The sequence below is a fragment of the Butyricicoccus porcorum genome (assembly GCF_002157465.1).
In the GTDB taxonomy this organism is placed as follows: domain Bacteria; phylum Bacillota; class Clostridia; order Oscillospirales; family Butyricicoccaceae; genus Butyricicoccus_A; species Butyricicoccus_A porcorum.
On record NZ_NHOC01000003.1, the window covers coordinates 1 to 57,671 of the forward strand.

At 44.5% G+C, this 57,671-nt stretch carries 52 protein-coding genes, 3 pseudogenes and 1 CRISPR repeat array (1 of these 56 running past the window's edge); of the genes and pseudogenes, 35 read left to right on the forward strand and 20 right to left on the reverse strand.

Features of this window, described 5'->3' with window-relative positions:
• Nucleotides 1-616: 616 nt before the first annotated feature.
• Nucleotides 617-4,177 (reverse strand): S-layer homology domain-containing protein, encoded by a 3,561-nt coding sequence (locus CBW42_RS03470; RefSeq protein ID WP_087017813.1) that lies wholly within the window; start codon nucleotides 4,175-4,177, stop codon nucleotides 617-619.
• A 293-nt stretch (nucleotides 4,178-4,470) separates the two neighbouring features.
• Complete coding sequence (locus CBW42_RS03475; RefSeq protein WP_165761037.1) at nucleotides 4,471-5,856, reverse strand: MFS transporter; 1,386 nt, start codon at nucleotides 5,854-5,856, stop codon at nucleotides 4,471-4,473.
• 224 nt (nucleotides 5,857-6,080) lie between these two features.
• On the opposite strand from CBW42_RS03475, the gene CBW42_RS03480 reads away from it, so the two are divergent.
• Entirely contained in the window at nucleotides 6,081-6,917 is an 837-nt protein-coding gene (locus tag CBW42_RS03480; protein WP_087017817.1) for a MurR/RpiR family transcriptional regulator, read from the forward strand.
• A gap of 27 nt (nucleotides 6,918-6,944) precedes the next feature.
• Entirely contained in the window at nucleotides 6,945-7,904 is a 960-nt protein-coding gene (locus CBW42_RS03485; RefSeq protein ID WP_087017820.1) for a tRNA dihydrouridine synthase, read from the forward strand.
• A 141-nt stretch (nucleotides 7,905-8,045) separates the two neighbouring features.
• Here the strand turns inward: CBW42_RS03485 and CBW42_RS03490 are convergent, their stop codons facing one another.
• The 4 genes and pseudogenes from CBW42_RS03490 to CBW42_RS03505 form a co-directional block, all read right to left on the reverse strand.
• Nucleotides 8,046-8,687, reverse strand: a complete 642-nt coding sequence (locus tag CBW42_RS03490) for a superoxide dismutase (RefSeq protein ID WP_087017823.1) — start codon at nucleotides 8,685-8,687, stop codon at nucleotides 8,046-8,048.
• A 129-nt stretch (nucleotides 8,688-8,816) separates the two neighbouring features.
• Nucleotides 8,817-9,044: pseudogene (locus CBW42_RS03495) on the reverse strand (hydrolase); the annotation flags it as partial.
• A gap of 117 nt (nucleotides 9,045-9,161) precedes the next feature.
• Entirely contained in the window at nucleotides 9,162-9,518 is a 357-nt protein-coding gene (locus CBW42_RS03500; protein WP_087017825.1) for an integrase core domain-containing protein, read from the reverse strand.
• A gap of 119 nt (nucleotides 9,519-9,637) precedes the next feature.
• A protein-coding gene (locus CBW42_RS03505; RefSeq protein ID WP_087017827.1) for an IS3 family transposase occupies nucleotides 9,638-10,800 on the reverse strand; the annotation gives its coding sequence in 2 pieces (ribosomal slippage) (nucleotides 9,638-10,545 and nucleotides 10,545-10,800; 1,164 coding nt in all).
• A 120-nt stretch (nucleotides 10,801-10,920) separates the two neighbouring features.
• Between CBW42_RS03505 and CBW42_RS03510 the strand changes: the two genes are divergently transcribed.
• From CBW42_RS03510 to CBW42_RS03525, 4 genes are read left to right on the forward strand one after another with little or no spacing between them, the layout of a single operon-like run.
• A complete protein-coding gene (locus CBW42_RS03510) occupies nucleotides 10,921-11,661 on the forward strand; it encodes a hypothetical protein (RefSeq protein ID WP_087017829.1) in 741 nt (246 codons plus the stop codon).
• Nucleotides 11,662-11,684: 23 nt separating this feature from the next.
• Nucleotides 11,685-11,906, forward strand: a complete 222-nt coding sequence (locus CBW42_RS03515) for a hypothetical protein (protein ID WP_087017831.1) — start codon at nucleotides 11,685-11,687, stop codon at nucleotides 11,904-11,906.
• 29 nt (nucleotides 11,907-11,935) lie between these two features.
• A complete protein-coding gene (locus tag CBW42_RS03520) occupies nucleotides 11,936-12,784 on the forward strand; it encodes a hypothetical protein (RefSeq protein WP_133058248.1) in 849 nt (282 codons plus the stop codon).
• On the forward strand, nucleotides 12,781-13,137 hold the full coding sequence (locus tag CBW42_RS03525) for a hypothetical protein (protein WP_087017835.1): 357 nt from the start codon (nucleotides 12,781-12,783) through the stop codon (nucleotides 13,135-13,137). The genes CBW42_RS03520 and CBW42_RS03525 overlap by 4 nt, the downstream gene beginning before the upstream one ends.
• A gap of 13 nt (nucleotides 13,138-13,150) precedes the next feature.
• Here CBW42_RS03525 and CBW42_RS03530 read toward each other — a convergent pair.
• A pseudogene (locus CBW42_RS03530) lies at nucleotides 13,151-14,047 on the reverse strand (IS3 family transposase); the annotation flags it as partial.
• An 11-nt stretch (nucleotides 14,048-14,058) separates the two neighbouring features.
• Nucleotides 14,059-14,355, reverse strand: a complete 297-nt coding sequence (locus tag CBW42_RS03535; protein ID WP_087017840.1) for a transposase — start codon at nucleotides 14,353-14,355, stop codon at nucleotides 14,059-14,061.
• A 157-nt stretch (nucleotides 14,356-14,512) separates the two neighbouring features.
• On the opposite strand from CBW42_RS03535, the gene CBW42_RS03540 reads away from it, so the two are divergent.
• Entirely contained in the window at nucleotides 14,513-15,784 is a 1,272-nt protein-coding gene (locus CBW42_RS03540) for a family 20 glycosylhydrolase (RefSeq protein ID WP_165761038.1), read from the forward strand.
• Nucleotides 15,774-17,093, forward strand: coding sequence for a TM1812 family CRISPR-associated protein (locus CBW42_RS03545; protein WP_087017844.1), 1,320 nt, complete (start codon nucleotides 15,774-15,776; stop codon nucleotides 17,091-17,093). The genes CBW42_RS03540 and CBW42_RS03545 overlap by 11 nt, the downstream gene beginning before the upstream one ends.
• Before the next feature lie 67 nt (nucleotides 17,094-17,160).
• Nucleotides 17,161-17,730: direct repeats of the CRISPR family, unit length 32 nt; unit sequence GTTTCAATACCTAAGCGCAGGTAAGATTCAAT.
• Between the two features lie 134 nt (nucleotides 17,731-17,864).
• Here the strand turns inward: CBW42_RS03545 and cas6 are convergent.
• The 8 genes and pseudogenes from cas6 to CBW42_RS14925 all read right to left on the reverse strand — a co-directional run.
• Entirely contained in the window at nucleotides 17,865-18,596 is a 732-nt protein-coding gene (gene cas6, locus CBW42_RS03550) for a CRISPR-associated endoribonuclease Cas6 (protein WP_087017846.1), read from the reverse strand.
• Between the two features lie 65 nt (nucleotides 18,597-18,661).
• Nucleotides 18,662-19,021 (reverse strand): hypothetical protein, encoded by a 360-nt coding sequence (locus tag CBW42_RS03555; protein ID WP_087017848.1) that lies wholly within the window; start codon nucleotides 19,019-19,021, stop codon nucleotides 18,662-18,664.
• Nucleotides 19,022-19,213: 192 nt separating this feature from the next.
• Nucleotides 19,214-21,118 (reverse strand): TIGR03986 family type III CRISPR-associated RAMP protein, encoded by a 1,905-nt coding sequence (locus CBW42_RS03560; RefSeq protein WP_165761039.1) that lies wholly within the window; start codon nucleotides 21,116-21,118, stop codon nucleotides 19,214-19,216.
• Between the two features lie 2 nt (nucleotides 21,119-21,120).
• A complete protein-coding gene (locus CBW42_RS03565) occupies nucleotides 21,121-21,477 on the reverse strand; it encodes a hypothetical protein (RefSeq protein ID WP_087017852.1) in 357 nt (118 codons plus the stop codon).
• A complete protein-coding gene (locus CBW42_RS03570; RefSeq protein ID WP_087017854.1) occupies nucleotides 21,474-22,802 on the reverse strand; it encodes an RAMP superfamily CRISPR-associated protein in 1,329 nt (442 codons plus the stop codon). Before CBW42_RS03570 ends, CBW42_RS03565 begins: the two co-directional genes overlap by 4 nt.
• Nucleotides 22,799-24,772 (reverse strand): RAMP superfamily CRISPR-associated protein, encoded by a 1,974-nt coding sequence (locus CBW42_RS03575; protein ID WP_165761040.1) that lies wholly within the window; start codon nucleotides 24,770-24,772, stop codon nucleotides 22,799-22,801. Before CBW42_RS03575 ends, CBW42_RS03570 begins: the two co-directional genes overlap by 4 nt.
• Nucleotides 24,769-26,319, reverse strand: coding sequence for a Cas10/Cmr2 second palm domain-containing protein (locus CBW42_RS03580; protein WP_087017858.1), 1,551 nt, complete (start codon nucleotides 26,317-26,319; stop codon nucleotides 24,769-24,771). Before CBW42_RS03580 ends, CBW42_RS03575 begins: the two co-directional genes overlap by 4 nt.
• 262 nt (nucleotides 26,320-26,581) lie before the next feature.
• Nucleotides 26,582-27,069: pseudogene (locus CBW42_RS14925) on the reverse strand (transposase); the annotation flags it as partial.
• 29 nt (nucleotides 27,070-27,098) lie between these two features.
• Here CBW42_RS14925 and CBW42_RS03585 point away from each other — a divergent pair.
• The 19 genes from CBW42_RS03585 to CBW42_RS03675 all read left to right on the forward strand — a co-directional run bounded on the left by CBW42_RS03585 (nucleotide 27,099) and on the right by CBW42_RS03675 (nucleotide 49,702).
• Nucleotides 27,099-27,608, forward strand: coding sequence for a class I SAM-dependent methyltransferase (locus CBW42_RS03585; protein ID WP_278308578.1), 510 nt, complete (start codon nucleotides 27,099-27,101; stop codon nucleotides 27,606-27,608).
• A 1,118-nt stretch (nucleotides 27,609-28,726) separates the two neighbouring features.
• Nucleotides 28,727-29,839: an EpsG family protein gene (locus tag CBW42_RS03590; protein WP_087017862.1), complete on the forward strand. Its 1,113-nt coding sequence runs from the start codon at nucleotides 28,727-28,729 to the stop codon at nucleotides 29,837-29,839.
• A 302-nt stretch (nucleotides 29,840-30,141) separates the two neighbouring features.
• Entirely contained in the window at nucleotides 30,142-31,320 is a 1,179-nt protein-coding gene (locus tag CBW42_RS03595; RefSeq protein ID WP_087017864.1) for a CDP-glycerol glycerophosphotransferase family protein, read from the forward strand.
• 6 nt (nucleotides 31,321-31,326) lie between these two features.
• Nucleotides 31,327-32,298, forward strand: a complete 972-nt coding sequence (locus CBW42_RS03600; RefSeq protein WP_087017866.1) for a glycosyltransferase family 2 protein — start codon at nucleotides 31,327-31,329, stop codon at nucleotides 32,296-32,298.
• Entirely contained in the window at nucleotides 32,295-33,257 is a 963-nt protein-coding gene (locus CBW42_RS03605) for a polysaccharide deacetylase family protein (RefSeq protein WP_087017867.1), read from the forward strand. Before CBW42_RS03600 ends, CBW42_RS03605 begins: the two co-directional genes overlap by 4 nt.
• A gap of 8 nt (nucleotides 33,258-33,265) precedes the next feature.
• Nucleotides 33,266-35,023 (forward strand): HAD-IIIC family phosphatase, encoded by a 1,758-nt coding sequence (locus tag CBW42_RS03610; RefSeq protein WP_165761041.1) that lies wholly within the window; start codon nucleotides 33,266-33,268, stop codon nucleotides 35,021-35,023.
• A gap of 12 nt (nucleotides 35,024-35,035) precedes the next feature.
• The gene (locus CBW42_RS03615; protein WP_087017871.1) at nucleotides 35,036-35,851 is read left to right on the forward strand and encodes a glycosyltransferase; all 816 of its coding nucleotides are present in this window, start codon (nucleotides 35,036-35,038) and stop codon (nucleotides 35,849-35,851) included.
• 19 nt (nucleotides 35,852-35,870) lie between these two features.
• Nucleotides 35,871-36,980, forward strand: a complete 1,110-nt coding sequence (locus tag CBW42_RS03620) for a glycosyltransferase (protein ID WP_087017874.1) — start codon at nucleotides 35,871-35,873, stop codon at nucleotides 36,978-36,980.
• 10 nt (nucleotides 36,981-36,990) lie between these two features.
• Nucleotides 36,991-38,820 (forward strand): HAD-IIIC family phosphatase, encoded by a 1,830-nt coding sequence (locus CBW42_RS03625; RefSeq protein ID WP_087017876.1) that lies wholly within the window; start codon nucleotides 36,991-36,993, stop codon nucleotides 38,818-38,820.
• Nucleotides 38,817-39,908: an acyltransferase gene (locus tag CBW42_RS03630; protein WP_087017879.1), complete on the forward strand. Its 1,092-nt coding sequence runs from the start codon at nucleotides 38,817-38,819 to the stop codon at nucleotides 39,906-39,908. The genes CBW42_RS03625 and CBW42_RS03630 overlap by 4 nt, the downstream gene beginning before the upstream one ends.
• Nucleotides 39,909-39,931: 23 nt before the next feature.
• Nucleotides 39,932-40,945 (forward strand): glycosyltransferase family 2 protein, encoded by a 1,014-nt coding sequence (locus tag CBW42_RS03635; protein WP_165761042.1) that lies wholly within the window; start codon nucleotides 39,932-39,934, stop codon nucleotides 40,943-40,945.
• A 15-nt stretch (nucleotides 40,946-40,960) separates the two neighbouring features.
• A complete protein-coding gene (locus CBW42_RS03640) occupies nucleotides 40,961-41,938 on the forward strand; it encodes a glycosyltransferase (protein WP_087017883.1) in 978 nt (325 codons plus the stop codon).
• 14 nt (nucleotides 41,939-41,952) lie between these two features.
• Nucleotides 41,953-43,272: a nucleotide sugar dehydrogenase gene (locus tag CBW42_RS03645; protein WP_087017885.1), complete on the forward strand. Its 1,320-nt coding sequence runs from the start codon at nucleotides 41,953-41,955 to the stop codon at nucleotides 43,270-43,272.
• A gap of 256 nt (nucleotides 43,273-43,528) precedes the next feature.
• Complete coding sequence (locus tag CBW42_RS03650; protein ID WP_087017888.1) at nucleotides 43,529-43,843, forward strand: hypothetical protein; 315 nt, start codon at nucleotides 43,529-43,531, stop codon at nucleotides 43,841-43,843.
• Nucleotides 43,840-44,739, forward strand: a complete 900-nt coding sequence (locus CBW42_RS03655) for a glycosyltransferase family 2 protein (protein WP_087017890.1) — start codon at nucleotides 43,840-43,842, stop codon at nucleotides 44,737-44,739. The genes CBW42_RS03650 and CBW42_RS03655 overlap by 4 nt, the downstream gene beginning before the upstream one ends.
• Entirely contained in the window at nucleotides 44,736-45,932 is a 1,197-nt protein-coding gene (locus CBW42_RS03660) for a polysaccharide pyruvyl transferase family protein (protein ID WP_087017892.1), read from the forward strand. The genes CBW42_RS03655 and CBW42_RS03660 overlap by 4 nt, the downstream gene beginning before the upstream one ends.
• Nucleotides 45,932-47,452: a lipopolysaccharide biosynthesis protein gene (locus tag CBW42_RS03665; protein WP_087017894.1), complete on the forward strand. Its 1,521-nt coding sequence runs from the start codon at nucleotides 45,932-45,934 to the stop codon at nucleotides 47,450-47,452. Before CBW42_RS03660 ends, CBW42_RS03665 begins: the two co-directional genes overlap by 1 nt.
• Nucleotides 47,453-47,473: 21 nt before the next feature.
• Entirely contained in the window at nucleotides 47,474-48,769 is a 1,296-nt protein-coding gene (locus CBW42_RS03670; protein ID WP_087017896.1) for a Coenzyme F420 hydrogenase/dehydrogenase, beta subunit C-terminal domain, read from the forward strand.
• A gap of 171 nt (nucleotides 48,770-48,940) precedes the next feature.
• Entirely contained in the window at nucleotides 48,941-49,702 is a 762-nt protein-coding gene (locus CBW42_RS03675; RefSeq protein WP_087017898.1) for a DUF6904 family protein, read from the forward strand.
• Between the two features lie 76 nt (nucleotides 49,703-49,778).
• Here the strand turns inward: CBW42_RS03675 and CBW42_RS03680 are convergent, their stop codons facing one another.
• The 4 genes from CBW42_RS03680 to CBW42_RS03695 all read right to left on the reverse strand — a co-directional run bounded on the left by CBW42_RS03680 (nucleotide 49,779) and on the right by CBW42_RS03695 (nucleotide 52,543).
• A complete protein-coding gene (locus CBW42_RS03680; RefSeq protein ID WP_087017900.1) occupies nucleotides 49,779-50,153 on the reverse strand; it encodes a hypothetical protein in 375 nt (124 codons plus the stop codon).
• Nucleotides 50,154-50,175: 22 nt separating this feature from the next.
• Nucleotides 50,176-51,441 (reverse strand): Y-family DNA polymerase, encoded by a 1,266-nt coding sequence (locus CBW42_RS03685; protein WP_087017902.1) that lies wholly within the window; start codon nucleotides 51,439-51,441, stop codon nucleotides 50,176-50,178.
• Between the two features lie 91 nt (nucleotides 51,442-51,532).
• Nucleotides 51,533-52,081, reverse strand: coding sequence for an ImmA/IrrE family metallo-endopeptidase (locus CBW42_RS03690; protein WP_242969775.1), 549 nt, complete (start codon nucleotides 52,079-52,081; stop codon nucleotides 51,533-51,535).
• A 42-nt stretch (nucleotides 52,082-52,123) separates the two neighbouring features.
• Nucleotides 52,124-52,543 carry a helix-turn-helix domain-containing protein gene (locus CBW42_RS03695; RefSeq protein ID WP_087017906.1) on the reverse strand — a complete coding sequence of 140 codons (420 nt, stop codon included), beginning with the start codon at nucleotides 52,541-52,543 and terminating at the stop codon, nucleotides 52,124-52,126.
• Nucleotides 52,544-52,765: 222 nt separating this feature from the next.
• Here CBW42_RS03695 and CBW42_RS03700 point away from each other — a divergent pair, with 222 nt between their 5' ends.
• The 8 genes from CBW42_RS03700 to CBW42_RS03735 form a co-directional block, all read left to right on the forward strand.
• Complete coding sequence (locus tag CBW42_RS03700) at nucleotides 52,766-53,470, forward strand: ImmA/IrrE family metallo-endopeptidase (protein ID WP_165761043.1); 705 nt, start codon at nucleotides 52,766-52,768, stop codon at nucleotides 53,468-53,470.
• Nucleotides 53,454-53,690: a hypothetical protein gene (locus CBW42_RS03705; RefSeq protein ID WP_087017910.1), complete on the forward strand. Its 237-nt coding sequence runs from the start codon at nucleotides 53,454-53,456 to the stop codon at nucleotides 53,688-53,690. Before CBW42_RS03700 ends, CBW42_RS03705 begins: the two co-directional genes overlap by 17 nt.
• Before the next feature lie 426 nt (nucleotides 53,691-54,116).
• Nucleotides 54,117-54,758: a sigma-70 family RNA polymerase sigma factor gene (locus CBW42_RS03710; RefSeq protein ID WP_087017912.1), complete on the forward strand. Its 642-nt coding sequence runs from the start codon at nucleotides 54,117-54,119 to the stop codon at nucleotides 54,756-54,758.
• A gap of 96 nt (nucleotides 54,759-54,854) precedes the next feature.
• Entirely contained in the window at nucleotides 54,855-55,058 is a 204-nt protein-coding gene (locus CBW42_RS03715) for a hypothetical protein (protein WP_087017914.1), read from the forward strand.
• 52 nt (nucleotides 55,059-55,110) lie between these two features.
• The gene (locus CBW42_RS03720) at nucleotides 55,111-55,512 is read left to right on the forward strand and encodes a hypothetical protein (RefSeq protein WP_133058250.1); all 402 of its coding nucleotides are present in this window, start codon (nucleotides 55,111-55,113) and stop codon (nucleotides 55,510-55,512) included.
• Between the two features lie 11 nt (nucleotides 55,513-55,523).
• On the forward strand, nucleotides 55,524-56,702 hold the full coding sequence (locus tag CBW42_RS03725) for a DUF2800 domain-containing protein (RefSeq protein ID WP_087018094.1): 1,179 nt from the start codon (nucleotides 55,524-55,526) through the stop codon (nucleotides 56,700-56,702).
• A 20-nt stretch (nucleotides 56,703-56,722) separates the two neighbouring features.
• Complete coding sequence (locus tag CBW42_RS03730) at nucleotides 56,723-57,298, forward strand: DUF2815 family protein (RefSeq protein ID WP_087017918.1); 576 nt, start codon at nucleotides 56,723-56,725, stop codon at nucleotides 57,296-57,298.
• Between the two features lie 68 nt (nucleotides 57,299-57,366).
• A protein-coding gene (locus CBW42_RS03735) for a DNA polymerase (RefSeq protein WP_087017920.1) crosses the window boundary here: on the forward strand, nucleotides 57,367-57,671 show its 5' end (the start). Its footprint extends 1,687 nt past the window's final position; the window shows 305 of its 1,992 coding nt (coding positions 1-305); its start codon is at nucleotides 57,367-57,369; its stop codon lies beyond the right edge, outside the window.

Here is a 57,671-nt window from a genome sequence, read left to right on the forward strand (position 1 = left end):
TCCTACTTACCGAATGCCAATGGCGGAGGTTAAATCTATTATCTTTCGATATGTGTTTATCTACTATAATCGGAAGCGAGTATATACGTCGAATCCCTTAGGGCTTCCACCCGCTGTTTATAAGACACATTACCACAATATGTATCATTCATCTGCTGCTTAAAATTTGTGAGTTTTTAGACTGCACTTTTCTTGACAATTCCACACATTCTTCCAATCAATACCAGACGATTCATTGACACAGTTTAATTAAAGTGAGACCGGTACGCAGGGCAAGGCTGGCGGAACATTGTTATCGTCTCATTTTTATGTTATAACATAAGATACATAACAGCAGTTCCGGAGTGGTGAGTAAAAATTGCAAATTGATTGATCGGCGGCAAGCTGGATTTTTGATCTCTACAGATCTGACACAATCAGCCGAAGAATCCGCCTTCCAGGGATAGATAAATTATTGTATACTATCCGTATGAGTAAAAAAGTGAACCGCGGCTCATAGGTTCATTCCCGTTCTGAAAGGTATTTTCATTACAACAATCAGCCCGCCGGAGAAGAGATTCTCCGACGGGCTTTCATCGTTATACTGTTACAGTGACAATTGGCTGCAGAATGCAGATCATGCAACCTTCGTATAGAAGGAATACATCAGAGTTGCAATCTGTGCACGTGTGCTGATACCACGCGGCTCAAAGCGATTGTCTCCCATACCAACCATCAAACCGGTCTCCTGCATCAATCGAACTGCATCAACTGCATAGCTCGAAATCGAAGCACTGTCAGCAAACAGCGGCTTGCTGTTGTCAGTAGGCAGTGTGATCTTTGCGTAGCTCAGATAGTTGCTCAGCATGACGGCTGCCTGCTCACGGGTAATCAGCTTCTCCGGTGCAAAATGCTTGGCATCAATGCCGGAAACAATGCCGTTTTTCACTGCCCAGTTGACACATGGCGCATAGTATGCATCCTTGGAAACATCCACGAATTTGCTGGAGCCTGCATACTGGGTCTTGTCGATCTGTGCCAGATTGGACAGAACGGTGACGAACATGCCGCGGGTCATACCCAATTCCGGAGAGAAGGTCGTTGTAGAAGTACCTGCAAACAGCTTCTTTGCAGTGACATAGTTGATGTAGTTCTTTGCCCAATGGTTTTCAATATCGGTAAACTGTGTATCCTCAGCTGCACCATCACCAACCGTGCCGTAATTGTCAAAGTCCTTGGCATAATTGCGGTAAACGGTGCTGTCCTGATGACCAGCAGCACCGGCGAAGGTGCCCTTGTTCCAGTCAACCAGTGTATTCCAGGTCTTTTGTGTACCTGCGGTCAGTGTGTAGGAATTCAGTACCGGAACACTGGATTCTTCACTGTTCAGATCGGATACAAAGGTAGATACAATGCGGACATACTTGGCATTGCCCATGCCGGTCAGTGCGACCGTGTTGGAACCGTTTTTCAGTTCGACCTTCTTTTCTTCCTTGATGGTTTTACCGTCATCGGAGGTCTGAATCAGGGCAGTGATGGAAGCATTGCCTGCAAATGCTGTATCATATGCAAGAGCGGAGGGAGCAGCAGTTGCTTCAACCCATTCGGTTGTATGGGTACCAGTGGTTTCGATATTGTCGCTCTCGAAATCAAGCCAGATTTTCAGGCTGTCAGCCGAAGCACCACTCTCTGTGGGATTCGCGCGTACATTGGTTACTTCCTCTTCAGAAAGCTTGGAGGTGTAAAAACGTACCTGAGATACAGCACCCGGCAGCATGGTGTGATACATGCCGCGGTTGCGATTGGTCTGCAGGGTATTCTTAAAGCCAAGACCAATATACATGGGTTCACCGTCCCAGGTTTTGATGGGTGCGGTAAATGCAGGCTTGTCTACGTGTGCGCTGTGCAGCTCATTCTCATAGGAATCGCCGCCGGTTTCAAAATCAAATGCACTGGTGTACTGTACCCACTGATCCTTCTTGATACCATAAGAAGCATCACTGCCGTCATTCCAGCTGAATTCACCATTGTCATCCAGCAGACATACACCATAGGTTACCTTGCCGGTTTCACGGACTGCCATACGGAACATATACGGTGTGCCCCAGCCAAGACCAATGCCCTTGACCATCAGCGGGTTATGGTCCGGAATAGCACCCTTGCCATCCAGATCCTCGTACTGTTCGGTCAGCTCAGATACACCGCCCTTGGTGGTGCCGGCGCTGGGCAGATTTGCCCATACCATACCGGTCATTGCATCCTCCGGGGTATAGCCGCCGTTATCCGGGATTTCAATATAATCACGCTTGCCATCCAGAATCAGGGTCTGCTTTCCGTTGTCATCTGTGCCAAATTCCGGCTGGCCATGAATATATGCATCATTGCCGCTGCCGGATTTATCCTTGACAACCGGCATGCCCTGAATGGAGCCTTCCACATAAATGGTCTGAGGCTCTGCATTGCCGATGGTAACCTCATATTCGCCGGCCTTGTCAAAGGTATAGGAGAATTCTGCTACCTTTGTTTCGCCGGACTGCAGAGTATACCGCTTGCTGTCAACGGTTTTGCCGTTTACTTTAAACTCAGCTACATCGCTGCCTGCATCATTGCCGATATTGACAACATCAGCTTTAATATGCAGTACATTGCTGTTGGTATCACTGACATCCTGATCGCCCTGTTTGGTGCGGATGTTGGTGAAATCGAAGGTAGCAGGACGATAGGTTACATTTACATCTGTGCTCTGGTCAGCAATCTTCAGAGTATGCTTACCCAGAGATTCCATTCTCAGAGTACCGGTCAGTGTCGCGGATTTACCTGGATCCAGCGTGACGATACCGTCGTCAAAGTGATAGAGATACCGGATCGTTCCATTGTCGTCAACCGGAATCACAGCGGCAGCCAGGCCCTTGCCTGTATTGGTTACGGTAGCGGAAATGGTAACCTTACCATTGTACTGCACTTCATCCGGCTGAATGGAAATATCCGACCAGGACAGCTGCTGCTTGTCCTTTGCGATCAGTGTTTCATTGGCTGCTACGGAATTTGCACCTTCGCCGGTAGCACCATAGTTTACAACCTTCATAACACCGCTGCCCGGTGTGCTGGTGATGTAGAAGAAATCACCCTTCTTGTTGTAGGTGCGTGCATCCTGATGGGTCAGATAAACGGTACCTGCGCCGACTTCCGGATTGCTGGATACAGCACGTGCATAGCTGTGGGTATGACCGGAAATCATCAGATCTACATTGCCCGGTTCAATGACATCCGGAATATACCGCTTGGTATATGCATCAGATACCGGATGATGCATCATGATCATACGGAAATCCGCATTTTTTGCTGCATCTGTTTCCAGATCAGCTTTCAGCCAGCTCATGGCATTCTCAATGGTTTTGAGGGTTGCCTCGTCAGCCTGCTGACCGGTGGCTTCAGAATTCATCTGGAACAGTCCCCAGGGGTTACTGTTCATGGTGATGATGTGGATACCTGCATAGTTGAAGGAGCTGTCACCCTCCACCGATGCACCATATTCCGCATCCTGAATGGAATAAACATAGGTGTCAAAATAGATACCACCCTGGTCATGATTGCCGCTGGAATAAACAACCGGATAACTGTGAATGAAGTCATCCGCAGCTTTGCCATGGAACCAGAAACTGAACTGTTCTGCCTGTGCACCGGTGCCTTCTACCAGATCACCACAATGCAGCATAACATCCGGATTAAAATTCTTTACCGCTGCGTCCAGTTCATTGCGGGTTGCGAAGATATGGGAATCCGACAGAGAAATCATGCGGATTTCATCGGGATTTTCACTCAGAGTACGGAAGCTTGCCTGACAGGTTTCACCATTTTCCAGCTTTACCTCGTAGTAATACCGGGTTCCAGCCTGAAGATGATCCAGTTTGTAGTGATACAGGTTCATTTTAGCACCCTGGAAATCCGGTGCGTCCTCATCTACATTCACCGTAATTGGATCGCAGAGTGAATCCTGTTCTGTGCCGTATGCAATCGTTGCAGCTACATTTTCTGTGCTTTCCCATACAACGACCATACTGTTGGTTTTAGGTGCGAGCAGATACGGGCCGTTTTTAAACTGAGCGCCATCATCTGCTGCAAATGCAGTCGGTACGAGACCAAGAACAAGTACCAGTGCCAGACACATGGCCTGCATTCGTTTTAACAGTTTTTTCATGGTTTGTTCTCCTTTCTTTGGTATAAAATGGGGATACAGCTTGCTCAAGCATCACCTGCTTTCCTGGCAATTGTTTTAAAACGGAACAGTGTGTGCATTTTTTGTGTTCATACTGTGTCCGTGCTATGGTTGTACCTTACCACGTGAAGGAATAAAATTCAATAATAAATGAAATAAAAATGAATAAAACTCTGTATTGAATAAAAAACACCCGGAAAAATTGGCTAGTGTGCCCAAAAAGAAACCACCCGCTGTCCGAATCAGCCGAACAACGGGTGGCTGTAGTATGTATTTTATTCCGCTGCCTCACGTGCCTGCATATCCGCGATAATACGCGGATATATTTTGTCCAGCCGGTAAAACAGCAGGAGGATACAGATACCACCCCAGGCGAGAATATTACCGATGATGTAAATGCGAATGAGCATAGCGGATTGGGTGGCATTGATAACAGCAGTTCCGGCAAAGCCAACCATAGACATCAATGCACCGAATGCTGCGTTAGTGATACCGGAACCGAATTTCTGTCCGGCAGTGGTAGCGGAAACCACCAGTCCCTGCACGCGGATGCCGCTTTTCCATGCACCATATTCGATGATATCCGCAAGCATGGAATATTTGGCGCCCCGGAAACAGCCCTTTCCGATACCGCGCATCACGCAGGCAAACAAGGACAATGAAATACTGGTTGGATTGAAAAAGAGGGAAACCGTACCGATGACTGCGGCTGCCGCACCAATGAGCGCTACATTCCGTTTGCCGAAGCGAATGAGGAATGGGGCAAGAATCAGCACCGTAATTACCTGAGGAATATTTTCAAAGGAGGAAAGCGCGCCGCACAGGTCACGATTCCCCAGAATGTACTGGGCATAATATGCATTGCAGGTTCCGGTTACCGCTTCATAAAAGGAAAGAAAGACGGTGAGGAAAAAGAACAGAATGAAATAGGGATTGGACAGACATAGCTTGATCCCCATCCAAAGCGGTACCTTTTTTCCATCTCTGGTTTTGGTTTCTTTGTTCACTCGTTCATGGCAGTTATGAAAACACACATACAGCATAACAATAGATACAACAGCATAGCCAATGGACACCTCAATCCAGGCCTGCTGGGTATTGCCAAGCAGAGTTACCAGAGGAAAGGTAATGGCAGTGATAATCAGATTACCGATGGCGGACATACCGGTGCGGAACAGATTGATAACAGAGCGCTGGTCAGTATCTCGTGTCATCAGTGTTGCCAGCGTTGCATAGGGAAGGTTCAGGGAAGTGTATACCACTGTGGTACAGAAATTATATGTAATAAAGACATAAATGATCCGGACCATGGAAGATGCCGGCGGAACAGTAAACAGCAAAATAGCGGACAAGCCATATGGAAACATCATCCAGAGTATCCAGGCACGGGATTTGCCGTGTCGGGAATGGGTACGATCCACCAGATGACCAATCAAAACATCAGAAATGCCGTCGAAAAAGCGGGAAATCAGCATAATGGTACCGACGGTCCCCACACCGATACCGATAACATTGGTATAAAAATAAAACAGCAATGAGGTCGTCAGTGCGAATACCACATTGCAGGCTACATCCCCCAGACCATAGGAAAATTTCTCCTTCAGGTGAATGGGTTCAAACTCTCTCTGATTACCGGGACTTTTGTTTTGTACAGATGACACAGTAGTTCTTCCTTTCACAATGTACCATTCTGCCGGTATAAGACCATGCAGAAGCTCTCTTTTCTGATGGAACAGACCACCAATACATTGTTGGTAGTTTATCATTGCATCAAATAAAATTCAATTCTCGTTTGAGACAAAGGAATATTATTTATTTTGTACAGTGTGTACAATGTTATTTCTGTGTGTTATACTAAATCCATCAAGATGAATGAGGGTTTTTTATGAAAAGTAATCCATATGCTGCAATTCAATCAAAATATGAAAGCTTCCCAAAAGTGAGCCGGAGAATTGCTGATTTTATTCTGGAAAATCCGGAGCGGGTCTGTTCTATCAGTATACAGCAGATGGCACGGGAGCTTGACATTGCGGAATCCAGTATCATTCGGTTTTGCAAGCAGATTGACTGTTCCGGATTCAGTGAAATGAAGCTGCTGCTGGCGAAATATGCGCCTCAATCCATACATACCATTTTTGAAGATTTATCTGAAACAGACACCGTTACTTCTATTACAAAAAATGTTTTCGGACGAAATATAGACACCCTGCAGCGGGCACTGGATCTGCTTGATTTTGAAAAAGTAGAACAGGCAACTGCCCTTATGAGTCAGGCAAAACGCATTGTCGCTCTGGGTGTAGGAGCATCCGGTTCTATTGCCAGCGATTTTTATATTCGCCTCATGCGTGTAGGCATTCAGGCAGAAGCCTTTACGGATTCCCATTTGATGCAGATTGCTGCCAGCCAGGCGGGACCGGAAACGGTATTTTTTGGCATTACACATACGGGTAAAACCCGTGAGATTGTGACAGCACTGGAGCTGGCACGTTCCCGGGGAGCAAAAACCATCAGTATGACGGGATATCCGGATACACCGGTGAAACGGGTATCAGATATTTGCATGGAATTGTATTCACCGCTGCAGCTGTTTGTGTCTCCCCGCGTGGCACAGGTAACACTGCTGGACAGCCTCTATGTAAGTCTGTCTATCCGACAGAAAAATCAGGTGGTGGAGAATATTCAAAAAATGAATGATGCATTGGCTGATTTTAGATTATCATAAAAAATGATAGGCAGGATGGATTTGACGATGAACTATTATTTTGCTCCAATGGAAGGAATCACAGGTTATGTGTTCCGAAATACCTTCCAGGAATATTTTGGCGGGATACATACCTGGTTTTCCCCATTTCTCAGCCCCAAACATGACGGAGGGCTTCGGTCAGGAGAAATCCGTGATATTTTGCCGGAGAATAACAGCAATGTCCGGCTGGTGCCGCAGATTTTAACCAATGATGCCGCTGCATTCCGTCTTACAGCAGAGCGGCTGAAAGAATACGGCTATTCAGAGGTAAATCTGAATCTGGGCTGCCCATCGGGTACGGTGGTGGCGAAGAAAAAGGGTGCAGGTTTTTTGGCAGAAACAGCGCTGCTGGAGCGTTTTCTGGATGAAATTTTTTCCCAATGCCCCATCCGGATCTCCATCAAAACAAGAATCGGAAAGGAAACACCGGAGGAATTTCCGGCGCTGTTGGAGTTGTTCAATCAGTATCCGGTTTCTGAATTGATTGTTCATCCACGGGTACAGACGGATTTTTATAAAAACAAGCCTAACTGGGAGATGTTCGCCTATGGGGCGGATAACACCAGCATGCCCGTGTGCTATAATGGGGACTTGTTCACAACACAGGATATCCAACAATTTACGACACAGTTTCCCAGTGTGCAGACTGTGATGCTAGGCAGGGGATTGCTGGCAAATCCCGGTCTTGCGGCACAGGCAGAAGGGGAGAAGCCTGTGGACAGCAAAACACTGATAGCGTTCCATAACACATTGCTGGAACGCTATCAGGAAATTCTGTCCGGACAACGTAATGTGCTGTTTAAGATGAAAGAACTGTGGGTATTTTTGGTTTGCCTGTTTGCAGATGGTGAACCATATGCAAAAAAAATCCGCAAGGCACGGACGTTATCGGCGTATCAGAAAGCTGTGGACAGCCTGTTTGCGGAGCGGGAGCTGCTGGACGAATCGGTTTATACAGGAGAGTAAATAGATATTATTTTGCCGGTATACAATAAAGGCCATTTGTGGAACATATAGTGACTGACCCGAGAAACAGGAGTCGGCAGAACCAGCTTTACTGCTGGTTCTTTTTTAACCTCCTGTTTCATAAAAAGATATATTGACGCATCAGTTTCTGTGGCATGGTTTGATACATGACTGATAGTTCTGTTCTGCCTGTTCCCAGTTGACTACGTGGAACCAGTCGATGATGTAATCTGCACGCAGATTGTAATACTTGAGATAGTATGCATGCTCCCATACATCAACAGTCAGGATCGGACATAGTCCGGCCTCAATCGGGCTGTTCTGGTTTGGTGTAGTGATGATATATAGTTTATCGCAGGTGCCAACCAGCCAGGCATAACCGGAACCAAAGACAGACTGCGCTTCCGCCTGAAAATCCTTTTTGAACTGTTCTATACTGCCAAAGTCCCGATTTATGGCAGCTGCAAGTGCGCCGACAGGCTGTTGCCCGGCTGATGGCTGCAATCCATCGAAATAAAACCTGTGGTTGTATACACCACCTGCATTGTTGCGCAGGATATTTTGCGTGTCATATGGCAGGCTGGATGCATTTTGAATTAATTGCTCAAGTGACAGCCGCTGCAGCCAGGGATGGGTACGCAGAATGGCGTTCAGATTGTCGATGTATGTTTGCAGATGACGGTCATGATGCAGCATCATGGTTTTGGTGTCGATATATGGTTCCAGTGCATCATATTTATATGGCAGGGGAAGATTGACAAATGGATAATATTCGTTTTGCATACATATCCCTCCGAAACTCAATTCGTTTTCAGCATATGCGTTCCGCATGCGGGCGGTTCAGCACAGAAGAGAGGGAATAGATAAAGCCTGTGCTCTCTCATTTTTCAGAAAGCACAGGCTGATGATCTGTTATTCTTCACATGTACGCATTGCAAGGATGGTTTTCTCGATCAGATCATCCAAATCCCAGCCCAGCATTTCTGCACCGCGCTGAATCACCTCTCTGGAACATCCTGCCGCAAATTTTTTGTTTTTAAATTTTTTCTTCACGGATTTAGCTTCCAAATCCTGTACACTTTTCGATGGACGCATAATGGCAACCGCACCAATTAATCCGGTTAGCTCATCGGTTGCATACTATAGTGGCTCAGTTGTCAAGACAAAAATCTAAGATTTTTATAATGAACTGATATAGTGGACAAGTTACAAGAAACATGGGGAGAACAGTGGAGCACTCCCCAGATTCAATATATGCTAAGCTACATATGGCATCAACATTGCCGGATAGTAGCATTCAGCCGGTGTTTGGTAATCAAGTGCAGAATGGCGCCGCTCAAAGTTGTAGATGTGGATATACTGTCCGATAGCAACTCTTGATTCCCTGATGTTGTTGTACTGTGTCAGATAGGCTTCCTCATACTTGAAGCTGCGGAACCAGCGCTCAATCATGATGTTGTCTGCCCAGCGACTTTTTCCATCCATACTCTGGCGGATGCCGTTTTCCTTTACAAAGTCAATGTATTGCTGACTTGTAAACTGACAACCCTGATCTGAATTCAGGATTTGAGGTTTTGCTACTTTGAAAGCTTTTTTCAGGGCACTGATAACCATTCTGTGTTGTGGTCAAGCGTTTTTGTAACATCTATGGCTAAAAAAATTATTGATAATTGCTTGGAGTCAATTAGAGCTGCAAGATTCCGCCATAGGCGCTTCATGCTCTGTCGCCTGATCTACCTTGCGATTCGAGTCTGATATGGTGTGCGGTAACCGTTAGAACTATGAGGACGGACATGATTGTAGCGGACATAAGCAAATTCCTCTACTGCCTGATAGAGCGATTCCTCTGTTTGAAATTCATACAGGTTGGTACATTCGTTCTTCAATGTATTGAAGTAGCGCTCCATCGGTGCATTGTCGTATGGATATCCGGCCTTGCTCATGCTCTGTGTCACATGTACCGATTCACAGAATTCAACAAATGTTTTGGATGTATACTGTGATCCTTGGTCGCTGTGAAGAATCAATTCTCCCTTCATTGCCGGCTGTGATTCCAATGCTTTTTTCAGAGTGCGAATTGCCAGGTCGCTGGTAATGTACCGGTCCGTGATGCTGGCAACCACACTTCGATCATACAGATCAATGATACTGCAATTGTATCTCACATCATGGTTCTTTAAAAACAGATATGTAAAATCTGTACACCATTTGTGATTGATCCTGTCGGCATGGAAATCCTGATTCAGCCTGTTTTCAAAGACCTTGTGTGGTTTTCCATGCTCATATCCCGGTTTTTTAGGGCTAACAATGGAGAAAAGCCCCATCTCTGTGTTCATATATTTATGAATGGTGGCAGGGCTATAATGAAAACCTTGCCGTTCCAGGTAGACCGTCATGCTCCGGTATCCGTCCACACCATTGTGGGCATGGTATATTTCCTCAATCCGCGACTGAACCGCTGCTTTCCGGGTATAGTAATCCGCTTTCCGATGTTTCCGGTAGTTATAATAAGCATTAGGATGCAGTTCCAGCCGCCGGAGCAGCCAGCGGACACCAAACTTGTCCTTATATTGGTCGATGAATCGATAAGCCTCTAATCGATCTCCTTTGCAAAGAATGCCGCTGCTTTTTTTAAGAAGAGATTCTCTTTCTTTGCTTCTTCTAATTCTCTCCGGAGACGGAGATTTTCCTTCATTAGTTCCAGCTCATTCCCAGCTTCTGGATTTGATTGGGCTTTTGTTCGGCATTCTTCGCTGAATTCTCGACACCACTTGGAGATGCTGGCTTTCGATACACCATATTCTGCAGTGATACTTTTATACGTTCGACCTTCCTCTAAATGCAGTCGCACGATTTTCTTCCTGAATTCTGGTTCATAACTTTGCGGCATAATCATTCCTCTTTTCTTTGTAACATTATTATATCTTAGTTAGCCGCTTCTGTTACAACTTTAGATGATTATTTAAAGTTTGGCCCGAACAATGAGTTATATCTTGACGGAACCGATTCTACCGCTGTGATTGCATTTTATCTGACTCCGGATGAGAATGTCGGTGACTCTAAGAGAACAATTCAGATTGGTGCGCATCGAAAAGCAGAAGTTGACAACACAGACGCTGTTCCTCTGGTCTATGGCAGTAATGCTGAAACTGTCGATTCCGCAACAGATACAAATTCTTATTCTGTTGCGAGCGGAACAGAGCAGTATTATACCATTGACGTCAGCAAGCTGCAGCGGGATACGCAGGGCAGATATCTCGTTCTGATCGGAACTACTGGCGGAGATAACTTCAATAATACACTGGCATTGACCAATTTGAAGATTGCCGGTTACACGATGACAAGTGCAGAAAGTGAAATTCAGAAAGCAGCAGATGCTGGAGAAGGTGACCTGTTCCGTCAGGTACGCGCTTACAGCGCATTGCGCAAACCGAAAGCAGATGAGCCGGCAGTCAATGAGAACCTGAATGTTATCTCCGCAGAATTGAAGTCTGCTAAGGTGTCACCAGGCAAAACTGCAACGCTGTCCGTTACTGCTTCTGAAGAGGCAGAAACCCTTGAGGTTCTGGATGCGGATGGAAATCTCGTGGAATTTACCAAGGTAGCCAAGAAGAGCAAGAAGGGTAATATCGTATTTACTGCTGCATGGAAGGTTACTGGCAGCAGGGGCGATAAGCTCGAGTACACCGTTCGTGTAAAGGATGCTGATGGTGCTGTTTCTGCGAATCAGGAAACTGTATCAATTACAATTAAATAAAGAAAGTAAAGAAGGTGATAAACATGAAGAAACCGTACAGCAAACCAATGATTTGTGTAGAGGAACTTCAGTTGGATTCTCCAATTGCGGCGAATTGTATGGCGAACAAAGAGGATATGAATTCATTGATTGGGCTTGGATATTTTAATGACGAGCATAATTGTCAGAGAAACGTAGATGTGATTGACTGGGGCGACGATACGATTTGCTACCACAGCAATGTACAGACAGCATTCCTGTCCTAATCATCACTATGACATTTCGGTATCATCTGATGATTTCCGAATTGCTTCTGCGGATTGAGTCACCGCGAAACCTGACCCTTCCTCATTGCTTTCATCCTTTTCTGGTGGGCAATGAGGAAGGGAAAAAGCCTGATATTGTACTTGATATTTCTTTTGGAGACGGTCATTTTAGCAATTGCTATGGGGGAACACCGATGTCCGGGAATATCTGTTTCCGAGAAGATGCCCTGATCCAACGGTATTACTGGAAAGAAAATGAGTACATATACAGGGTCGAAAAAGAATACGGCAGGGGGAATACTCCCTGCCGTATTTTTATTCCGGAAAGTTTTGCTGACACTTTTTGCAAAAGCGGAAATCTTATGAATTATCTCGCCATAGAGCGGATGATGCTTCAATTCGACAGAGTATTTCTTCATGCATCCGTTGTGATCTATCGGGGGAAGACATACTTGTTTTCAGCTCCGTCCGGTGGAGGAAAATCTACTCACGCGGCATTATGGAAACAATATTGCGGTGCAGAACTAATCAACGGCGACAAAGCGTTAATTGCGGTTCGTGCATCCGGATGTGTTGCATATGGAAGTCCTGTTGCGGGAAGCTCAGAAATTTATCAAAATTTGGGGGCACCATTAGCAGCGATTATTTTTTTAAGAAAAGGGAAGGAAAATCGTGCAGAAATTCTGCATGGGCGTAATGCATATCTCAATGTTTACAGTGAGTTGGTCAAATGTCCATGGGATCAAAACTATAACTGCCGATTGCTCGAGTTGACAGAACAGATCGTGAAAACAACACCGCTTCTGTCTTTAGAGTGCACACCTGACCTTGAAGCCGTAGAGTATATTTTAGGATATTTAGAGAGGAAAGAGATATGAAACACCAAAAATGGCTTTATAGGCCGGTTTCTATGATCCTGTTGATCGTGATGATATTCACGGTCGGTATTCCGGTTGGTGCTTATGCAGCAGATAAACAATGGCAGCTTCGGGATGATTCTCGACTGTTATGGGTGAAAACGGATGACTCGTCCAAGGAAAATGAGGACTTGGCAAAACAAATTCAGCTTTTTGATTCCGAACTGGCGGCTGAGGGCCTTTCAAATTCTGTTCTTCCGATCATATATGGTGAAAGCAGCGACGCGAAAGACGGAGATATTCTTTTGATTTTGGATGCTGCGCTTGGAATTGCAGAACAGGGATATGGAATTGTCAAGAAAAGTGCAGTCTAAAAACTCACAAATTTTAAGCAGCAGATGAATGATACATATTGTGGTAATGTGTCTTATAAACAGCGGGTGGAAGCCCTAAGGGATTCGACGTATATACTCGCTTCCGATTATAGTAGATAAACACATATCGAAAGATAATAGATTTAACCTCCGCCATTGGCATTCGGTAAGTAGGAATTCTATAGAGCAGTTCCTTCTTCAAAGTTGCGAAGAAGCTCTCCATTCGGGCGTTATCGTAGCAGTGTGCCACACCGCTTAAGCTCTGCAGCATACCATATTCAGAAAGTTTTTTCTTGAACGCCTCGCTGGTATACTGGCTTCCGCGATCGCTATGAAGTGTCGCGCCTCGAACCGGATACCGGCAGGCAACTGCCTTGAGTGTATTGATACAAAGTTCTTTTCGCATATTGTCATCCATCTGAAGAGAAAGAATCTCACCGTTAAAGCAATCCATAATCGGGGAAATATAGAGTTTTCCGTCCAGGCAGCCGATCTGCGTGATATCTGTCAGCAGTTTTTGATACGGGGTATCAGCCCGAAAATCCTGCTTGATCAGATTTTCCTCCTCTTGAATTTCGGTGGCAGCGCGTGTTAAACCATGCGGACGTCTGGGTCTGCCGTGAATCAGACCTTTTTCGTGCATAATTCGCCTGATTCTACGTTTTCCTGTGTGGAATCCGTTCTGCTCCAAGGCAAGCTGCATTCGTTCCACGCCGTAATTGTCATTATAATCGGATTCATTCATAATCCTGTCTATTGCCGCCGAAAGAAGCGCGTCCTTAGACGGCTTACTGAGATTCTTCAGATATCGATAATATCCAGATTCGCTTATATGAAGAATTCTGCATAATAGTTCCACACTCCACTCCTTATCTGAATCTGTCTGTATAGAGTGGATAAAGCGGTATCGCTCATGTGCTTTTACTTCTTTCGGCGCGCTGCGAAAAAACCAAGAGCCTCCTGAAGTATATCGTTAGCTCGTTGGAGCTCTTTGACTTCCTTCTCCAGCTCAAGCATTCTTCGTTCCTGCTCGCTTGCCGGCAGTTGTTTATGACCACTTCCTACAAATGCCTGATCTCCGTATTTCTTTCGCTTACCTCGCCAGGTTGTGACTGTATTGTAGGGGATTCCAAGCTGGTCAGCCGCCTTCTTTGCTCCGATTTCATCTGAGAGCTTCAATGCTTCTTCTTTAAAATCTTTATCGTAGCTTCTTGCCATGATTTCTCACCGTTCCTTTGTTCTTATTCTATCATAGTTTGGTGAGTTTTCCGACTCTACTTAAATGATACCACTCCAATATGAGGTCGAGGTTGATACGGACAATATTACAATTCGTGCGTCTGATGCAGACGGACTGTTTTATGGCTGCCGTTATGTGGAGCAGGCGATGCTTCAGCAGAACGGGCTTGCAGTCGGTGAAACATATTCAGACAAGCCTGATTGTACAGAACGGGGATTCTTCCTTGACTGTGGACGCAAATATTATTCGCCGGAATGGATTAAGGACATGATCAAGGAGATGTCCTGGTCGAATATGAATGCAATCTATCTTCATTTCTCCGAGGAAATGGGCTTCCGGCTGGAAAGCAAGACATATCCATGGCTTGCGGGAGCGGACAATACCCTTTGTGTCAATGGTTCTGATAGCGGTGTAGCTGCAGACAATGGCAAATATATTACACAGGATGAGATGAGAGAGATTGCCGAAGTTGCCAAGCTGTATCATGTGGAGATCATCCCTTCGCTGGACAGTCCTGGACATATGAATTATGCGGTTAAAAAATATAAAGCCCAGTACGGCGTGGATATTGGAAACTATTTTCATTATAACGGTACAACCTCCATCGTGCAGGGTTCCGGGCCGGAAAGTGCACAGAAGAGCTATTCTCGTGGTATTGATATCTCTAATGAAGAAGCGGTCACCTTTGCGCAGAATTTGTACAAAGAATATGCTGAGTTTTTCCATGAGTTGGGTTGTACCAAATTTGACATCGGCGGTGATGAACTGCTTGGCTGGGGAGCAGCTGTGACTTCTTCGGTCTCCAAATGGAAACAGCTTGACCACTGGAAAACTTATGCACAGAACCGAGCAAAGCAGGAAGGCAAGAGCAATTATAGCAATGCAGTGGCCTATGATGCGTTTATGTATTATATGAATGACATATATGATATCGTTAGCAGCTATGGATACACTTCTGTGCGGATGTGGAATGATGATGCACTGCGCACCAGCGATACCGGTTATCAACAGGTCGTTGAGTTGAATAAAAATGTTGAAATTCAGTATTGGACACCTGATGCCAACAGTTCAAAAAATAATATTTGGACGTATCTGAACAAAGGCTACAAAGCATACAACTTCCTGAATTCATACAGCTATTATGTATTGGGTAACAAACATACAGATACTGGCAGCGGTAGTTATGAAGGATGCACGCCTCAGCGAATCTATGAGAACTGGAATCCGTATGTGTTTGCTCCATATGGTGATACCAATACAGGAAAAAATACATCCATAGGCAATCCCAATATTAAAGGCTCCGCATTCTGCGTATGGAGAACAATCCAAGAAATACCGGGAATCTGTCCTGCATCTCCTGAAACAAAACGACTTAATTTCGGACGAGGTATAATAGATGGCGAATAAAATAATATTATTTGTCAGTATCTTGCGTGCTGACAGCAAAGAACAATCCTACTCCGCTCCAAACGGCAAAACATATACTGGTTTGCAGACCAACGAAGCGCCTGTACAGTATTTGCTGGAAACGCACCCCGATATATCAGAGATCATCTGTGTTGTTACGAAGGAAGCAGAGAAGGAAGCCTATAACGAAGCTGGAAACAAACTGATTCTGGCAAACGCCTGGGAACAGTTCAGAAAAACAATTATTAAATCCTCAGGCAAAGAACCGACGAAAATCAATTGGTATTCAGAGCGGAGCTTTGAAATGGATATTCTGCCTAAAATTTTAGAAAAAATTGAGGCGAATGACACTATCTATCTGGAGACCAGCGGAGGCAAACGTGACAACGTCATGTATCTGACCCTGTTGAGCCGTGCTCTGACATATCAGGGTGTAACGATTGGACAAGCTGTATACAGTGATTTTGAGAAAAAACAGATCAAGGATATTACCGATCAGTATCGATTATTCGACCTGATCGGCGGTATGCAGGATATGGCATCCTTTGGCAATGTCGGAAAGCTTAGGGAATATCTTGGCAATCCGGCAGAGGATATCCTGATTGAAAATCTACTGTCTGCAATGGAGGTGCTGTTCGAGAATATCACTCTTTGCCGAACCAAAAACATCGATGCAAGTATGGAATCGTTCAACAAAGCGCTGAAAGAAGCAGAGAAGTGTGAAAACCCGTTGATGCGTCAGCTTCTTCCGGCCTTTCAGAAGAAATTTGGAAAGGATAAGAAGCTGACGATTCCAAGATTGATTCAATGGTGTGTAGGCAGTGACATGGTACAGCAGGCATTGACGGTGTACACAGAGCGCATTCCCGCATATGTGATAAACAAAAGCAAACTGCTGAAAGCCACGCCGGAAGAACTTGATCGGGTGAAAGCTACAAATGCTGCATATCGTGATCCGTGCACGATTGCTTTTACAGATGGCTTTTTAAAGCTGGCTGACAGAAAGAAAATATGGCGTGAGAAAGACGATGATACTTACATTACAACCCTGAGAAATTTACAGGATTGTATGAAAGATTCGCCGTATACTACTGCGTACAGTATTAAGCAGCTGCATCAGATCGCATTGGATTATCTGTTCTTGAAGGATGTCCGTAATATGACCAATCATGCAAATGCAGAGGTTATAGCAAAGGACTGTCATTTGAAGTATTATGCGGAAAACAAGTATCCTGATATGAATCACATAAACATGAAGCAATTGAAACAGTTCATTCAGGATGCCATTGGACATTTGGTCAAAAAGTAGTTGAAAACAAAAGAAAACCATAAAACGAAACCGGATACGGAGATTTGAAATCTCTGTATCCGGCTTTTTTTGTATACCTAAGCGCAGGTAAGATTCAATTGGCAACAGGAGGCTTATGGCTTTTGTGGATTCTGAGTTTCAATACCTAAGCGCAGGTAAGATTCAATAATAACTGCACTGTGATTATATCGCAGAAAGCGAAGGTTTCAATACCTAAGCGCAGGTAAGATTCAATCGGTTTCTCCCTGAAGTGTTAGTGGCACTTTTAAGTGTTTCAATACCTAAGCGCAGGTAAGATTCAATCTGATGTATGAAATCAACGGTTATTATCTGGACGATGTTTCAATACCTAAGCGCAGGTAAGATTCAATTCCGCACTGGAAGCCGACAACGCGGAATACAAGTCCGTTTCAATACCTAAGCGCAGGTAAGATTCAATATCATGGCGGCGAGGACTAGCAGTTTTTTACGCAGTTTCAATACCTAAGCGCAGGTAAGATTCAATATGGGGGTATTACGGCATCTGCGATACCGAGGAGGTTTCAATACCTAAGCGCAGGTAAGATTCAATGGGAAATGGGGAGGATTTAATGAGAGAAAAATTCGTTTCAATACCTAAGCGCAGGTAAGATTCAATAGCAAAAACAGAAAATTAACCGAGAAAAATAACGTAAATAAGATACAATAAGAAAAAATCGGCTTTTCCAGTTCTTTTCAATGTCTATTTTACCACATCAGTTCGCACTTTTCAAGTACAATCCCCAAAATGATCTACTTTACGATATCAAACATACCAAAGCCCATAGAATTCTTGCTTCCCAGACCAGTATGATACAGGAATTTCAGTGCATCAGGCGAACCCTTTAGCAGATATGTTCCGCCCCACGCTGTGACATAGATGTTTTTTATTTTCGTCACAAGTTTATCACGGCTGGCGACAGAAAGAGCATAAATTTCAATATTTCCCGGAGCAGGGGAGCCGACTGCACTTTCCCATTTGTGCTGAAAATTCTCATTGATTAGCACAGGAAACTTGTCATCAAGCGGGTTGTACGGATGTGTTTTGCCGTCAGATGTTGAGGTATAAACGGTCATTGGGGAAATCATCTGAATTTTCAGTTGATGGCAGTCCTCTTCAATTTCCAGTTCGGACTGTTCTATTCGTTTCAGAATGATCGGCTGTCCGCAAAGCTGATATTCATTGTGAAGCACCAGAGCATGCTGCAAAATTTCACTACAGATCGGATCAGCCGTCCGCAGGCAAAGAGAGACTGCGTAGGGGAACTCAATCTGCTTGTTATATTTGTGATTCTTTCCCTGAAGGCGGCTGAAACAGAACATTTTAAAATGCTTCTGTCTACTGTCCGTATAGCCGTTATCATGCAGAAATGCACTGTATTCCGGTACAGTTGACAGAAGACGATAGACAAAGCCCTGCACAATAGTCTGATATGCCATTGGCAGTTTTAGATGGTTTGTTTGAAAGGTCAGACGAAAAATCATACTGAACACTCCTTGATCCCTCAAAGGTAAGATATATCAATAGTATAGCAGCTTTTAAACGGCAATCATAGTGTTTTCACCTCGTATTCTAATTTTATAATCTGCTGCCAGCACTGATGTACGAACTGAAATTCCTGTTCTGTTCGTCCATCAGGAAGGGTACGATATATTCCAGTCGGAACGCGGGCAGATACGGACTGCATGACCAGCTTTCCATTGGCATGGGAAACCAATTGCGACATCAGCCCAAGAGGAAGCACGGCGGCAATGGCATCTGCCTGCTCCAGAAGAGGGAGGATTGTTTCTATCTGGTTTACCGTGTCACGGCAGCAGAGCAGCTGAATGTTGTCCTGCATGATACGTTCCAGATCAGTCATTTGCTCAGTAGTCATTTCGTGACGGGAAATCCAAAGAATTGTTTTCATCGTATTTATTCTCCTTTTGGTTCTATTATTATAATCCGATAAAAAAGAGCAAATTAAGGAAAGAACAAAAAGTAATGTGCATTTTCGTTGGGGGTAAATGGTCACACTTGGTAAGGGAACATGTAGATGTATGAGAGAGCCGGGTACAGAGAATTTATCCCTGTACCCGTTTTTTGCTCTAACCGGAGTATATCAGTCTAATGAATCCAATAAACCGGCGAGTGCGGCAAAGCCGGAATTGCTCCTGGCACCTGATTTCTTTTCCAAATCTGTTTTCTGTGTGGCAGCTTTCTTTGCTTCATTACGCACATCGTGAACCGTTGGCATGACGGTTCCAACGTTTTTATGTTCCTTGATCGAAAGATAAGAAACTTCTTTTTTATCTGTTCGTATGGTCCGTTTCATATACATGAAATCTTGCACAACGGAATAAGTACGGATAGATGGTGCAAGCAGTTTCTTGCCCTTTTTCTTTGGCTTAATACCAACCAGCTCGCAGACCTTGGTATCATATGCACAGATCAATTGCTCGACGCGATCCCTTGTTTTCTTTGTATCATTTTTTTCTGTGTAAGAGAGAGAATGGTACAATTCATGTGGATTATATTCATGCAGAGCGTCAATCTGGAGCTTTACTCGACCATATCCATATGGTTTTGCCTTGCCAAGCTGTTGATAGCAACCGTCCTCTAAACGCAGGCACCAGAGCAGAAGACCAAGCTCGTCCTCGGCCAGATTCTGATAGTGAATCGTTCCAGTAAACTTTGTTCCAACAGGCACCGGCTTAATGGCGTCTCCAACCTGCTTGTTGCTTCCCGTTGCAGTTTTCTCTACTTCTTTCAGCCAGTACTGCTTGATTCCTCGCAGTTGGAAATTGTCCTGATTATAGTCTATTCCATCAACAGTATAATTCGGATAGAAACTCGGCTTCGGTCCACCGAGAATCATATCAACATAGTCTCCGGTTTTCGTTCCACAAGGAGCTTTCATATCGTCAAAGCTGACTCGAGAACGGTAACTCATGTCTTTTTCAGAGAATCCTAAAACTGCGTTTGGATAATCTAATACAAATTCATCCGACTGATGCATTTGGGGTAGTCCGTGAGATAAAGCGTGAGCATATGGAATGCGAAGAAACTGTGACATGCCAAAGTAATCCGTATCAGGGATATAGAATACAGGCTTGCTTTTTCCATGTTTTGGGAGGGCCCAGAATTCCGGGTCCATGGGGTTTCGTTTATCGGTTCCCGGAAGTCCGTTTTTTCGAGCCTCCCAGTCTGTCTTAAAGTTGACGGCCTGTTCGGGAGAAATAGCAATCTCGTGATCTGTATCTTCTTGCGGAAAGATATAGAGAGAGTTCTGATTTTTCATCTGTCCAGGAGAAAGCAAAACACCTTCCCGCCACTTTTCCTGTTCCGTAGCATCTTTCTGGTGGAATTCATCAGGTGTGATAACATCAAATTTCTGTGGATCTCCGCTGTAATAAATTGGCAGATATCCAGCATACAATTTTTCCCATTTGGAATTATGCACACTTCTGTTCACACGGAAGAACTTTTCACCTTTGCATGGATGAATATAATACTCATCTTTATCTGCTCTACAGTGCAGATAACCTGCGTGTACTCTCTCAGCGCAGCTGATATTATTCTTGCTTTTAACACCCAGGAGACTCGTATAATATTCTTTCGCCTGAGCAGCTTTTGATGAAGATGCGCTAGCGTAATCACGGTAGAAAACAGTATGGTCATCGAAGTCGATACCTGCACGCAGCTTTCCCAAACCGAGTATCTGCATATTCGTTCGGATCATACCACGAAGACTTGAACCGGGAATCGTGTAATTACCATTGGCATCCTGAAAAAAATCCAATCCCTGCTCTTTTTTTAGTCCATTCGCAACACACATAGGGGTGTCTACTGTAATGGTAATAGAAATATTACCGGAAAGCAGATGTTCGTACCATACATCATGATGGGGAAGTTCAGATACATCATTATATCTGACAGCGACTTTATTGATCAACGGGATAAAGTTGTACGGTGCGCGAGCGGTGGACAGCTGAACTTCTGATTCTTTCTGTTTATTCTTTGCCATCATCAACCCTCCCAGTTAACCAGGCGCATGTCTGAAATGTATGCCTGACCATCTGTTTTATCATACGCAATGTGTTTGCGTGTGACCAGTTTCGTTCCAAGACCGGCAATTAAGCGGCTTTCTCTATCAAAAAATTCAACTCCATCTTCTTCAGAAATACAAGTATAATTCCATTCGCCATTTTCCTGAAAAATGTGAATTTCCCTGTCTGCATCAAAAAAGCGTGCTTCAATCAGTTCATCAAAGGAAAGCTCCTCCGGTGCTTCACCGATTGTTATCTCGCTCAGACGGGTAATCATCGCAAAGGAAAGGTTTTTCCTCTGTTCCAAAGCCTGTTCCTTAGTTAGTATTTTTCTCATGCCGGTTCACCTCCCAGCGCATTCATCCACTTGGAAAACAGACCGCATTCATCAGAAATCTCAACTGTTCCGTTCTCGCAGGTCAGTACTGAGGAAGCCACACGGACAACCAGCTTTGTCGGTCTGCCTCGTCCGATTGCATAGCCGCTTCCAAGAGAGTAAAGACCAATACCTAAATCACGCAGAGCAAGCAGAAGTATTGCTCCGGCTTTTTCCTGATTGACGGCAGGCGACAGGGTAATATTCCATTCACACGATCCGCCGATGACTTCTTCTTTAACCATCGCCTTATCCATGACACCACCGGTCAAACGATCAATGCGGATGCGCGTCTGAATGGTGCTTTTCTGGGGATCTTCCAAAAAGATTCCATCGGAGAAAGAAACCTTTCCGGCGATACCATTGTCATGATCTCTGCTTTCCCGGCCAAAAAGACTGATGATTTCGTCTTCAGACAGTTTGCAGAACGGGGCAAAGCGTTTGATTTGTGCACGAACAGCACCTTTGATGGATGAACCTGGAATAACAGCGTGTCCAGCTTCCTGAATAGATACGGCAACGCTCGAACGTTTATTCTCCTTTACACCTGGAATATCTGCCAGTTTTTTTGTCCCTGACTTTACCAGAAGCGCATCGGTTTCCATGGAAACATGAAGGATAATAGAAGAAGAGACAGCTTCAGGCAGATGGATTTCTGTACCGCCGATTTCGCCCAGCCATGCAGTACGGTCATCAGAGTTTTTCATGTCATAATAGCGACGTTTCACAGAGGTCAGTTTGATCTGTCCGAAGCCGTTGTTCTTCTGCGCTCCCAGACGAATGTCTCCGACGTTCATTGATGCAAAGCACTGCTCCAGCAGCTGTGCTGCTTTCTTTTGATCTTCAGAAGATATACCCTTCCATACGATAGAAAACGTTCCCTTTGTGCCGGTTTCCAGATGCATGACATCAAATTTTGCTTTATCAGAAGCAGTGCCAGTTGCGCCGTCGATTTTCAGACGAGGACGAATCACAGTGGAGGCTGTTTTCTCAAAATCAAGATCAGAAACAGATATGCTGCCTTCATGAGGAATTGTTTTCTTTTTGCCCGCATTGCCGCTGTCCTCTATTTGTTGCTGCCATCCGAACAGCCAATTTGCATCCGGCGTGTTTGTGCCAAACCAGCTTCGCATTGCTCCGGCGAGGGAGGGGCCCTGAATCATGGGAGTACCATCCCAGCGACGCAGGATAGCTTCTGTATTCCGGTCATTTCTGCCAGAACGCATCGGGGATGTGCATTCCAGTTCAATGTGATAACGAATGGCATATGTAAACACTGCGTTCATGCTTTCTCCTCCTTTCGGCTCAGATCAATCCACTCGGAAATCAGCATCAGACGTTCTGTTGGTGTGTCATTTGGAAGAAGTTCCGCAATGGATGCATCCTTCATGATGTTATCAATTTCATTTCTGATGGCTTCAAAACGCTTTGCATACTCCGGCGATCTGTCTTCTATATTATGCCGGAAAAATTCATCCAGCTTTTCGGTTTTGCCGCCGTCGGCGATAGCGGTCTGCACCCATTCCTGAATGCTGCCAATCTGGCTGTTGGACAGCTGATAATTATCACTTCCAAGAGGAAACTCGGTTTCCAACAGCCGTTGGCAACGCTTCTGACGCTGGGTCTTTGCTTCCGGGAAATCATGAATTTCTGCATTAGATTCCGGTTTCTCATAATTTTTGATCTGATCAAAATCCTTGAGGAATAATACCTGTCCGAAGCCCTCTGCACGGCGAATACCCAAACCGGTCTTTTCCAAAAGTTTCAGTGTCCCTGCATCAGGCGCAGGCGTGCAGTGCAGCTGGAACAAACTGCCCTTTTCATACATCACTTCAGACGGTGCATAGCATCGCCATGTGCGGTTAAACGTATTGATTTCTGTGACAGAAGTCGAACATTTCGTGATTTCTACTTTTTCGACGCCGAGCAAATCAGAAAGTTTTGATTCATCCAGCCCAACGGTAACTCCATCCTTCTGCATAGCAGCAGGGGAGAGCAGGAGCATATATATTGTTTCCGGTATGATATCTGCATCAGAATATGTTGCCATGCCCCAATTTGGCTGTTCTATCGCTTCCAGTGCAAGAACCTCGCATAATCCATGTCCGGCATAATGGCTTGCACCCAGATGGATTGTGTTCGTAAATGCCTTTGTGATGTATGCAGCAAGATCCGGATCATCCAGCTGGATATAGCCTTCCCAATCACTATCTGCGCACAGAACACGAGAGGTGAATACCTTCTGCTCTTTCTCCTGATTTCCACGCTGAATGCGCATGAAACTATCCATTTTAGGAGAAATACCAGTGAGAATAGAATCCTTTTGTATACAGAATGCACCGATCTTGGCACGCTTATGTCCCGGCTCCACGTCGTGATGCAGCACGGTGTAGAAATGCTCCTGTTTCTTATCCTCATAGAAGCCCATTGGAGTCGGGACAGCAGCAGTTTCACTAACGACCGGATATGCACCGAGGAAGCGTGTGCCATCAGTCAGCAAAATGCTCTTGTTTTTTTCAAACCACTCTGGTTCAGTCAGCGCAAGCTGAGATATTACCATACCTCGAACGGCCGTGCCGGAAATGTAATTGCGGGTATCCAGATAGTTTTCGTTTCGTGTATTTCCAGTCAGAGAAGATACAGAAAGTGGTGTTTTCAATCGGATGCGGTACCGCAGCAGAGATGCTGACGGAATATTATATTTGCTTATCAGAGAATGCGATTCCGTCACCTTAGTTTCCACTTTGCCGAAACCACGGTTTCGCAGCAGACCGACCCACTTGAGAAACGGAATTACATCTTTGAGCAGCTTTTTATCTTCGGAATCACAGATAATCGTACCGGTCAGAACAATACCGCTGTTTAGGCAACTTGCCAGACGCAGCGATCCCTGCTTGACAACATCCTCTTCCAAAGCAGTAAAAGTGCGGGTCGACACCCATTCCTCCTGCGGAAGCTGTGTTTCCTGTTCATCCACGGTCCAGTCGCTGAAAACCAGACGGCGTTTACTGTCGCTGTCTGCACAGCTTTCTTTACCGAAAAGCTCATGAAGAATGGTCTCATCTGATTTTGTCCAAACCAGATAGTTTTCAGTTGTCTCACGCAGGAGACCCTTCATCGTCGAACCGGACAGATAGGGCATTCCGTCCTCTGTGCGCTTAATGGAAATATCTTCGCCGCCCGGAATGCTGTAACCAGAGCTGAAAATGGTATCAGATGATAACTTCATCTGCACAGTGAGGCAAACACGGCTCATTCCTGTTCCTCCTTTCGCCATAACGTCAAGTGATCGATGACTTCAATTGCATCATAATACAGGCAGCGACGTGTACCGTTTTCATCTGTATAGAATGCTTCCTGTTCTGGCTGGAAGTATTCCTGAACCATTCGTTTGATAAGATCTGGATTTCTGGCTTCCAGCCCCTTTTCCGTCAAACTACGCATACGAGTCTGCTTCATAGCAAGTTTGGTTTCCCATTCGCCCTGCTTGAAAGAATCACGCAGTTGCTTGACCTTACTTCTGGGCAGGTCTTTAGATTTTTTCATCAGTTCGTCAGAGAGCGTGCGGAAGAACTTATAGGTTCGCTGAATTGGCGTATCAGCACCCTCTACAATAAACGGACGCAGTTCAAGCTGTCCGCCGTCCTCGGTCTGATATGTATTGCGAATTTGAGACAGGGAACCTCTGATCTGTCCAAACTCAATATGCCAGTCAATGAGAGAGATGGCACCTTCATCCTTGTGCTGCTCATTGCACAGCACAGCACCATATCGTTTTGCGCTGGAACAAAGCTCTTCACTCAGATCATAGGCAACACGGAACGGATACTTGGTATGTACCATGACGATGCCGGCACAGGCAGTGTAGCCGGTTTGGTCCGCTGTATTCTTTTTGGTTGATAGATGTTGAATAAAGCTGACGGCACACTCAATACCAAGATCACCGGCAGTGACAAAGCAGACATCGTCACCTGCACCAATAATCTTGCGAACGGGGAGAATATGCTTTTCCCAGCGCTTTTTCTCGGAGGCCTCATCCAGTGCGGTCAGTCGATCTGCCAGTTCATCGACCATTTCCTTATAGGCTTCCTGAAAATGCGTGTCGATTTCCGTACTGAATTGATTCAGCGTTTTTACGCATTCCTCCCAATCATCTTCACTGAAAGGATTAGTACTAAACCGACCATAAATGTTCTGCACACGAGCGCCCATTGCATTGCCATCCAGGTGGACGATAGCAATAAAGTTTTCGCTACCGGCGATGTCCTTTAAATCGTTCGTTGATTTCCAGCCTGCCGGTTCATATTTCACATTCTTGTAGCTGAATTCCTCGGCATCTTTCTCGTAACTGGATTCCTCGGCATCAAACAGTTCTACACCGAAATTCAGAGGACGGAAGGAGGACTGTCTGCGAGCTTTCTTGATTTCCAGCTGACGGGTCAGCTCATTCAGGTTGTCACGAATCGACTTGTTCGTATCAAGTTCCATAATTTTTACGAACAACTCCATGTCTGGGTAGGTTTCCAGCGTTTTCTTTGTGAGTGCTTTGCAGAAATATTCGGCAGAAGGGCGATTCGGAAACTGTAAAATGGTATGTCCTCCGCCGGCATATACCAGATTTTGCTCTTTGGAATATCCGTGCGGACAGCATTTCTGAAAATATTTCCGATATTTTTCCAGCTCATCTGAGTTTGTCGCATGAGCTATTTCTGCGGAACGCTGGATATTCCTCCGCAGCTCACGATTTCCGAAAATATAAGCCTGCTTCTGCGATACCTCAGCAATAACCAAATGTCGGCTCATATCTGAACTCCTTTCGTCTATATTTTATACTTTTTAAGATGAATTTTTCATGATGTTTTTGTGTACTATGCACAATTAAGTTAAGTATATCTCTTTTTACAATAGTGCGCAACCACTCTTTTACATTTATTTTAATCTGTTCATCTATATAATCTGAATTAAAAAGAAAATATAAGGGCACTTTGCAATTTTTTTTGAAAAGCAGTAAATGTTTTGAACCACTGGTGTCTGCTTATTTTTCGTGGTATGTGGCCATGTATGCCTTTTTTGAAAAATAGGCCTTAGGATCACGCTCTTTTTTGGTGGAAGAGGAAGCCTCAATAAAAGTAGAGTCTACGATGGTACTCTTTTCAAAATCAGGCCGCGCTTTGTTAGAAGTTCCACGACTTGCGGAAAGCACTTTTCCTAAAGTCCGTTCTTCGTCAGAATATTACGGACCTGCCCAGAGTATTACTGTTAGGAACTTTATTGCTCAATGCCACCCCACAGAAATCGTAGAAAGCTAGGTTGTTAATAACTTTTGCCACCGTTGTCATATTTGACAAATTAGGGAGATGCTACACCAGATAGATTCTAAGCATCCATTCCCAAACGTAGGGCTTGTTGCCGCGCTCTTCAATAGTACAGCTGAATGAGCGCAATCAACTCTCCTGGCAGAACGATACGGTTTATTTCCTCCCAAAATTTCTCCTTCGTTCGCACCTGAGGAAGTTCATTACTCAGGGCTGACAGACTAAACTGTTCATTTATATGTTATCACATTTACACCGCATCAATTTCTGGTAAAGGCATCAAAAATAAAAAATACGGATCGTACACTGACAAAGATTGATGCCACTGCCGGATTGGGAGAGGATGTGCTTTTGCTGGCGGCAGCCGGATTTCCTGTACAGTTGCATGAGTATGATCCAGTGATTGCAGCACTTCTGCGGGATGCCCTGCGGCGGGCAGCTGAACTGCCGGAGTTGGCAGCAATTGTCGGACTTAAGGATGACAGTCGGACAGCGCTACCGGAGTTGACCGCTCCACCGGATGTGATTTTGTTCGATCCGATGTTCCCGGAACGACAGAAAAGCGCATTGATTAAAAAGAAATTCCAGTTGCTTCAGAATTCGGAACGGCTGTGTGCTGATGAGACAGATCTCGTAAATGCCGCCATTGCGGAACATCCGCACAAAGTGGTTATCAAAAGACCGCATCTGGCAGACGCAAAACCCAACTATTCGCTCAAAGGAAAGACTATCCGATATGACTGTCTTGGATTGCCGCAATCATACGTATATGTATAAATGCGTCTGGAATTTTCGACCTGAATTTCACTATATTCCGCCAAAAAGTTTGCACGCATTTATGCATATATTTTGCAGAAATATTTCCGAACGAATTTCTGAGGACAGCTGGACACACAAAAGCAAGAATTTTGATGCAAACAAATAAACGCCAAAATTGTTCAGAAACTACACTTCTGGTAGCAATTTTGGCGTTTTAACGTGAAAATTATTTACTTGTTCTCACGAGCAGGGCGATTGTCTCAACGTGCCCGTACATAAAACGGTTATACTGAATTGCGCAACACAAGGGAAAATGGATCGCTTCAAAATTATCGACAGGCGGGCAACTGTATGAAAAAACAGGGGCGATTTTTGTGAGTAAATTATATAGCGCTTTCATATAAAAATCCAGAACAAATTAACTTGACATCAATCTTGACCAGAGTTTATATAGGGGTGTCAAAACAACCCGAAATGAGGTCGATATGTATGGAAAAGAAACAGATGTCGAGGGAAATGGTCTGCCGCCAGTGCGGAAGACCGTTGGTGCAGAACAGGACAGGACGAAGACGCTATTTCTGCTGTGATCCCTGCCGGAGAGCATGGTGGCGGGAGCATCCCGAAGAGTTACACCATTCACCGGAAGCAACCTACATAATCAATTGCAGGCAATGTGGGAAACAGTTTACTTCGTATGGAAACAGAAATCGGAAGTATTGCAGTCATAAGTGCTACATTTATCACAGATTTTATCTGGAGCCGGAGGTGACAGCGGATGTTAGGAGTGCGCTTGAGAAAAAACAGTTGTCTGAATTGCCGGAAGAATTAAAGGCGCAGGTGATAAGAGTCTTAAATGAGTCCAAATAGTCATTACATAGCTGAATAGTTAATTTCTTTTTGGGGAATACTGTCGAAATCTTTGGGCGTTTGTATAAAAGTTGCTTAAAAAGAGTAAAATTTACGGAATTATATTGAAATACTTGACATTTTTGCTGGAAAGGGTTTGGCAAAGAGGATATTAAGTGCTATAATCAATAGGAGAACTAACAGAGTTAAAGGTAAAATGTGATAATAATTCGCATTAGTATATAAATTTCAGTAGTTTATTGTTGGAAGCTGCTGCGTGAGAAAGTGGGATGTTTGTGACACTGACAAATTATTGGTGGCTGTTAATATGGATGTTCACCGGTGGCCTTTTCCTGAAGGTCTTTTTTTCGAGAAAGCGGGAACTGGTCGGTGGACAGGCTGAAACTCGGTGGCAGATGCTGCCAGCAATTATTATGGTTGTGCCATATATCATTTGGGCCGGATACCGAGGCAATAATTTCGGAGACACAGGTGCATATCGCCGGATGTTTTCTGAAGCGCCGAATAGTCTGGGGCAGATGTCCGCTTACTTGGATGAGGTCACGAAGGATAAAGGTTTCTCCGCTATTGTTGTATTGATTAAATCTGTTTTGGGTAATTCAGATGCTGTTTTTTTTCTTTTTCTTGCTGCCATTCAGATTTTATGTGTCGCTCTAGTTTTTCGAAAATATTCGTGTGATTACTGGTTCAGTATTTTTTTATTCATCGCATCAACGGACTATCTTTCCTGGGTACATAACGGTATGAGACAGTTCTTGGCCGTCACTATTATTTTTGCGGCGACTGGACTAATTTTAAAGAAGAGATATATTCCTGCGATTCTCATTATTTTGGTTGCAGCGACAATACACGGCTCAGCATTGCTGATGCTCCCGATTATCTTTATTATTCAGGGCAAGGCATGGAATAAAAAGACGCTTTTGTGTGTTTTAGCGAGTATTATTATATTGCTTTTTGTTGGACAATTTACAGACATCTTAGATACGCTTCTTTCAGATACGCAGTATGAAAATGTAGTAAGTGACTGGCAATCGTGGGAAGATGATGGTATGAATCCGATTCGAGTATTAGTCTATGCAATTCCGACGTTGCTATCATTATTTGGTTATAAACGCATTAAATACGAAGATAATCCGGTAATAAATATGACAGTAAATGCCAGCATTGTATCTACATCAATTGCGCTGGTAGCTACAGGAACATCTGGCATTTTTATCGGAAGACTACCAATCTATTGTAGCATGTATGGATATATTCTGCTGCCTTGGGAAATCAAGCATCTTTTCAGAAAGAATATGGGAAAAACAATCTATGCGGTAGCTATAGTTTGTTATATTGTATTTTTCTATTATCAGATGCACCTTGCGTGGGGAATATTATAAATATGAAATTAACGAAAAGTGACAGGTATATGGGACTGATATGATAGAAGAATAGAACGATCTGTGTTGGTAGCGTAATTATTCCAGTGTTATTTATAATGTGAAAAAAGATAGCAATCTCGCTTCCATGGATGATTAACAATTATTTTATTCAGGAAGTTAGTACAATTTGTTGCAGGCGTTGTATTCTATTTGTTTCTTGTTCGAATTTAGAGTTTTAAAAGACTTTGGAAGCGGATATCGTGCCGTCAGTCTGTGGAAATTTATTGTAAGTATAATTCTGATCTAACGAGGTTATATGAATGAAAAGTAGGATAAAAGCGTTTGTTAAACAGAACAAGGCTATTTACAGCTTGTATTTTTACTTGGGATCTTTTTTCTTGCGTTTGATTGGATTGTTTATTAAGACGGATCCTCAATTGATCCTCTTTATAAGCTACGGCGGGCAGAAGTACGATGATAGTCCGAGAGTAGTTTATGAATATCTGCTAAAACATCCGATATCTTTTGAGCATAAATATATTTGGGCATTTATTGAACCCGACAAGTTTCCACAGGTTCATAATAGAGTCAAAGTGGATACTATGGCTTACTATATTACGGCTATGCGTGCTGGCGTATGGATCACAAATTCTAGTGCATCCAGAGGCTTAAACTTCCGCAAAAAGCAGACTAGGAACTACCTGTTCCAGCATGGAATGGCAGGGATCAAGAGAATCGGAACAGATGTCGAATTGTTTGATAAAGCATTTCGCATTGGCTTTCACGAAACTTTTGACGCGGTCTTTATTGAAGGAAAGAAGGAACTGGATATTTTGCCGCGTGCGTGGCAAATGGATCCTTCCGTGTTTTATACAACTGGCTTGCCGCGAAATGATGATCTTACCACAGTCACAGAAAATGAAATAGCTTCAATAAAAGATCGTTTAGGAATTCCCAAGTCGAAAAAGGTTATCATGTATGCCCCCACATTTAGAGAATTCAGCTGTGCAGAGGATGGAAGAAACGCTCTTGGTATTCCGATTGATTTTTCAAAGTGGGAAGCCACTTTAGGACAAGAATATGTGCTTTTGGTAACTGCTCATTATGAGGTTGCAAAACTTTTGGATGAATTGCCAAAAAATGATTTTGTTATCAATGCGTTCAAATATCCCGAGTTGAATGATTTGATTAAAGTATCTGACATTTTGATTTCAGACTACTCCAGCATTGTATTTGATTATTCCATCATGGAACGCCCTGTTTTCTGTTATGGCTACGATTATGATACCTATTTGGTTGAACGAGGCGTATATACAGATTTGGAGAAACTTTTTTCACATGGCGTTTTGCGCACCGAAGATGAGGTGCTTAAAGAAATTCAAGAAATTGACTACGATCTGGAATGTGAGTATACAAGAATCTACATAAAAAATGAGTATATAGCCTCTTATGGAAATGCGGCGGAAAAAGCTGTACAGATTATTTTTGAGAAGGAGTAGTGTGTGATGGCTGTTACATTAAGCATTATTATTCCTGCATATAATGTAGTTTCGTATTTGGAAGATTGCATCGAAAGCGTCATGTCTGGAACTTTTCAAGATTTTGAGATCCTGCTGATTGACGATGGTTCCGTGGATGGTACCGGCAGTTTAAGCGACGGACTTGCTGAGAAATATCCTGCTATCAAGGTCTTTCATACGGAAAACTCAGGATTGTCCAACGCCAGAAATCTAGGGCTCGATCATGCATCTGGCCGGTATATCGGGTTTGTTGATGCGGACGATATTGTGGCACCCAATATGTTTGAGGCCTTGGTCAACTGTATGGGGCCAGACATAGATATGGCTGCTTGTCGGTACCAACGGTGCAAAAGGGAAGAGTTGAATGTTGCAGAAGTATCTGTCACTCTTCAAACAGCAGCAAACCAGACTGAAACTGCACAAAAGATCCTGACAGGCGGATATGGTCCAAATGTCTGGAACAAGCTCTATCGAGCGGATATTTTGAATCAAAATAGTATCCGATTTCGCAAAGACTGCTGTGCGATGGAAGACATGTATTTTTCAATGGACTATCTGCTCCATTGTACGAAAGCGGTATTTCTTGATGAGCAGCTATATTATTACATTATGACTGACGGAAGCATTACGAGTACGTTTCGTGATAATCGCATGATAGGTGATGCTTATATGAATCTTCCCAGAAGCTGGAGGTTTTGTACGGAAGTGATGCAGTCACTCTCTGACGAGCTGGAAACTCAAGCTAGATCCCGGACGGTTATGTTCTATCAAACTGTTCTTCGAAAGCTTGAAAAACCAGATAGCGACTACATTGAAGAAGCTGTCACATATGTGAAGCGAAATAAATCTGTATTGCTTCGATACAGATGGGGCTTTAAATACTATATCTCTGGTCTTGTTTTAAGTATCAGTTATCCTCTCTGGGCAAAGATTTTCCGAAGGGGGATTAAAGTGTGAGCCAACCTACATTGATTGTTTCCCTTGACTTTGAACTGTTCTGGGGTATGCAGGATGGATGGGAGCTCTCTGAATATGAAGACCACGTTCTAGGTGGGAGGAAGGCAATTCCCCGGCTTTTGGAACTATTCCAGAAACACAATATCCATGCTACTTGGGCGACTGTGGGCTTTCAGTTTGCTGAAAGTGAAGCCGAAGTCCGGGGATATTTTCCTAAGTTGAAACCTACATATGATAATCCGGCTTTGTCAAGCTACCGCTGTTTTGGAAGCATCGGCCAGAATGAGAAAGACGCGCCTTGCTTCTACGCCCCAAGTTTGATTAAAAAAATTGCAAATACTCCCGGTCAGGAGATCGGCAGCCATACTTTTTCCCACTATTATTGCCGGGAAGCTGGACAGACAGTCGAGCAGTTTCGGGCTGACATGCTGGCGGCAAGGGCGATTGCCGCCGATCGAGGGTATGATCTCAAATCTGTGGTTTTGCCTCGGAATCAATGTGAACCTGAATATACTCAAGTGCTGAATAAACTGGGCTTTATTGCTTACCGGGATGAGGAGAATGACTGGATACACGAGAAGGTCAAGATCCGTCCGCTGATGCGTATTCTGCGCCTTGCTGATGTGTACCTGCCTTTGACCGGGCAAGGCGGCTATGTGCCGAAAATTGAAAACGATATCGTCAATTTGGTGGGATCCCGAATGTATAAACCATATTTCAAGCCATTGGCTTTCTTGGAAGGACTAAAAGTTCATCGTATTAAAAGGCAGATGCTTCATGCAGCAAAGAACGGACTGACCTTCCATCTTTGGTGGCATCCCCATAATGTGGGAGTTTACACGGATTTCCACATGAAACAGTTGGAAGAAATCTTCAGCTACTATGAACAGCTGAAAGAAAAATATGGAATGCGCAGCCTGAATATGAGAGAGGCGGCGCAGGAAATTTTGAATAGGTGAAAAAATCCATGTATCAGTTTTACTATGCGGACAAGTCCAAAACATGGAATCGCAAACTCTGCAAAGAAAATATCCGCGACCGGTTTCAGATCACCGCAGTTCGTCCTGCCATGTGGGAAGAGCATTGTTTGGAATGTTCCGCACCGGCCTGCTTTGAAAGCTGCATACACTATCTTTCCCGCAGAGATGGACGCTGCAAGCGCTTTGACAACGGTCTACTGACCTTCACGGACGAAAAAGCTTGTTGTAATCAGGGAACTCATGTGAAGTTCCGCAAGTGGGGCAATATGATGACTGTCCTGTTTCCAGCTATGCTGGACGAAGCGCAATATTCTGCCATGCAGAAAAAGAATGAGTTTCTTGGCAATTTTCTGGGGACGATTGAAGCAAGCAAGCTACCCCGGGCTCTGCGGTGGCAGGGAATCCGAATTCCGGAGTATTTGCGCCGTCGCAGCCTGCGAAAGCTGACCGGATTGGAAAACACAGCAGATGCGTTTTTGTTCCAAGGCTACAGCTATTTGGAGGAAAGCTATCGCTTGATTGTAGAGATTTATGACGACCATACACCCGTCTGGAAGACCGCTATCACAATACAGCCCGGTGAAAACATCGCGGTGATTTCAAATCTCTCTGAGGAATGTTCCCGAGCTGGCAATTTGGTGAAGCTCTACCCTGAAAACAATTTGGAAGCAGAGTTGGATATCCTCTGGTGTGATTTTGTCAAAGGCGAATCAATCACGGCTGAGAAGCCTGCCGCCAAGGTCAAATGCGTTGTCTGGGATTTAGATAACACTCTCTGGAACGGTACACTGGTCGAGACAGAAGATCCTATGACAATTATGCTCAATCCCGGTGTCCGGGAAGTTATGGAAGAATTAGATCAGAGAGGCATCATCCAGTCTGTATCCAGTAAAAATGATTTTAAACCTACCATGGCAGTTCTGGAGCATCTTGGTGTTGCGGAGTATTTTCTGTATCCTCAAATTTCCTGGGAGCCTAAGAGCGCATCTGTAGAGCAGATTGCCAAGAGCCTGAATATTGGAATTGATGCGTTGGTCTTGATTGATGACACGAACTTTGAGCGTCAGCAAGTCCAATCCGTATGGCCTCAGGTACGTACATACGATGTGACAGAGATCAAAGAGCTTTTGGATCGACCTGAATTCGATGTGCCTGCAACAGCAGAAAGCCGCAACCGCCGCGCCATGTATCGTGCTGAGGAACAGCGAAATACACTGATGCACTCTAAACATACTGATATCCTGGACTTCCTGTGCAAGTGTAACTTAAAGCTGCATGTTTTCAACCCGACTACAGAGGACGAGAAGCTACGCTGCTATGAGCTGATCGTCCGTACCAACCAGTTGAATATGTCTGGTAAGAAGTACACACCTGAAGAATTTGAAGAAGTGCTCACTAAGTATGATCACAAAAATTTCGCATTTTCATGTGCAGATGATTTCGGAGAATATGGAATTGTTGGCTTTGGTCAATATCGTATTGATGGCGAAACTTTGGTATTTACTGAGTTCGCTATGTCCTGTCGTGTTGCAGGAAAATTCGTGGAGAGTGCTCTGTTCTCTTATCTATTGAATACAGAAAACTGTAAGGATGGGTTGTTTGCTGTACATAAAACGAAAAAGAACACGCTTCTGCGCAATACACTGGAGCAGATTGGGTTTCATATTGAACAGGAACTTGACGAGGCAGTTTCCTATACTTTTATGGCAAACTTGCTGAATAGTGGTATTGTTTCTGTTGAATGAGAGGTTTTTATCATGAATGATAAAGTATCAGTCATTATGGCCACTTACAACTGTGCTGATACCGTTGAAAAAGCGATTGATTCTATCCTGGCACAGACCTATGAAAATTGGATAATGATTGTCTGCGATGATGGCTCTTCAGATAGCACTTTAGAAATTCTGAACTGTTATAAGGCACGATATCCAGAAAAATTTGTTATTATAAAGAATGAAGTCAATCGAAAACTCCCATACTCACTGAACCATTGTTTGGAGTATGTGGAGACTGACTTCGTTGCCCGAATGGATGGGGATGACTGGTCTACCCCCGATCGTTTTGAGAAACAGGTTTCTTTTTTGAAAGAACATCCCGAGTATGATTTAGTTGGAACGGGTGTTACTGTATTTGATGGAGAAAAGAAGATTGCCTCTATCATAAAAACAGCCATCCCCACAAAGAATACCATGCTTCATGATAATGCATTTTCTCACGCAACTATCATGACATATAAACGTGTCTATGATGAGTTGGGTGGATATTCTTTGGATCCTACTGTACTTCGAGTCGAAGATGTAGATTTATGGTGTCGGTTTCTTTCGGCTGGGTACAAAGGCTATAATCTTCCGGATGAATTATATGTTATTCTCGAAGATGTAAGCGCTGCAAAACGTAGAACTTTTCAGGCTAGGTTAAACAGTGCCAGAACACGTTGTAAGGGTTATAAACTCATGGGATTTAAAGGATTAACTTGTTATAAACCATATTTGCTACTTTTAAAAGCTTTTGTGCCAACTTTTATTTATCGAAAGATTCATGCATGGAAGCTAACTCGCAGTGATGTAACCTAATTAATAAATAAGTCTTCATATGAAAAAAATACTTTTTCTCATCCATGATCTTGGCCAAGGCGGTGCCGAAAAGGTACTGGTCAATCTGGTCAACAACATGGATCGTTCAAAATTTGATATTTCTGTGACGGTGTTATTCGGTGGTGGCGTCAATGAGCAGTTTTTGGCTAAGGATATTCACTTTTATTCGGTATTTCCAAAAGAAGTGCCGGGAAACAGCAAGCTGATGAAACTTTTGACACCGAAGAAACTCCATAAACTGTGCGTGAAGGAGCATTACGACATTGAGGTTTCCTATCTGGAAGGCCCTTCTGCCCGTGTGATCAGCGGTTGTCAGGATCCGAATACAAAGCTGGTTTCATGGATTCATGTGGAGCAGCACACGATGGACAAGCTGGCTGGTTCTTTTCGATCAGAAAAAGAAGCTCATGAATGCTATAACCGATTCGACCAGACGGTGTGTGTTTCGCAGTATGTCCACGACGATTTCTGCCAAATTTTGAATTTTCAAAAGCCTTGCCAGGTGCTGTATAATACGGTGGAGTCTGACAAGATATTGGTCGGGGCTGGTGAAGCCGCACCGGAGTTGAAGGACGATGGAAAAATCCGGCTGGTTGCGGTAGGAACGCTGAAGCAGTCCAAAGGTTATATGCGTTTGCTGCAGATCATCAAGCACCTGCGGGATGAACAGTATCCCGTACATCTTTATATTCTGGGTATCGGCCCTTTGCAGCAGGAGATGGAGGAATACATCGGTCAGAATGACTTGTACGATTCGGTTACACTGCTGGGCTACAAGACTAACCCCTACAAATATGTAAGCAAGTGCGATCTGTTTGTCTGTGCCAGCTTCGCTGAGGGCTTTTCCACTGCCGCTACTGAGGCCCTGATTGTCAGCACTCCAGTCTGCACTGTAGAAGTCTCTGGCATGAAGGAAATGCTGGGTGAAAATAATGAGTATGGTGTTGTTACAGAAAATGATGAAAAGGCATTGTATCAAGGCATAAAGAAATTATTGAATGATTCACAATTGATGGATCATTATAAAAAGCAGGCAGCGGAGCGAGGCAAAAAGTTTAGCACGAAAAACACTGTACAAGCTGTGGAAAAAATGTTGCTGAAGTTGTGAGGGATAATTTATGTATCAGTTTGACAAAATCAAATTGGTAGTTTGGGACTTGGACGAAACCTTTTGGAAAGGCACTTTTTCGGAGGGAGATATTGAAGTTCCCAATCAAAACCGTCGCTTAATTGCATTGCTGACAGACATTGGTATCGTTAACTCCATTTGCAGCAAAAATGATGAAAAGCAAGTGATGGACTACCTGAAAGATCAGGGATTGGCAGAATACTTTGTTTTCCCATCTATTAACTGGTCGCCAAAGGGAGCAAGAATAAAGCAATTGATTTCTGATATGCAGTTTCGCCCGGCAAATGTGTTGTTTTTGGATGATAACCCGTCCAACCTTGCTGAAGCTTCCTATTCCTGCCCTGAAATCATGACCGGAACCCCTGCATTGCTTCCGCAATTACTTGCAGATGCTGAAAAGGCTGACCACAAGGATCCTGAACATAAGCGGCTACAGCAGTACCGAATACTGGAAGAAAAACATCAGGTACGAGCAGAATTCAGTTCTAACGAGGAATTCCTTTATAAGAGTAATATCCGTGTTGATATTTCAACAGACTGTGATGCAAATGTTGACCGTATTCATGATTTAATTCTTCGTTCTAACCAATTGAATTTTACTAAGGTTCGCAGTACAAAGGAAGAACTTTCCGACTTGTTTGCTGATCCCAACGTTTCTTGCGGCTACATATCCGTTCGAGACAATTTTGGCAATTATGGGATTGTCGGCTTCTATGCCGTAAAATCAAATCGGCTGTTGCACTTTGTTTTCTCCTGCCGTACTCTTGGCATGGGCATCGAGCAGTATATCTATAACAAGTTAGGCAGGCCCGAGTTGACTATTGCAGGCGAAGTCATCAGTGATTTGTCTGCTACAGAGATTCCAGGTTGGATCAACCAGAAAACAGTTGATTCTTCATTCTCCCAAATGAAAATCAAAAAACTAGATGCACATGTGGTTTTGGTCAAGGGCCCATGCGATCTATTTCAAGTTTATCCATACATTGCAAATACGGAACTGTTTGATACTGAGTTCACTCATACCACTGAAGATGGCTTGGTCATCGAATCTACCGGACATACTACGCATATTGTGGAGGCTTTGCGGCTGTCCAAGGCGCAAAAACAAATGGTTGTTGACGAGGTTCCTTTTGCCCACTTGGATATGTACTGTGACAATATCTATCGTAGAGATTATAAAGTCGTTTTTCTCAGTATTCTGGCAGACTGCAATCTAGGGGTCTACCGCCGCAAACAAACGGGAGAACAGTTGGCATTTTTGGAGTATATCCATCCTATTACAGATCCATCTAATTGGCCGGGACTTATTTCAGGAGAATATCCAACTTCAAATTTCCATTTCACAGAAGATATTCTGAGAAAATTCTCCGAGAAATATGAGTTTATCGGCAGAAATACTCCTGAACAGATTGTCGCAAATCTCGATTTTATCTGGAAGCATCTTCCTAAGAACTGCGTGTTAACCATTATGTTGGGCGGTGAACTTTACTACGAAAAAAACGCCTTTGAAGCCTATATGGATCGCCATCTGGTTCATAAAAAGGTCAATGATGCGATTCGGAGCTGGGCAGGCAGTCAGGAAAATGTTCGTTTGATAGATGTCAACAAATATCTGGTGGATCAGAATAGTTTTTATGACCACTTCAACCACTACATAAAACCTGTATACTATGCGTTAGCGTCAGAAATGGTGGAGATAGTCAACGAAATTACCGGAAGTCAGATAAAGGAAACCTCAAAAGCAAAAATGCTGTTTATCCGAGTAAAAGAATTGCTGGCACCTACTTATTACAAGCTAAGAGGAGTGTTAAAGAAATGAGTGATAGAAAAAAGAGAGATGCAAATTTGGACTTGTTGCGCATTATCTCCATGCTGCTGATTATCTTCCTCCATTCTATCGATCACAGTGGTGTTCTTGAACAAGCCGAGGTCAGTTCCAATGCGATGTACTTTTATGTTCGGTTTTCCTATGCGCTGTGCCAAGTTTGTGTGAACTGTTATGTCATGCTCAGCGGATACTATCTAGTCAATTCAAAGTTTCGCTTACAAAAGTTGGCAGTTCTTTGGATGGAGACGGTTTTTTACTCGTTTATACTGAAACTTCTATTTATGATGACTGGTCAGGAAACATTTTCAATTGTTTCTCTAATCAGTTGCTTCTTCCCAATTGTAACAGGACGCTATTGGTTTATTACTATTTATCTGGGAATGTATTTGATTTCTCCCTTCTTGAATAAATTCATTCATTCAATGGACAAGAGAGAGTATTCTATGCTGAATATCTGCTTTTTTGCTCTGTTCAGTCTATGGAACTCCATTCATCCTTCGATTGCGGGAATGAATTCTGGTGGTGGCTGGGGCCTCGCATGGTTTGTTGTTCTTTACTTGGCAGCTGCTTGGTTCCGCTTGTATTATATCCCTAAACACAAACCTGTTATTTTGTTTGGGATTTTCCTCCTAATTCCGTTACTGCTGGCTGCTGGACAGATGGCTGCAAATGCAGTGGGTATTGGAATTCTGCAGAACATCATAAGTAATTGGTTCCGCTATGACTCTGCTCCTGTATATTTTATGACAATCGCCTTGTTTACAGCTTTCCTGAATATTCAGGTTAAGAGTGATTATATGTCCAAAATAATCTGTTTTGTTGCACCTTTGACTTTGGGCGTTTATTTAATTCACGCTCATGCAGATGTATCTCCTTGGCTGTGGGAAACGCTTGCTTTACCCAAATACATGGACAGCTTGAGCTTCCCCGTAATTCAGTTGGGATGTACCTTGCTAATTTTCTTAGGCTGTACAATTATTGATACGCTCCGCAAGGCTACGATTGGAAGACTTGAAAAGGTCCAAGCAATAAATACTGTATGCAAGAAGATCACAGTAGCAGTCGTTGGACTATTTTAAAACAATAAATGGGAGATGAACACATGGCACAGGATTTGATCTCTGTAATTGTACCTGCTTATAATGTTGAGAATTTTTTGGGCCGTATGCTCGATTCTCTTTTGGCGCAGACCTATCAAAATCTTGAAATTATCATTGTAGATGACGGTTCCACGGATTCTACAGCCTTAGTTATAGACCGTTATGGCGCGATGGACAAGCGTATTAAGGCAATCAAAAAGGAAAATGGCGGTGTGAGCAGTGCTCGTATAAGGGGAATGCAGAAGTCAACTGGTGCGTGGATTGCCTTTGCAGACGGTGATGATTTGGTGGAGCCTTGGATGTATGAAAAGCTCTTAAATAACGCAAAGCAGCATGGAGCAGATATTTCACATTGTGGTTATCAAATGATATTACCAAGCGGTAGAGTCCGCCTGTATTATGGCACTGAAAAACTGGTTCTTCAGGATAACTATACGGGAGTAAAGGATTTGCTGGAAGGGCGTTTTATTGAGCCTGGCCTGTGGAATAAGCTGTATGCCCGATCTGTTATTGAAAAATTCTTGTCTTCGGTGGATTTTGATACATCTATCAGAAATATGGAAGACCTGCTGATGAATTACTACCTTTTCCGGGAAGCAAGGCAATCTGTTTTTGAAGATGTTTGTCCGTATCATTATATTGTACGGAGCAACTCTGCGGCAAATACATCAGTTAATGAGCATCAGTTGCAAGATCCGTTGAAGGTCAAAAAAATTTTGTTTCAGGAAACAATAAATGATTCAGAACATCATGCGCTTGTTGCAAATCAATTAGTGAGGCAATTAGTTTTTCTTTCAACTCTGGATATTAGCAATAGCACTGAAATAACCAAGCCTATTCGCACTTCAGCACGTACAGAACTACGTAATATGCTTCCGGAAATTCTAAAAAGCAGTAGCTATACAAAAAAATTCAAGATTATGGGATTGTGGACTGTCATCTGGCCTGGTTCTTATTCTATCGTACATCATATGTATGAACGATTTACAGGAATTGATAAAATCTATGAAAAATGAGCAGGAGGTTTTCCCTTGAATCAGTCGGAACTTATCAGTGTGATCGTACCTGTTTATAAAGTGGAAGCGTATCTTGACCGCTGTGTGCAGTCCATTGTAGATCAGACTTATCGTAATCTGGAAATTATTCTGGTTGATGACGGTTCTCCTGACAATTGTTCAGCCATATGTGATGCTTGGACGGCGAAAGATAGCCGCATTAAAGTGATTCACAAGAAAAATGGCGGCAGTGGTCAGGCACGAAATGTGGCTTTAGATATTGCCGAAGGACAATACGTTGGATTTGTTGATAGCGATGATTATATTGCGCCACATATGTATGAACATTTGCTCCACTTCATGACGGAAAATGTGGATATTGTTGAATGTAACTATAAGGAAACATCTGATGACTATATGTTATTCGATGAAGAGAACAATTGGATATATCAGGAATATACAGCACGCGATGCTTTGTCATATCATATTAATGACACATTATTTCGACAGATCATATGGAATAAATTATACCGCAATCAGACGATTGACAATATTAGATTTCCTGTTGGTAACCGTATCGACGATGAATTCTGGACCTATCGAGTGATTGCTAATGCCAGAAAGCTGGTACATACTTCGTGCAATATGTATGCCTATCGGCAACAGCCAGAGTCTGTAATGCACGGTTCTTTTTCTTTGCATCGGCTTCAGGCGGTGGATGCCAAGTGCCAGCGGCTAAAATTGCTTCAAGAGCGTTTTCCAGAGTTGCTGTCTCAGGCAAGAATCAATTTGTGGTACACTTGTCTGTACATGGGTCAAATGTCTCTACTCCATATGAGGGCAGACGAACAAGCGAAAGTTTTTGAAAAACTTTATGTTACGCGGAAACAATACCCATTAACAAATAACGATAAGCGGAGTCTGCCCCTGAAGCAGCGCGTGTGGGCAATTCTCTCTGATGTATCTTTTGTCACAGCTTGCAAGCTGCGTAACTGCCTGAAAATAGGCGTTTAAACGGAGGAGAAACTATGTCACTTTACGGAAAAATTGTGAACCGCCAAGAAAAAATTGCATTGGTAGGCCTTGGCTATGTGGGCATGCCCATCGCGGTGGCCTTTGCAAAAAAAGCTGATGTAATCGGTTTTGATGTGAATCAGGTCAAGATCAACCTGTATCGCGCTGGCATTGATCCCACCCACGAGGCTGGCGACGAAGCCATTCAGAACACTTCTGTTTACTTCACTGCTGATGAAATGGATCTGCGCAAGGCAAAATTTTTGATCGTGGCTGTTCCGACTCCTATCAACCAGGATAAGACACCTGATCTGACTCCTGTCATTAGTGCCAGTGAAGTGGTTGGACGCAATCTGACTCCTGGCTCCATCGTGGTCTATGAGTCCACGGTTTATCCTGGCGTTACAGAGGATGTTTGCATTCCGATTTTGGAGAGGGAATCCGGGCTGAAGTGCGGTGTAGACTTTAAAATCGGTTATTCCCCTGAACGAATCAATCCTGGCGACAAGGTACACCGGCTGGAGAACATTAAGAAAATTGTATCTGGTATGGATGCCGAGTCGCTGGAAGAGATAAAGAATGTTTATGGCCTTGTGATTGAAGTTGGTACATATCCGGTTTCGTCTATTAAAACCGCCGAGGCTATCAAGGTGGTGGAAAACAGTCAGCGGGATATCAACATCGCGTTTATGAATGAGCTGGCAATAGTTTTCGACCGTATGGGAATCGACACCAATGAGGTGGTGGATGGCATGAACACTAAGTGGAATGCCTTGGGGTTTCGTCCCGGCCTTGTAGGTGGTCACTGCATCGGTGTTGACCCATACTACTTTGTCTACGAGGCGGAAAAGTTGGGCTATCACAGTCAGATCATTTTGGCAGGTCGGAAGGTCAACGATGGTATGGGTGCTTTTGTAGCCGATGCTGCTATTAAGGAAATGGTTTTGGCAGGTAAGTCTCCCAAGAACGCAAAGGTTGCCATTTTTGGCTTGACTTTCAAAGAGAATTGCCCCGACACCCGCAATTCAAAGGTAGAAGATATTATTGTCCGATTGAAGGAATATGGCATCGATCCTATTGTGGTAGATCCTTGGGCAAGTAAGCAGGACGCCATACGCGAGTATGGTGTGACTTTGACGCCTATGGAAGAAATAGAAGACCTTGATTGCCTAATCCTGGCTGTTGCCCACAATGAGTTCCGTCAGATGAGCGTGGAGCAATATTTAAAACTGTTCCGAGATATGCCTAATGATGAAAAGGTCATTGTAGATGTGAAGGGCATGTTGGATTGCAGACAGACAACAGTAGCTGGGGTTCGGTGCTGGAGATTGTAAAATGAAACTAAGAAGAATTATGAACAAATTATTAAGAGGGGTAAAAATCCCGCCCAAATAGAACTGGAAACATTAAAAGCCCGTGGCCTGCGTATCGGTGAACATGTTGATATTTTTTCTGAGTACGCTTTTGACTCTCTGTATCCCGGGCTAATTACTGTGGGGGGCTATGTTACGATTTCTTCTAATGTAAAAATTCTAGCCCATGATGCCAGTATGGGATATCTAACAGAAGGAACCTGCAAAATTGGCATAGTTGAAAGTTTTTATTGGGCATGGAACCACAATTCTGTGTAATGTCCGAATTGGAGATTACGCTGTCATTGGTGCAGGAAGCGTGGTGACTTGTGACGTACCACCCTATGCCGTTTACGCAGGAAATCCTGCGCGTTTTGTCAAAACAGCAGAAGCGTTTCAGAAGCAACACATAAATGGCTGTGAGAGGCATCCTACAATCGATCGTCCTTGGCGTGAAATCAAGGAGTTGAGGGGGAATGAATGGGACAAACTTCGCTCACAGCTTAAGGATACCTATGGATATATTATTCGAAAAAAGAAGGATGAACTGTGAGAATTACCGTATTTACTCCGACCTATAATCGGGCGTATATTATTGAAAAATTGTACCGATCGCTGCAGCGTCAGACTTTTCGGGATTTTGAGTGGCTGATCGTGGATGATGGTTCTTCTGATAATACCGAAGAAGTGATAACCAAATGGAAACAGGATGGAAATGATTTCCCTATCCGCTACTACAAGAAAGAAAACGGAGGCAAGTGTCGAGCGATCAACTACGGTGTTGATTTAGCGAAGGGCGAGTTGTTTTTTAATGTGGATAGTGATGATTATCTCACCGATGATGCGTTGGAAAAAATTGATAAATGGGAAAAAGAGTTACCTAAAGACGGGAGATTTTGCGGTGTTGTAGGTAATTTAGGCACTAGTCCTACGGAAACACCCAATACACCATGGCCAGAGCCATATCGGGATGCGAGTTTGCTTGAGCGATACGAGGAGTGCTGTGACCATCCCATTGATGGCGAACGTGCCTGGGTATTTTATACTGAACTTCAAAAAAAATATAAATATCCAGAATTTGAGGGCGAAAATTTCATTACTCCCGCTGTTACATGGAATCGCATGGCGCATGATGGTTATCTTGTGCGTATTTACGATGATATAATCTGGGTGTACGAATATCAACCCGATGGATTGACCGCATCTGGAAACAAGCGGTTCCTAAATCGTCCGCAAGGACATGGGCTGTGGCTGCGAGAAAAGGCAGATTTTCTGAACTACTCATCTAAGCAGAAAGCAATGATGTGGTATACTTTTTATTGTGACCATTCCAATCATTTATCCATTGGAGAAATTGCTGATTATATCGGAGCACCCAAATTGGCAATCGGGCTTGCAATGGTGCTTCATGGGGCGAAAATGTTGGTGAAAAGGATAAAACAGGCATGAGAAATATCATTATCACCGGTGGCGGAATGGTGAATAAAGGTGCGCAGGCCATGACTCTGATTGCGGTACATGAACTGCGTGAGCGTTTTCCGGATCATAGGATTTATTTATATTCTCCCGTTGATCTGGCAAATCGAAAGCTGGACAAGGATGTTTTCACCTTTGATTTTGTCGGCTGGTATCCCCTAAAATTTGCCCATTGCCAGCATAATCTGGTTCAACGAAGGATCATATTGCTTCGCAATCGTTCTGAGCTGCTGGAAGCTGAAGCGCTTTATCGTAATACTGACTTTATCGTGGATATCAGTGGATACGCTCTTGGTAGTAACTGGAGTGACAAGATTTGCAATGATTATCTGGATATTTTGGAATTTGCCAACGGATTTGGAATCCCTGTGTATCTTATGCCGCAGTCATTTGGCCCCTTCGACTTTGGAGAAGAACGGCAGGCCTTGAATATTCGCATTCAAAAACTGCTTCCAACCGCAAAAATAATCTTCGCACGGGAGAAGGAGGGCTATGATGCTCTCGTGAATACCTATGAGCTGAAGAATGTGCGTTTGACGTACGATTTGGTACTAAGTAATACGAAAATTGATCTAGCCAATATTTTTACTTCTGCACCAGCTCTTAATTTGCCGGAGATCAAATCAAACAGCGTTGCGGTTATCCCCAATTCCATGAATACAAATATCAGCGATCAAAATACTGTTTTGGCGCTATATACCAATGCAATCAATGCTTTGTTGGACCATGGGAAAACAGTTTATCTGCTAAGCCATTCTGCCATGGATTCCGATCTATGCAGAAAATTGAAGAAATCTTTTTTGTCCAATGATAAAGTGATTCTGTTGGAGCAGGATTTCAATTGTCTGGAATTCAATGAGTTAGTAAAGAAGTTCCAGTATCTAGTTGCATCCCGCTTCCATTCCATTGTCCATGCTTTTAAAAATGGAATACCTTGTATTGCTTTGGGATGGGCGACAAAATATCATGACCTGCTGAAGCTGTTTGGCCAGGAGCAATATGTCTTAGATGTTCGCAACAAAATTGAAGCAGCGCAAATGCTTGCTGTAATTGCAAAGATGGATGCCTGTCACCTTGAGGAGTCTGTAAAGATTCAGAAAGGACTGGCAGATGTTCAGCAGCAGAATGTTTTCGATGTACTAACCCAGCATCAGAAGGAGTCATAATGAGATTTGCACGAACAAAAAATACATTGCGCAATATTGCTTTTGGCTCTGTGAACCGTATCATTAATATTGTTCTGCCTTTTATCTCCAGAACGGTGATTCTCTATGTTATGGGTACACAGTACCTTGGCTTAAGCAGCCTGTTTTCTTCCATACTAAGTTTTTTGAGCTTGACAGAACTTGGCGTTGGTTCAGCAATGGTGTACAGTATGTACAAGCCTATTGCAGAAAACGATCATACGACGATCAAGGCTTTGTTGAACTTATATCGAAAGCTATATCGAATTATTGGTACAGTAATTCTCGTGATCGGATTATTTCTTATGCCGTTTCTTAAAATTCTGGTTCCAGAAGAATTACCGCCGGATATCAATCTTTATTTGCTGTACTTTATCTATTTGTTCAACGCTGTTCTGAGTTACTGGCTTTTTGCCTATAAAAATGCGCTATTGCAGGCTTATCAACGTGATGACATTAACAGTAAGATTGCATCGATTATTACTCCGGCATCATACGCCGTTATGCTGCTTTGTCTATTCTTAACGAAAGAATACTATGCCTATGTCATCTGGCTACCGGTCTTTACCGTATTGACCAACATTCTTCGGTGTGCTTTTGTTAATCGTAATTTTCCGAATATGAAGCCGGAAGGTGAAGTTTCTACCGAATTAAAGCATTCTATTTTCAAAAAGACAACGGCCTTGATCGGAACAAAATTAAATACCGTGGTGCTAAATGCTGCAGATAATCTGGTCATGTCAGCTTTTCTGGGTCTAACGGTGATTGCAATGTACGGCAATTACCATTACATTATGACGGCAATTACGGGATTTACTGGTATCATCTACTCCTCTATGACTGCCGGACTAGGCAACAGTCTACAAACAGATTCACTGGATACCAACTATCGTAACTTTGAGAAATTCTCTTTTATCAACTCCTGGCTTGTTGGCTGGTGCACCGTCTGCTTGGTTTGCCTGTATCAGCCTTTCATGCAGATTTGGGTTGGGGAAGAGTTAATGTTCCCATTCTATGTTGTTCTGGAAATGGGACTATATTTCTATATCTATCAGATTCGCAAAATTCCGGTGGTGTATAAGGATGCTGCCGGTATATGGTGGGAGGATCGTTTTCGGCCATATGTCTGCATGGTTGTAAATGTAGTGCTGAATATTGTTTTGGTTCAAATTGTTGGAATCTCTGGTGTTATTTTATCTACAGTTTTTTCTCTCTTTATTTCGATTCCTTGGGAGAACTATACGATTTTCAAGTATGTATTCCATTGTAGCAGCAAGGTCTATTACGAAAAAATGCTTTTCAGTGCCGCAACGATGCTGCTGGCAGGTACCGTGACCTTCTGGATTTGTTCCATGTTTGAAGACAGAACTCTGACGTTTCTGCTGCGAATATGTATTTGCGTTATTGTGCCCAATGGTATTTTTGCATTGTGTAACTGCAAGCGCTCGGAATTTGAGGGAATGATTGCCATGGTTCGAAGAATCCTAAAAAGGCAGTTCTAACAATTAACGAAAGGGGTATGTATGGAACAGGAAACTGTATACACTACCGTACAGGCAGGGCTGTGCTGCGGCTGCGGGATCTGCAAGGGGATATGTCCAAAAGGATGTATTTCCTGGGACAAGCAAAATGGTCTGTATGTTCCCAAAATTGATGAGAAGTTTTGCATTGGTTGCGGTTTGTGCGTCTCAGTATGCCCTGGTTTGGGGCAAAATTATGAGACTGCCGGAACTGCGGCAGATACAGTAACGGGTTCTGTTCTAGGTTGTTTTAATGCTTGGAGCAAGGATTCGGCGCTGCGCAATGTCAGCGCTTCGGGCGGCGTAGTTTCCACAATTATTCGGGAATTGCTTACCAGTGGAGTCTATGATGGTGCGTTCTGCTTGGATTCATACGACTACCGGGATCAGCTAAAGACTAGGCTGTATACTACAGAAGAGGTCGGCACCCGCTGGAATGAGTCCAATGCGCCTAAATCCCGGTATCTTCCAGTCTCACATGAAAAGGCGATTATGTACATAAAGACTCATCGGAATACCCGGCTGATTTTTGTGGGGACTTCTTGTGCCATCCGGGGTCTGCAGGCTGCCATCAAAAAGTTGAACTTGGAACGTACACAATATCTGTTTATCGGCTTGTTTTGTGACAAAGTTTTCAATTACAATGTCATTTCGTATTTTGAGGATACTTACTCTCCAGATGCACCTCTTGAAGCGCTACATTTTAAGAATAAAGAGAGCGGCGGCTGGCCTGGCGACATGAAGTTCTTTCCAAAAGACGGCAAGCCGTTCTATCGCCCCTTGGCAGACCGCACAAAAGCAAAGGCATATTTTGTGCCAGAGCGCTGCATTTACTGTGTAGATAAGTTGAACGTCTGTGCAGATATTTCTCTGGGTGACAATTATACTGGAAAAGACGAATCTAAACTGGGCAGCAATTCTGTCATTATCCGTACCCAGATCGGTGTAAGTGCATGGGCAGCCGCAAAGGATCTACTCGAGATTCGCGATATTTGTATCGAGGAAATTCAGCAGGCGCAGGCATTGGATTGGCGTCTGGATAATTTGTATTTTGGAGACCTGAAAGCGGAGCAAATTGGCAATGGTCTTGATCTTAATGACGGTGTTCCGAGGGAAAAAGAACCTGAACTCTTTACGCAAGACTTGAAAAACGGACTGAAAAAACTTCGAGCCGGAGCAGTATATGACATTAATTCTACAGAACTTCAAAAACAGATTAGGAAAGATAATAAGAAGCCGAACCCTGCAGTTAAATTTGTGAAACGTTGTTACAGTTATATTAAGCGGAGAATCAAGTGAAGTGCTATGGCACTCAGTTTTATTTGCATTGAGCAATGAATGATGATCCGGCAATGCACAGGCTGACTTGAACGATTAATGTCAAACTTACATTTTTGATTGTCCTTGGGTAAATGGATACCAGAATGATTCAGTCTGAATTTATTGATATAAATATGAGGAGAAAATATTATGTTGCGATTCAAGCCAACAGAGCACCTGACCGGTGTTACCATTCAAGGAGACTTACAGGATTTCTATGAGCTTACGGAATCTATCTACCGTATAACAGGGATAGTAGATGATCCGACTTCTGCATATTATGGAGTGAGGAATACTCTGCTGGCGATCTGCTATGATATTCGTCATGCGTATATGGGCGATCGCGATATTTTTACGGTTGAAAATGGAATGAATCAGGAAATAATGCGATGGCATAAAATGATTACTCCAACCAATAATGTTTATTACAGTGTAAATGTGCTGTTTCCACTGGCAATTTTTGCTGCTGTCTCTATGCAACAGGCGTTCCCAAGTGCAAGGAAGTTTTACGAATCGAAGAATATGGAAGAGGGAGAACATTTGCCGCCGTACTCTGATTATGTTCATGATAAGGCATATCTGAATCAGTTTGCCGCGGGAGTCTGGCAGGCGTTAGGTGAAGTAATCGGTGGCCTTGAATTAGAAAAGATCATTCGTTCATGGGAGAATTCTTATGATAGTTATGCCTGCTATGCGACTCAGTATATTGATAAATGCAACATAGAATTATTGAAAGCACCGTTGGAAAAACGTAAAGATAAACTACGTAATATTGCGAAACGATTGGTGAAAGCACCACAGGCATATTATACGTTATTAAGAGATTTACGTACTGCAGCGAAAGAGTATAACACAGATATTTATTCTCTCCATGATTCCAGACTGGAATATCCGGAAGAGATTGAGTGGTAACTGCAGTCAGTACATGATTTTACATATACTGATATTACTCTGCTGTGGTTAGCATCAGGAAAATACAGGCATATTTTTATGCGTGTCGACATTCCAGCGGAAAGAAGAGTTCACTTTTGAGACTACGAATATCGTTAATAGATATGATGGTATTCGCAATTTGAAGAATCCTCCTTTCGGGCTCCAGCCTTGAAACCTTTCCCGTGATCTGCAAATATTCTCCGATATCAGAGCCGGTAAAGCAATGGAAATAAACGACGGTGATCCAGTCGTCTTTCGCAATCATGTGAAGTTTTTGGTCTAATTCGGCCTGCGCTTCCTCGGATAGTTCGATGCGTGGAACAAGCACTTTCTCTTTAACCCGGAGTGCAGTTTCATACCCCTTAAGCGCGGCGAAGGGGGAGAACTGTTTTGCACGGTCTAAACGGCTCATTTTTGCATGTGATTTCATAACTTCCTCCATGTCAATCGCGTTATGCCTTGTGCCCGCCGATCTGGCGGTTCCGGTCCATCGTTGTAGCGGCGGATTGTAGATTCATCCCTTTCAGAATAGCGTTTTTTCCATAACGCTTTTTGATGTTCAACACAGCCAGTTGCATGTTTCGCTCCCGTTCCAGCTTAATGGGATCGGAAAACAGATCACACTGCTGGAAAGTTTCTTCGGATACATTGTTGAAGGTAAGATTGATCCGCCGAAGGGGAGCAGTCCGGGTCATAATTCTGCTGTACAGGCTGTCTACTGCGTGCATGATTTTAGCTGTAGAGCTGGTGGGCGTACCGAGGTGCATGCTGCCATGTGCCGGTTTCAGCTCCAGATGTCTGTCATATCCCAGCTGGAGCGTGACGGATTCCGCAGTCAGGCCTTTGTCGACGAGATCCAGAACAAGCAGGTCTGTCATTTCATGGACAATCAGCCGACCTTCTTCGAAGCTGTAGTTTCGGGGAAGAACCTGACTGCTGGATATGGAGTGGGACTGCGGCTTGTATTCTTTGATATCTGCAATGGTGGTGGGTTCCCGTCCCCATGCGTGGTCAATCAGCAATTCGGCATCAACTCCGAATAAGCGATACAACAGATCTTCATTGAATTCGGACATCCGTGCGATATCCCTCATTGTCCACATGCCATTGCGGGCCAGTCTGGTGAAAATTCCTCTGCCGATGCGCCAGAAATCAGTCAGCGGTTTATGATCCCAGAGCTGTTCCCGATAGGTTTGCTCTGTCAGGATTCCGATGTGGTCATCTGAATGCTTTGCCATGATATCCATTGCGATTTTTGCCAGATATAAATTTGTTCCGATGCCTGCTGTGGCTGTAATACCTGTGGTTTGCAGCACATCATCCATGATGGCAACCGCCAGCTGCTTTGCGGTCATACGGTGAAAGACAAGATAATGGGTTACATCCATGAAAACCTCATCGATACTGTAGACATGAATGTCCTCTTTTGAAACGTATTTCAGATAAACCGCGTAGATGTTGGCGGAATAGTCAATATAGAGCTGCATCCGCGGCGGCGCTGTGATGTATTCGATATGTTTCGGTATCTCAAATACACGGCAGCGGTTATGCACACCGAGTTTTTTCATGGAGGGGGAGACCGCAAGGCAGATTGTCTTTTCCCCTCGTTCTGGATCAGCTACGACGAGGTTTGTGGTCAATGGATCCAGTCCTCGCTCTACACATTCCACAGAAGCATAGAAGCTTTTGAGATCAATGCAAACAAATGTTCGATTCATAGCGTAAAAGAAAACGCCTCCTCCCGGCGAAAGCAGATAAAGCGACAGCAGAGACAATACGCCGATCTGCAGAACAAAATCCGACGTATTGTCACTCGATAAACTCTTCCGGCAGTTCACTGCCTTTGATATTGCGGAAAAAGCGGCTGTCCGGTGTATAGGGAATTTTGAAATGATAATCGAGATGATTTAATTCCTGTAGTTTGATCAGCATGAGATTGACGTTCGATCCCAGCATCTGAGAAAGCTGTACGACATCATAGCCTTCCCGTGCCAGTGAATACACCTGATCGCTGTCCAGAAGAATATGGGAGGCAAAGGCATTTGCCTCATATTCTGTTGTGTCCTTCATGTTGAACAGGACAAACTCCTGAAGGGCACCGCCTTTTGCCAGATCACGATGCCTGCAATCATGCCCGATTTCATGTGCCGCGACCATCTGGCGAAGCCGTGTATCCATTTTGGGATTGAGAAACATCATGCGATGGTTCCAGCGGAACGTATACATTCCCAGAAGATCGGTAAACGCATCCTCATAATAAATTTTAATTCCGATCTCTTTGGCAATTCTAAGCGGATCCCTTGTCCCGCATTGCCGGACAAGGCTGTTCGCCTGTTTGAAAACTGAATAGGAATCCAAAATCTACACCTCCTGAACGTATTGCAGTTGTTTGTGGCTGATTCAGTCGAAAATGCTGTCTTTGCGATATTTTTTGGGGGTGTATTTTTTGTTGTCCTCTTTACAGTCGAAGTAGGCCTTCTGCAGGGCAATCATGACCGCATCCTTGTCCGCATCGGAAAGCTCACCGCCTGCGAACATGCCGGACAATTCGGCAACTAACTGTTCCGCCTGCTGTCTGCCGCGGCTTCCGTATTGCGCACCGGCCTGGGATACAAATTCCTCGTCTTCGGTCAGCAGATAATTGGTATCACAGCCGAGCTGTTCCGCCAGCTTGCCGTACAGCTCACGCTTGCGCGGGTAGCGACCCTCCTGTTCATAGCTGGCATAGGTTCGGAGGCTGACGCCGACGGCTTTGGCAAGCTCTGCCTGCGTCAATTTTTTTTCGGTGCGAAGGTACTTCAGCTTTTCCCCGAATTTCATGTTGGTCACCTCTTTGTGCGATTAAATTGCATATTGTTCCAAAAACACTATTGACAAATGAAATAAAACTGCCTATAATCAGGATATGATAAGCGATTGATTTACATATATCATACGTTGAATTTCATGTTTTGTCAAGAGGCAGAGATGAATACGAAGAATTTTTTTTCAAGAGTATGTAACTCAGTTTCCTTTATTGACTCAGAGAAGGGATGTGTGCTTATGATTTTATCATATCAGGATTTGGATGTTATTGCTGATTCCATCCTCAGGGAATTCAAACCGGGCCGAGTGACACTGGACGCCATCGATGTGGAACGTCTTGCGCGGAGCTTTTTGGGTTTGCATATTCGATATGAACGATTGTCTGACGATTTCAGCATTCTGGGGGCAACCACCTTTTCTCCGGTGGAGCTGGAATTGCTCTGTCATGGAAAAACACAGGTCATTTCACTGCCTGCGGATACTGTCCTGTTGGAGGAACGACTGTTGTTGGATAAAAAACAGCAGTTGGGCCGCCGGCGGTTTACACTGGCACATGAATGTGCCCATCAGATTCTCCATCGGTATGAGAATGCAGACAATCCGACGCCGGAGGTACAAAAGCGTACATACTCCCTCCGTGATCTCAAATCACAGGAGGACTGGAATGAATGGCAGGCAAATGCACTGGGTGCGGCACTGCTGATGCCCAAAGCAGTCATTGCAGGCTGTATGAGGAAATACGCCTGCGGCAGGAAGCTGATCTGCTATGAACACGCATTTTCTTACCATGATTACTGGGTGATGAAGAACATTTGTGAAATTCTGGAGGTATCCCGCAGTGCGCTGGAAATCCGGCTGCGTCAGCTGGGATATTTACTGGACAAACCATATACGGAATATCAGGGAACATTGGAGGTGTGGAACGATGAGGAGGACGTTTAAGCCGCTTACGCCGGAGATGATGCAGAAAATCCGATGCTCCAGCGACGAGGTTTCAGGACAGAAATCCAGATTTATCAAGTGTCCGTACTGCAACAGCAAATCCATCCGGGTATTCGAGGATACCCGCGGGCATGTACAGACAAAGTGCAAGGTGTGCGGGAAGGAGACCGTTTTCGATGTTCTTTCCATGCGCAGAGTATCCTTTCGCAGGATTTCGTAACCGGAAACGAAAAAAGAATAGAGTGAGCTGATGTAGCTGTGCTATAAGGGGCCGCATGATTGCGATGACTTCCTAAGCCGTAAAACTAACCAGACAGTCTTTTCAGGCTGTTGTTTACGGAACAGGTGGGCAATCATGCGGCTCTTTTTTTATTTTCAACAAGACAAGCAAACCAATCAACAGAATAAAACAAAATATCGTGCCTGAGTTGCAATAGGGCAAAGGATATCTCATACGGTTCTGGAACACGGAATGATTTGACAATCAACCGTGTACAGACCGCAGGAAGTACCCTCAGCCTGTTGCGCTCATTTTTAAGACAGATATCGACCCGGCGGCTCTGTGTGTACTTCACATAGGGCCGTTTTTTATTGGAAGGAGGATTCTTTGCCCCAACCGCATCCAGAGCGGAAAGGACAGAGAATCATGAACAGAAAAAACGAACACATTACCTTCCAAGCACTGCGCTCCATGGTCAGGAGTACTATTGGGAAAAACAAGCCTACGCCGAAATATCTCCGGGAAAACGAAGAACCTGTGGCAGTCAGTGCAGACGGAAGTATGGCGGTATATCCCAGCGGGTTTGTCACCTACAAAAGCGTGACCGGTTCTACGGTGGTCAATCTGGCGGAATGCGGTTCGTATACATATACCTTTGATGGCGGAAAAAATGGTCTGCCGGAGAAGCATACCATTTCTGCGGAAACGCTGGAGCAAATGGAATGGAGCGTGGTCGTGGCGCTCCGGGGCGAAGAGCGGGCCGCGGAGAACAATATGAACCGGAAAGGTGACCGCACGGGAAACCGGCAGTATGCATATGAAGATGGCACTGACCCGTGGGAACAGCTCGAAAATCAGACAGAAGATGATGTGTTGGCACACATCGTTCAGCAGGACAGCATTGCGGAACTGCTGGACTGCTTGACCGACCGCCAGCGCCGGATTGTGAAGCTGTATTTCTTTGAACAGCTGACACAGCAGCAGATTGCAGACGCATTGGGCATCCGCCAGCAGTCGGTGACCGATGCCCTGCGCGCGGCGCTGAAACGAATGCGGAAGCTTTTTTGAAAAATTTTTCTGTGACTGCCTGTTATTTCCGATTTCCCACGACAGCAGGTGAAGGGGACAACTCCCTAAAATCCAAAGGGAAGGAGGCACAGCGATATGAACAGGAAATTTCATGTGGACATCAACACGCCCGGCAATCCGGGGGAGCCGGTGCTGACAGCCAGACGCATCACGCTCCGCAATCGTTTTCTGAACGCTTTGTTCGGGAAGAAACAGCAGTTTGTTATCATTCTGCCGGGCAGGATGGTGGACAGCTTCAGCGTGAAGGAGGTGCCGGATGACAGCAAATCTGACGGATAAACCAACTATTTTCGGACGCAGGATATCCTGCGAAGCAATGGAGGAAAACAAAATGTCTGACAAAACAGGAACCTTTGATTCGGCAAAGCTGGCGGGCGGTCTGAACATGGTGTTCAGGGGATACGCGATGATTTTTGACGCGATGGCAGAACAGGCGAAACTGCTGGAAACGGCGGCACAGGGCACGGCTCCGATTGTCCCGGAGGAACAGCCGGACAGTAACACACCGCCCTGGGAGGATGCTCCGGAAACTGCCGTGGAGCAGGATGCCCCGAAAAAGCAGATGACCAAGCAGGAATTCCTTTACACCATTCAGTCGAAGGTCACCGACCCGACAGCCCGAATTCCCGCAGACAAGGTAAAGGCACTGCTGAACAAGCACGGTTCGAGTTCGCTTTCAGCGCTCCCGCCGGAGAAATATGAAGCGTTTCTCTATGACTTCAACCGGCTGTGACAGAGGGCAAAATGGGAAAACATGCACTGTTATCCGCATCCTCCAGTCACAGATGGCTGAACTGCACGCCATCGGCGCGGCTGGAGGAGTACTATCCGGACACATCCACACGCTATGCGGAGGAGGGCACCGCCGCACATGAGCTGTGTGAGTACAAGGTGAAGCACTACCTGCATGGGCGGATGCCGCGCCCGCAGTCGGAGTTTTATACGGAGCAAATCGAACGCTACACCGATGTGTATCTCCATTTTTTTGCGGACACGCTGGAGGAAGTCAAACAGACCTGCCCGGTACCGCTGGTGATGGTCGAAAAACAACTGGATTATTCCAACTATGCACCCGATGGCTTCGGCACAGCAGACTGCATCATTGCCGCGGACGGAACGATGCATGTCATCGACTTCAAGACCGGATTCCAGTATGTGGAGGTTCGGGAAAATCCACAGCTGATGCTGTACGGGCTCGGCGCACTGAATGCCTGTTCATGGATGTATGACATTCAGCAGGTGGCACTTTCAATCGTTCAGCCACGGGTGGACAACGTGGCGACCTACACCTGTTCCGTTGAGGAGTTAATCCGGTGGGGCAATACGTATGTCAAGCCCAGAGCGGCGCTGGCATATCAGGGAAAAGGCAAGCTGGTCCCCGGCGAACATTGTAGATTCTGCCGCCATCAGGCACACTGTGTTGCCCGTGCGGAGGAAGCATTGCATCTGGCGCAGGAGGAATTCTGCGAGCTGGACGGCACAGACAAAACCGATGCTGTCCCCAATGTGCGATTCAAGAATCCCGCCACGCTGGATCACAGAGAGATAGAAGCGCTTCTGCCGATGCTCCACCGCATTTCTGAGTGGATTGACGAAGTGTTCGCTTATGTCTCGGAGGAAGCGATTCAGCACGGCGTCATCTGGAAGGGCTATAAAGTCGTGGAAGGGCGCTCGGTCAGACGATTTACAGACGAGAAGCAGGTGGAACAGGTAGCTGTCGCCGCAGGCTATCTGGATATTTATAAGAAAAGCCTGATTACTCTCACAGAGTTTGAAAAACTTATGGGAAAGAAGAAATTTCAGGAGATTCTGGGCGGTCTGGTCTGCCGCCCGCCGGGAAAGCTGACACTCGTGCCGGAGACAGACAAGCGTCCGGCGGTCGACCTGACCGCGGCGCCGGATGAATTTACGGCACTGGATTAAATGACGAAAAGGAGTTTATTATGGCAAACAATCAGAACAACAACGCAACCCGCGTACACATTCCCTGCCGCATTTCGTTTGCGAATATCTGGGAACCGAAGTCCATCAACGGCTCGGATGAGAAGTATTCCGTGTCTCTTATCATCTCCAAGGAGGACAAGCAGACGTTGCGCGCCATTCACGAAGCGGTTCAGACCGCCAAGGAAAACGGAAAGGGAAAATGGAACGGCAAGATTCCGGCAAACCTCAAACTGCCGCTGCGCGACGGCGATATTGACCGCCCGGATGACGAGGAATACGCAAATGCGTATTTCATCAACGCCAACAACAAAGAGAAGCCGGGCATCGTAGACCGCCGTGTCCAGCCGATTACCGACCCATCTGAGGTGTACTCCGGCTGTTATTGCATTGTATCGGTGAATTTTTATCCGTTCAATGCCAATGGCAACCGCGGCGTTGCGGCTTCACTGGGCAATATCCAGAAGGTGAGCGACGGTGAACCGCTGTCCGGCCGTGTGAGCGCCATGGCGGAATTCGAGGCGCTGGAGGATGAGGAAGAGCTTATGAAGGAAGAACTGCCCGATTATCTCCGGTAAGAAGCCAGTGCAGGAGAGCGGCTGGCATCCGCCGGCCGTTCTCCGATTAGGAAGGGAGGAAGCTCGCTGTGAGACAGCGCATTGTCCATATTGATATTGAAACCTTCTCGGCCGTAAACCTTGCCAAATGCGGCGTGTACCGCTATGCCGAGTCGGACAGCTTTCAGATTTTGCTCGTTGCCTATGCTTTCGATGACGGCCCGGTTCGGATTGCAGACCTTGCCAGCGGAGAGCCATTCCCGCAGGAACTGCTGGACGCCTTTTTCGATTCCGGTACGACCTGTATGGCGCACAATGCACAGTTTGAGCGCGTCTGCTTTTCCAGTTATCTGAAACGGCAGTATCCCGGAACGTATTTGCAGGAGGGCGAATT

Excerpts from the sequence above, each read along its gene's own strand:
- CBW42_RS03470 (WP_087017813.1), bottom strand. The coding sequence starts at position 4,177 with ATGAAAAAACTGTTAAAACGAATGCAGGCCATGTGTCTGGCACTGGTA.
- CBW42_RS03480 (WP_087017817.1), top strand. The coding sequence starts at position 6,081 with ATGAAAAGTAATCCATATGCTGCAATTCAATCAAAATATGAAAGCTTC.
- CBW42_RS03485 (WP_087017820.1), top strand. The coding sequence starts at position 6,945 with ATGAACTATTATTTTGCTCCAATGGAAGGAATCACAGGTTATGTGTTC.
- CBW42_RS03490 (WP_087017823.1), bottom strand. The coding sequence starts at position 8,687 with ATGCAAAACGAATATTATCCATTTGTCAATCTTCCCCTGCCATATAAA.
- CBW42_RS03500 (WP_087017825.1), bottom strand. The coding sequence starts at position 9,518 with ATGGTTATCAGTGCCCTGAAAAAAGCTTTCAAAGTAGCAAAACCTCAA.
- CBW42_RS03515 (WP_087017831.1), top strand. The coding sequence starts at position 11,685 with ATGAAGAAACCGTACAGCAAACCAATGATTTGTGTAGAGGAACTTCAG.
- CBW42_RS03520 (WP_133058248.1), top strand. The coding sequence starts at position 11,936 with ATGATTTCCGAATTGCTTCTGCGGATTGAGTCACCGCGAAACCTGACC.
- CBW42_RS03525 (WP_087017835.1), top strand. The coding sequence starts at position 12,781 with ATGAAACACCAAAAATGGCTTTATAGGCCGGTTTCTATGATCCTGTTG.
- CBW42_RS03535 (WP_087017840.1), bottom strand. The coding sequence starts at position 14,355 with ATGGCAAGAAGCTACGATAAAGATTTTAAAGAAGAAGCATTGAAGCTC.
- CBW42_RS03545 (WP_087017844.1), top strand. The coding sequence starts at position 15,774 with ATGGCGAATAAAATAATATTATTTGTCAGTATCTTGCGTGCTGACAGC.
- cas6 (WP_087017846.1), bottom strand. The coding sequence starts at position 18,596 with ATGATTTTTCGTCTGACCTTTCAAACAAACCATCTAAAACTGCCAATG.
- CBW42_RS03555 (WP_087017848.1), bottom strand. The coding sequence starts at position 19,021 with ATGAAAACAATTCTTTGGATTTCCCGTCACGAAATGACTACTGAGCAA.
- CBW42_RS03560 (WP_165761039.1), bottom strand. The coding sequence starts at position 21,118 with ATGGCAAAGAATAAACAGAAAGAATCAGAAGTTCAGCTGTCCACCGCT.
- CBW42_RS03565 (WP_087017852.1), bottom strand. The coding sequence starts at position 21,477 with ATGAGAAAAATACTAACTAAGGAACAGGCTTTGGAACAGAGGAAAAAC.
- CBW42_RS03570 (WP_087017854.1), bottom strand. The coding sequence starts at position 22,802 with ATGAACGCAGTGTTTACATATGCCATTCGTTATCACATTGAACTGGAA.
- CBW42_RS03575 (WP_165761040.1), bottom strand. The coding sequence starts at position 24,772 with ATGAGCCGTGTTTGCCTCACTGTGCAGATGAAGTTATCATCTGATACC.
- CBW42_RS03580 (WP_087017858.1), bottom strand. The coding sequence starts at position 26,319 with ATGAGCCGACATTTGGTTATTGCTGAGGTATCGCAGAAGCAGGCTTAT.
- CBW42_RS03590 (WP_087017862.1), top strand. The coding sequence starts at position 28,727 with ATGTTTGTGACACTGACAAATTATTGGTGGCTGTTAATATGGATGTTC.
- CBW42_RS03595 (WP_087017864.1), top strand. The coding sequence starts at position 30,142 with ATGAAAAGTAGGATAAAAGCGTTTGTTAAACAGAACAAGGCTATTTAC.
- CBW42_RS03600 (WP_087017866.1), top strand. The coding sequence starts at position 31,327 with ATGGCTGTTACATTAAGCATTATTATTCCTGCATATAATGTAGTTTCG.
- CBW42_RS03610 (WP_165761041.1), top strand. The coding sequence starts at position 33,266 with ATGTATCAGTTTTACTATGCGGACAAGTCCAAAACATGGAATCGCAAA.
- CBW42_RS03615 (WP_087017871.1), top strand. The coding sequence starts at position 35,036 with ATGAATGATAAAGTATCAGTCATTATGGCCACTTACAACTGTGCTGAT.
- CBW42_RS03620 (WP_087017874.1), top strand. The coding sequence starts at position 35,871 with ATGAAAAAAATACTTTTTCTCATCCATGATCTTGGCCAAGGCGGTGCC.
- CBW42_RS03625 (WP_087017876.1), top strand. The coding sequence starts at position 36,991 with ATGTATCAGTTTGACAAAATCAAATTGGTAGTTTGGGACTTGGACGAA.
- CBW42_RS03630 (WP_087017879.1), top strand. The coding sequence starts at position 38,817 with ATGAGTGATAGAAAAAAGAGAGATGCAAATTTGGACTTGTTGCGCATT.
- CBW42_RS03635 (WP_165761042.1), top strand. The coding sequence starts at position 39,932 with ATGGCACAGGATTTGATCTCTGTAATTGTACCTGCTTATAATGTTGAG.
- CBW42_RS03645 (WP_087017885.1), top strand. The coding sequence starts at position 41,953 with ATGTCACTTTACGGAAAAATTGTGAACCGCCAAGAAAAAATTGCATTG.
- CBW42_RS03660 (WP_087017892.1), top strand. The coding sequence starts at position 44,736 with ATGAGAAATATCATTATCACCGGTGGCGGAATGGTGAATAAAGGTGCG.
- CBW42_RS03665 (WP_087017894.1), top strand. The coding sequence starts at position 45,932 with ATGAGATTTGCACGAACAAAAAATACATTGCGCAATATTGCTTTTGGC.
- CBW42_RS03670 (WP_087017896.1), top strand. The coding sequence starts at position 47,474 with ATGGAACAGGAAACTGTATACACTACCGTACAGGCAGGGCTGTGCTGC.
- CBW42_RS03675 (WP_087017898.1), top strand. The coding sequence starts at position 48,941 with ATGTTGCGATTCAAGCCAACAGAGCACCTGACCGGTGTTACCATTCAA.
- CBW42_RS03680 (WP_087017900.1), bottom strand. The coding sequence starts at position 50,153 with ATGAAATCACATGCAAAAATGAGCCGTTTAGACCGTGCAAAACAGTTC.
- CBW42_RS03685 (WP_087017902.1), bottom strand. The coding sequence starts at position 51,441 with ATGAATCGAACATTTGTTTGCATTGATCTCAAAAGCTTCTATGCTTCT.
- CBW42_RS03695 (WP_087017906.1), bottom strand. The coding sequence starts at position 52,543 with ATGAAATTCGGGGAAAAGCTGAAGTACCTTCGCACCGAAAAAAAATTG.
- CBW42_RS03700 (WP_165761043.1), top strand. The coding sequence starts at position 52,766 with ATGATTTTATCATATCAGGATTTGGATGTTATTGCTGATTCCATCCTC.
- CBW42_RS03705 (WP_087017910.1), top strand. The coding sequence starts at position 53,454 with ATGAGGAGGACGTTTAAGCCGCTTACGCCGGAGATGATGCAGAAAATC.
- CBW42_RS03710 (WP_087017912.1), top strand. The coding sequence starts at position 54,117 with ATGAACAGAAAAAACGAACACATTACCTTCCAAGCACTGCGCTCCATG.
- CBW42_RS03715 (WP_087017914.1), top strand. The coding sequence starts at position 54,855 with ATGAACAGGAAATTTCATGTGGACATCAACACGCCCGGCAATCCGGGG.
- CBW42_RS03720 (WP_133058250.1), top strand. The coding sequence starts at position 55,111 with ATGTCTGACAAAACAGGAACCTTTGATTCGGCAAAGCTGGCGGGCGGT.
- CBW42_RS03725 (WP_087018094.1), top strand. The coding sequence starts at position 55,524 with ATGGGAAAACATGCACTGTTATCCGCATCCTCCAGTCACAGATGGCTG.
- CBW42_RS03730 (WP_087017918.1), top strand. The coding sequence starts at position 56,723 with ATGGCAAACAATCAGAACAACAACGCAACCCGCGTACACATTCCCTGC.